At 37.8% G+C, this 57,671-nt stretch carries 52 protein-coding genes and 1 pseudogene (1 of these 53 running past the window's edge); 9 read left to right on the plus strand and 44 right to left on the minus strand.

What is annotated here, in order from left to right; all coding sequences use genetic code 11:
* Positions 1 to 71: 71 nt before the first annotated feature.
* The 8 genes from FD16_RS03100 to FD16_RS03135 all read right to left on the minus strand — a co-directional run bounded on the left by FD16_RS03100 (position 72) and on the right by FD16_RS03135 (position 11,036).
* Complete coding sequence (locus tag FD16_RS03100; RefSeq protein WP_033385817.1) at positions 72 to 1,034, minus strand: 3'-5' exoribonuclease YhaM family protein; 963 nt, start codon at positions 1,032 to 1,034, stop codon at positions 72 to 74.
* The gene (locus tag FD16_RS03105) at positions 1,031 to 3,580 is read right to left on the minus strand and encodes an ATP-binding protein (protein ID WP_010621991.1); all 2,550 of its coding nucleotides are present in this window, start codon (positions 3,578 to 3,580) and stop codon (positions 1,031 to 1,033) included. The genes FD16_RS03100 and FD16_RS03105 overlap by 4 nt, the downstream gene beginning before the upstream one ends.
* Positions 3,570 to 4,799, minus strand: coding sequence for a metallophosphoesterase family protein (locus FD16_RS03110; RefSeq protein ID WP_010621990.1), 1,230 nt, complete (start codon positions 4,797 to 4,799; stop codon positions 3,570 to 3,572). The genes FD16_RS03105 and FD16_RS03110 overlap by 11 nt, the downstream gene beginning before the upstream one ends.
* Before the next feature lie 62 nt (positions 4,800 to 4,861).
* A complete protein-coding gene (locus FD16_RS03115) occupies positions 4,862 to 5,206 on the minus strand; it encodes a YlbF/YmcA family competence regulator (RefSeq protein ID WP_010621989.1) in 345 nt (114 codons plus the stop codon).
* A 78-nt stretch (positions 5,207 to 5,284) separates the two neighbouring features.
* Positions 5,285 to 7,444, minus strand: a complete 2,160-nt coding sequence (locus FD16_RS03120; RefSeq protein WP_010621988.1) for a PBP1A family penicillin-binding protein — start codon at positions 7,442 to 7,444, stop codon at positions 5,285 to 5,287.
* 214 nt (positions 7,445 to 7,658) lie between these two features.
* Positions 7,659 to 8,132 (minus strand): arginine repressor, encoded by a 474-nt coding sequence (locus FD16_RS03125; protein WP_010621987.1) that lies wholly within the window; start codon positions 8,130 to 8,132, stop codon positions 7,659 to 7,661.
* 104 nt (positions 8,133 to 8,236) lie between these two features.
* Positions 8,237 to 9,925: an arginine--tRNA ligase gene (gene argS / locus FD16_RS03130; protein ID WP_010621986.1), complete on the minus strand. Its 1,689-nt coding sequence runs from the start codon at positions 9,923 to 9,925 to the stop codon at positions 8,237 to 8,239.
* 289 nt (positions 9,926 to 10,214) lie between these two features.
* Positions 10,215 to 11,036 carry a Cof-type HAD-IIB family hydrolase gene (locus FD16_RS03135; RefSeq protein ID WP_010621985.1) on the minus strand — a complete coding sequence of 274 codons (822 nt, stop codon included), beginning with the start codon at positions 11,034 to 11,036 and terminating at the stop codon, positions 10,215 to 10,217.
* A 158-nt stretch (positions 11,037 to 11,194) separates the two neighbouring features.
* Here FD16_RS03135 and FD16_RS03140 point away from each other — a divergent pair, with 158 nt between their 5' ends.
* On the plus strand, positions 11,195 to 12,901 hold the full coding sequence (locus tag FD16_RS03140) for a hypothetical protein (protein ID WP_010621984.1): 1,707 nt from the start codon (positions 11,195 to 11,197) through the stop codon (positions 12,899 to 12,901).
* Between the two features lie 34 nt (positions 12,902 to 12,935).
* Here FD16_RS03140 and FD16_RS03145 read toward each other — a convergent pair whose 3' ends face one another.
* A complete protein-coding gene (locus FD16_RS03145; RefSeq protein WP_056938522.1) occupies positions 12,936 to 15,005 on the minus strand; it encodes a DNA topoisomerase 3 in 2,070 nt (689 codons plus the stop codon).
* Between the two features lie 205 nt (positions 15,006 to 15,210).
* Here FD16_RS03145 and FD16_RS03150 point away from each other — a divergent pair, with 205 nt between their 5' ends.
* Positions 15,211 to 15,825 carry an EAL domain-containing protein gene (locus tag FD16_RS03150; protein ID WP_155804346.1) on the plus strand — a complete coding sequence of 205 codons (615 nt, stop codon included), beginning with the start codon at positions 15,211 to 15,213 and terminating at the stop codon, positions 15,823 to 15,825.
* A gap of 82 nt (positions 15,826 to 15,907) precedes the next feature.
* On the opposite strand, the gene FD16_RS03155 is transcribed toward FD16_RS03150, so the two are convergent.
* From FD16_RS03155 to FD16_RS03235, 17 genes and pseudogenes are all read right to left on the minus strand, one after another.
* A complete protein-coding gene (locus tag FD16_RS03155; protein WP_010621982.1) occupies positions 15,908 to 16,372 on the minus strand; it encodes a hypothetical protein in 465 nt (154 codons plus the stop codon).
* A gap of 192 nt (positions 16,373 to 16,564) precedes the next feature.
* Positions 16,565 to 17,955, minus strand: a pseudogene (locus FD16_RS03160) (FAD-dependent oxidoreductase).
* 12 nt (positions 17,956 to 17,967) lie between these two features.
* Entirely contained in the window at positions 17,968 to 19,464 is a 1,497-nt protein-coding gene (locus FD16_RS03165; RefSeq protein ID WP_010621981.1) for a helix-turn-helix domain-containing protein, read from the minus strand.
* A 218-nt stretch (positions 19,465 to 19,682) separates the two neighbouring features.
* Complete coding sequence (locus FD16_RS03170; protein WP_010621980.1) at positions 19,683 to 20,891, minus strand: NRAMP family divalent metal transporter; 1,209 nt, start codon at positions 20,889 to 20,891, stop codon at positions 19,683 to 19,685.
* 19 nt (positions 20,892 to 20,910) lie between these two features.
* The gene (locus FD16_RS03175; protein WP_010621979.1) at positions 20,911 to 21,660 is read right to left on the minus strand and encodes a LamB/YcsF family protein; all 750 of its coding nucleotides are present in this window, start codon (positions 21,658 to 21,660) and stop codon (positions 20,911 to 20,913) included.
* A 12-nt stretch (positions 21,661 to 21,672) separates the two neighbouring features.
* Complete coding sequence (locus tag FD16_RS03180; protein WP_010621978.1) at positions 21,673 to 22,461, minus strand: putative hydro-lyase; 789 nt, start codon at positions 22,459 to 22,461, stop codon at positions 21,673 to 21,675.
* Positions 22,454 to 23,782 (minus strand): acetyl-CoA carboxylase biotin carboxylase subunit, encoded by a 1,329-nt coding sequence (locus FD16_RS03185; RefSeq protein WP_010621977.1) that lies wholly within the window; start codon positions 23,780 to 23,782, stop codon positions 22,454 to 22,456. Before FD16_RS03185 ends, FD16_RS03180 begins: the two co-directional genes overlap by 8 nt.
* 17 nt (positions 23,783 to 23,799) lie before the next feature.
* On the minus strand, positions 23,800 to 24,216 hold the full coding sequence (locus FD16_RS03190; RefSeq protein WP_010621976.1) for an acetyl-CoA carboxylase biotin carboxyl carrier protein: 417 nt from the start codon (positions 24,214 to 24,216) through the stop codon (positions 23,800 to 23,802).
* A 12-nt stretch (positions 24,217 to 24,228) separates the two neighbouring features.
* Positions 24,229 to 25,233, minus strand: a complete 1,005-nt coding sequence (locus FD16_RS03195; protein WP_010621975.1) for a 5-oxoprolinase subunit C family protein — start codon at positions 25,231 to 25,233, stop codon at positions 24,229 to 24,231.
* Positions 25,233 to 25,961, minus strand: coding sequence for a 5-oxoprolinase subunit PxpB (gene pxpB, locus FD16_RS03200; RefSeq protein WP_010621974.1), 729 nt, complete (start codon positions 25,959 to 25,961; stop codon positions 25,233 to 25,235). Before pxpB ends, FD16_RS03195 begins: the two co-directional genes overlap by 1 nt.
* A 300-nt stretch (positions 25,962 to 26,261) precedes the next feature.
* A complete protein-coding gene (locus FD16_RS03205; protein ID WP_010621973.1) occupies positions 26,262 to 27,596 on the minus strand; it encodes a uracil-xanthine permease family protein in 1,335 nt (444 codons plus the stop codon).
* 15 nt (positions 27,597 to 27,611) lie between these two features.
* A complete protein-coding gene (guaD, locus tag FD16_RS03210; RefSeq protein WP_010621972.1) occupies positions 27,612 to 28,949 on the minus strand; it encodes a guanine deaminase in 1,338 nt (445 codons plus the stop codon).
* A gap of 153 nt (positions 28,950 to 29,102) precedes the next feature.
* Positions 29,103 to 29,744, minus strand: a complete 642-nt coding sequence (locus FD16_RS03215; RefSeq protein ID WP_010621971.1) for a bifunctional 2-keto-4-hydroxyglutarate aldolase/2-keto-3-deoxy-6-phosphogluconate aldolase — start codon at positions 29,742 to 29,744, stop codon at positions 29,103 to 29,105.
* Complete coding sequence (locus FD16_RS03220; protein WP_010621970.1) at positions 29,731 to 30,711, minus strand: sugar kinase; 981 nt, start codon at positions 30,709 to 30,711, stop codon at positions 29,731 to 29,733. The genes FD16_RS03215 and FD16_RS03220 overlap by 14 nt, the downstream gene beginning before the upstream one ends.
* Positions 30,712 to 30,756: 45 nt before the next feature.
* A complete protein-coding gene (gene kduD / locus FD16_RS03225) occupies positions 30,757 to 31,572 on the minus strand; it encodes a 2-dehydro-3-deoxy-D-gluconate 5-dehydrogenase KduD (RefSeq protein WP_010621969.1) in 816 nt (271 codons plus the stop codon).
* A 21-nt stretch (positions 31,573 to 31,593) separates the two neighbouring features.
* Positions 31,594 to 32,439 (minus strand): 5-dehydro-4-deoxy-D-glucuronate isomerase, encoded by an 846-nt coding sequence (gene kduI, locus FD16_RS03230; RefSeq protein ID WP_010621968.1) that lies wholly within the window; start codon positions 32,437 to 32,439, stop codon positions 31,594 to 31,596.
* An 88-nt stretch (positions 32,440 to 32,527) separates the two neighbouring features.
* Positions 32,528 to 33,289 (minus strand): IclR family transcriptional regulator, encoded by a 762-nt coding sequence (locus tag FD16_RS03235; RefSeq protein ID WP_010621967.1) that lies wholly within the window; start codon positions 33,287 to 33,289, stop codon positions 32,528 to 32,530.
* Between the two features lie 169 nt (positions 33,290 to 33,458).
* Here FD16_RS03235 and FD16_RS03240 point away from each other — a divergent pair, with 169 nt between their 5' ends.
* Complete coding sequence (locus FD16_RS03240) at positions 33,459 to 34,142, plus strand: GTP pyrophosphokinase (RefSeq protein ID WP_010621966.1); 684 nt, start codon at positions 33,459 to 33,461, stop codon at positions 34,140 to 34,142.
* A gap of 200 nt (positions 34,143 to 34,342) precedes the next feature.
* On the opposite strand, the gene FD16_RS03245 is transcribed toward FD16_RS03240, so the two are convergent.
* The 3 genes from FD16_RS03245 to FD16_RS03255 all read right to left on the minus strand — a co-directional run bounded on the left by FD16_RS03245 (position 34,343) and on the right by FD16_RS03255 (position 38,416).
* Positions 34,343 to 36,034 (minus strand): alpha-glucosidase, encoded by a 1,692-nt coding sequence (locus FD16_RS03245; protein ID WP_010621965.1) that lies wholly within the window; start codon positions 36,032 to 36,034, stop codon positions 34,343 to 34,345.
* Complete coding sequence (locus FD16_RS03250; protein WP_010621964.1) at positions 36,027 to 37,370, minus strand: SLC45 family MFS transporter; 1,344 nt, start codon at positions 37,368 to 37,370, stop codon at positions 36,027 to 36,029. The genes FD16_RS03245 and FD16_RS03250 overlap by 8 nt, the downstream gene beginning before the upstream one ends.
* A gap of 113 nt (positions 37,371 to 37,483) precedes the next feature.
* On the minus strand, positions 37,484 to 38,416 hold the full coding sequence (locus tag FD16_RS03255; RefSeq protein WP_010621963.1) for a LacI family DNA-binding transcriptional regulator: 933 nt from the start codon (positions 38,414 to 38,416) through the stop codon (positions 37,484 to 37,486).
* Positions 38,417 to 38,554: 138 nt separating this feature from the next.
* Here FD16_RS03255 and FD16_RS03260 point away from each other — a divergent pair, with 138 nt between their 5' ends.
* Positions 38,555 to 39,745 carry an NADH-dependent flavin oxidoreductase gene (locus tag FD16_RS03260; RefSeq protein WP_010621962.1) on the plus strand — a complete coding sequence of 397 codons (1,191 nt, stop codon included), beginning with the start codon at positions 38,555 to 38,557 and terminating at the stop codon, positions 39,743 to 39,745.
* 96 nt (positions 39,746 to 39,841) lie between these two features.
* On the opposite strand, the gene FD16_RS03265 is transcribed toward FD16_RS03260, so the two are convergent.
* The 3 genes from FD16_RS03265 to FD16_RS03275 form a co-directional block, all read right to left on the minus strand.
* On the minus strand, positions 39,842 to 42,061 hold the full coding sequence (locus tag FD16_RS03265) for a glycoside hydrolase family 3 C-terminal domain-containing protein (RefSeq protein WP_010621961.1): 2,220 nt from the start codon (positions 42,059 to 42,061) through the stop codon (positions 39,842 to 39,844).
* Between the two features lie 127 nt (positions 42,062 to 42,188).
* Positions 42,189 to 42,737 carry an NAD(P)H-dependent oxidoreductase gene (locus FD16_RS03270; RefSeq protein WP_010621960.1) on the minus strand — a complete coding sequence of 183 codons (549 nt, stop codon included), beginning with the start codon at positions 42,735 to 42,737 and terminating at the stop codon, positions 42,189 to 42,191.
* Positions 42,738 to 42,750: 13 nt separating this feature from the next.
* Positions 42,751 to 42,996 carry a hypothetical protein gene (locus FD16_RS03275; RefSeq protein WP_010621959.1) on the minus strand — a complete coding sequence of 82 codons (246 nt, stop codon included), beginning with the start codon at positions 42,994 to 42,996 and terminating at the stop codon, positions 42,751 to 42,753.
* A 130-nt stretch (positions 42,997 to 43,126) separates the two neighbouring features.
* Between FD16_RS03275 and FD16_RS03280 the strand changes: the two genes are divergently transcribed.
* The gene (locus tag FD16_RS03280; protein WP_010621958.1) at positions 43,127 to 43,498 is read left to right on the plus strand and encodes an iron-sulfur cluster biosynthesis family protein; all 372 of its coding nucleotides are present in this window, start codon (positions 43,127 to 43,129) and stop codon (positions 43,496 to 43,498) included.
* A 66-nt stretch (positions 43,499 to 43,564) separates the two neighbouring features.
* Positions 43,565 to 43,723 (plus strand): ribbon-helix-helix domain-containing protein, encoded by a 159-nt coding sequence (locus FD16_RS12710; RefSeq protein WP_010621957.1) that lies wholly within the window; start codon positions 43,565 to 43,567, stop codon positions 43,721 to 43,723.
* A 13-nt stretch (positions 43,724 to 43,736) separates the two neighbouring features.
* Here FD16_RS12710 and FD16_RS03285 read toward each other — a convergent pair whose 3' ends face one another.
* The 3 genes from FD16_RS03285 to gshAB form a co-directional block, all read right to left on the minus strand.
* Positions 43,737 to 44,219, minus strand: a complete 483-nt coding sequence (locus FD16_RS03285) for an AP2 domain-containing protein (RefSeq protein ID WP_010621956.1) — start codon at positions 44,217 to 44,219, stop codon at positions 43,737 to 43,739.
* 664 nt (positions 44,220 to 44,883) lie between these two features.
* Entirely contained in the window at positions 44,884 to 45,609 is a 726-nt protein-coding gene (locus tag FD16_RS03290) for a TVP38/TMEM64 family protein (protein ID WP_010621955.1), read from the minus strand.
* A 24-nt stretch (positions 45,610 to 45,633) separates the two neighbouring features.
* The gene (gene gshAB / locus FD16_RS03295) at positions 45,634 to 47,916 is read right to left on the minus strand and encodes a bifunctional glutamate--cysteine ligase GshA/glutathione synthetase GshB (protein ID WP_010621954.1); all 2,283 of its coding nucleotides are present in this window, start codon (positions 47,914 to 47,916) and stop codon (positions 45,634 to 45,636) included.
* Positions 47,917 to 48,044: 128 nt separating this feature from the next.
* On the opposite strand from gshAB, the gene FD16_RS03300 reads away from it, so the two are divergent.
* The 3 genes from FD16_RS03300 (at position 48,045) to FD16_RS03310 (ending at position 50,109) form a co-directional block, all read left to right on the plus strand.
* Positions 48,045 to 48,416, plus strand: a complete 372-nt coding sequence (locus FD16_RS03300) for an HIT family protein (protein WP_010621953.1) — start codon at positions 48,045 to 48,047, stop codon at positions 48,414 to 48,416.
* A 13-nt stretch (positions 48,417 to 48,429) separates the two neighbouring features.
* Positions 48,430 to 48,996, plus strand: a complete 567-nt coding sequence (locus FD16_RS03305) for a hypothetical protein (protein WP_010621952.1) — start codon at positions 48,430 to 48,432, stop codon at positions 48,994 to 48,996.
* Between the two features lie 99 nt (positions 48,997 to 49,095).
* On the plus strand, positions 49,096 to 50,109 hold the full coding sequence (locus tag FD16_RS03310) for an amidohydrolase family protein (RefSeq protein WP_420835641.1): 1,014 nt from the start codon (positions 49,096 to 49,098) through the stop codon (positions 50,107 to 50,109).
* A 141-nt stretch (positions 50,110 to 50,250) separates the two neighbouring features.
* Here the strand turns inward: FD16_RS03310 and FD16_RS03315 are convergent, their stop codons facing one another.
* The 9 genes from FD16_RS03315 to FD16_RS03355 form a co-directional block, all read right to left on the minus strand.
* Positions 50,251 to 51,027 carry a hypothetical protein gene (locus FD16_RS03315; RefSeq protein ID WP_010621950.1) on the minus strand — a complete coding sequence of 259 codons (777 nt, stop codon included), beginning with the start codon at positions 51,025 to 51,027 and terminating at the stop codon, positions 50,251 to 50,253.
* Between the two features lie 183 nt (positions 51,028 to 51,210).
* Entirely contained in the window at positions 51,211 to 52,110 is a 900-nt protein-coding gene (locus FD16_RS03320) for a C40 family peptidase (protein WP_155804344.1), read from the minus strand.
* Positions 52,111 to 52,553: 443 nt separating this feature from the next.
* Complete coding sequence (locus FD16_RS03325) at positions 52,554 to 52,889, minus strand: hypothetical protein (protein WP_010621948.1); 336 nt, start codon at positions 52,887 to 52,889, stop codon at positions 52,554 to 52,556.
* A 36-nt stretch (positions 52,890 to 52,925) separates the two neighbouring features.
* Positions 52,926 to 53,213: a hypothetical protein gene (locus FD16_RS03330; RefSeq protein WP_010621947.1), complete on the minus strand. Its 288-nt coding sequence runs from the start codon at positions 53,211 to 53,213 to the stop codon at positions 52,926 to 52,928.
* Between the two features lie 321 nt (positions 53,214 to 53,534).
* Positions 53,535 to 53,864 (minus strand): hypothetical protein, encoded by a 330-nt coding sequence (locus FD16_RS03335; protein ID WP_010621946.1) that lies wholly within the window; start codon positions 53,862 to 53,864, stop codon positions 53,535 to 53,537.
* Between the two features lie 17 nt (positions 53,865 to 53,881).
* Positions 53,882 to 54,256 (minus strand): hypothetical protein, encoded by a 375-nt coding sequence (locus FD16_RS03340; RefSeq protein ID WP_010621945.1) that lies wholly within the window; start codon positions 54,254 to 54,256, stop codon positions 53,882 to 53,884.
* Between the two features lie 167 nt (positions 54,257 to 54,423).
* Positions 54,424 to 54,933, minus strand: a complete 510-nt coding sequence (locus tag FD16_RS03345) for a transcription repressor NadR (protein ID WP_010621944.1) — start codon at positions 54,931 to 54,933, stop codon at positions 54,424 to 54,426.
* A gap of 25 nt (positions 54,934 to 54,958) precedes the next feature.
* Positions 54,959 to 56,191 carry a condensation domain-containing protein gene (locus tag FD16_RS03350; RefSeq protein WP_010621943.1) on the minus strand — a complete coding sequence of 411 codons (1,233 nt, stop codon included), beginning with the start codon at positions 56,189 to 56,191 and terminating at the stop codon, positions 54,959 to 54,961.
* 137 nt (positions 56,192 to 56,328) lie between these two features.
* Positions 56,329 to 57,671, minus strand: the 3' portion of a protein-coding gene (locus tag FD16_RS03355; RefSeq protein ID WP_010621942.1) for a nicotinate phosphoribosyltransferase. 79 nt of this gene lie beyond the right edge of the window; 1,343 of the gene's 1,422 nt are visible here — the last part of the coding sequence; the start codon falls outside the window, past its right edge — the gene reads right to left on this strand; it ends in the stop codon at positions 56,329 to 56,331.

Below are 57,671 nucleotides of genomic sequence, written 5' to 3' on the forward strand. Positions count from 1 at the left end.
AAATCTATCAGTACCAAATATTGTAGAACCATTTAAAAACAACATCACTCAAAATGAGTGATGTTGTTTTTTTAATCTTTTTTATCAGAACGGTCGTTAGGCTTATAAAAGCTCCTTTGATCCATTCCAAAAATTCTTTCTGAAAAATCACCATTTGGAGTATGCTTCAGGGCCGTTTCAATCATCATAATTGATGCGTCCATTTCATCTAGTCGATGTAAAATTTCAGCTTCCAAAAGTCGTGGCCTCACCGGTGAACCATATTCCAATAGTCCATGATGGGATAAAATCATGTGGCGTAAAAGTAACACGTCTTCCTGTTCAGGATTAATTTTCAAGGTTTGACATGCCGCAACAATCTCACCGTCAGCAATCGAAATGTGCCCGACCAAATTTCCGGCAGTTGTGTAACTCGTTGACACCGCACCCGATAACTCTACTGTTTTACCGATATCATGTAAAATAGTGCCAGCGTATAACAGAGCTGCATTAATACATTCGTATTGATTAACAACTGCTTTCCCAAGTCGCAACATGGACAATGTGTGAAATGAAAGGCCTCCCGCAAAAGCGTGGTGATTGGTCTTAGCTGCCGGATACACAAAAAACTCATCGTGATGTTTCTGTAGTAAATTTCGGACAATTCTTGCCCAAGTTGGTTGCGTAATATCGAAAATAAATTGATTAATTTCATCCTCAATTTCTGACCTTTTTTCGGGTGCGTGAGGCATAAAGTAGTCAGCATCATGAGGCTCAGTTTCTTTGGCAAGTCTTAATCCAATAATTTTTACCTGTGGCTTTCCCTGGTAATTTTCTCTTTTTGCATTTAAACGAACTACTTTGCCGGGTTGAAATAGCACAACGTCTTCATCACTAGCATCCCAGTACATTCCCGGTAGCTCCCCAGATTGGTCTTCAAATACAAAAGCGATAAATTTTTTTCCATTCTTGGCCGTTCGTTTATCTGCACTTTTAATTAAAACAAAAACGTCCATTATTTCATCAACTTTAAAATCATAAAGTTCGGCCATCATCTATTCACCTGCATTTCATTCAAATTAATTATTCTCGAACCGACTTTGTCTTTAACGCTCTTACTTGAGGTAAAATATAAAATTTGATTATTATGACTGAGTGTATCTAATAAAGTTAAAACTGCATCTCGTCGCTTCTGGTCGAAATTAACAAATCCATCATCGATAATTATCGGTAAGTTTACCTCATGACTCATCACAAAAGCAAAACCTAGCCTTAGTGAAACGTACAATTGTTCAGCGGTACCTTGTGATAATTCGCCAACGTCAAAGCTAGTTGAATCGTTAGATACTACCCTAATAATATCATCTTCTAATTTTATGTCATCATAATGACCGTCAGTCAATAAACTAAAATACTGTTTTGCCTGGGAGATAATCTGTGGGAAACGATCCGATGTCGCCAATTGCAATGCTCGATCGATCCAATTAGCAGTTAGTCTGGTAGTTAACCATTTTTCGGTTAAATCATTAATTTGCTCTTGTAAATTTGCTTGCTGTTGACGAAGCTTCGTTAGAGAACCATTTTGTGCCATTTGGTCCGCTTTAACCCGATTTCTAACCATTTTTTGACGATCAGACTCCGTTTTTGTCTCAGTTTCATTAATATCGTTTTTGAGTGCATCCACGGATTTATTTAAACTTTCTTCATTTTGAAATTGATCAAGTTCTTGTACTTGATTGGCATCCAGCTGATCAGAAAGCGCGCTTGATCTTTCTTGAGCGACAGTCGATTTTAAAAAGTTATCGTAATACAAATCAAAATCATGATCATTACTTAAATTAAATCGAGTGTATATGGACTGCTTTTTTGTCGAAACTTCTTGAATTCGTTGGTTTAGTTGTTCAATTTGATCTTCCAAAACATGTTTTCTTTGCTGTTGGCGTTGACGATCATTAATAAATTTCTTTTGTGAATCTATCAATAAATTAATTTTATTAATTAATTGCTCAGTAGATTCATACGGTCCGATAGCTGCTTGAGCAAAGCTTGCAGACTGTTCAAATTGATTTATTTTTAGATTAATTTCTCGTAGTTTTGCCGCATCTTGGCTGATTTGACGGTCCAATTCTTGCCCACGGTGTAAGTCACCTTGCATTCTTAACCACATACTGCTTTTAAAACCGCCTAAACCATACTTTTGTCCAAAAATTACTAATTCCCTTTTATTATTTTGGGAAGTATTTGAATAATCATCAATGATGTCAGCCTTTTTGTTTGTATTTAGGCTTTTCCATATCCAAATACTAAGGACAACTATCCCAATGCCAATAATTTTAATCAGCCAAGAGCTTCCAAGAATTAGTGCCAAAATGCCAATTACACCCATAATCAATGGAATCAGTGACGATTGAGTAGTTACCGATCTACTTCTGCTGGTTCTTGAATTACTTTCTTCACCATTATCATAATAATCATTTTCAAGTTTCTGTAACTCAATGACTGCTTGCTCATCAAGCGGACGGGGCAACCGATTTGTTTCATAACGAGACAAAAGCTGTTGTTTTTCGGACTGCTGATTTCTTATTTTACGTTGAAGTTCACTCTTTTGATCAAGCTGCATTTTAATGCGAATACCGTTTTCTCTTAGATCAGTTAATTCCTGGTCATTGTCAATGTAAAATTGTTGGTTTGTTTCATTCTGATCCATAAAAGATGAATCAGCAAGCTTCGCCCTAGCCTGACTAATTTGACGATCAATTTCAGTGATATCGGCCCTCAATGCCTGAATTTCAGCGATGTCATCATTGCCCATGAATTTGGTATCATCTTCATTATTGACTTTCAAATTTTTTAGTCGATTGTAAACTGGCCACAATCGTTTTAGATTCAGTAAATTATCATATTCAGATTTTAACGATGTTATCTTATTGGTGTTATCGTCGATATCCCGTTTTAACCGATCTGCGGAGATCAGCAGTTCTTCATATTGATCGTATTCGTCTTCAAAGTTCTGAATTTGCCTGTCGTTATCTTCGTAACTTTTTAGCAGTTGGTTCAATTCAGGCTTTATCCCTCGCACTTTATAAATATTATCCGCCTGCTGATTCAAGTGATTTATTTCATCGATCCAAGCTTGGCTACCTATTGCACCCACTCTTTTTAATTGGCTTTCAAATTCATTACTAGTTAACTGAAATATTGAATTCAAATCCTGTTGGGAGAACTTATATATCGCAGAGTACAAATTTGAATCAATATTTCTGAGCATACTGTCAAGCATTGAATTGGGAACCTGATCTCCCAATTCGTTAGTGATCGTTAGCTCACCACCGTTCTTACCCTTAATTCTTTTTATTTGGTAGGTTTCATCGTTGTTTTTGATTTTAATCCAACCACCATATGCTGCACCGTTTTTTGGCAAATATTGCTCATAAGGCTGATGTCCGTTGGCAAATCCAAATAACATACTGACGATGAATGATGCCAAAGTTGACTTACCAGCTTCGTTTGATCCTGTTATAACCTGTAGTCCATCATTTAATTCAAAATTCACATTTGACCATTTTCCGAATCCTGAAATGTGCACTTCTTCAATCCTCATGTCGATGCCCCTTCCGCACAGTTTCATCAATGTATGATACAGATTTATTTTTTAACAAGGAGACGGCATTTTCATTATTAAATTTTTTTTCAATAAAGTCTTGTGAGAATAGCTTATCGGCTAATTCTGCGATGGCTTTTATTTGAAAGACCTCATCAGAAGCATTTAGCCAGAAATGTTGATCGATACCTGAAATCTGTGGTATTTCATCTGTCTTTGGTAATCGTATTTCAAATGGCCAGTAATGATAATTTCTATTTTTAGCCATCATCTGCATTCTCGCCAAAATTGCTCCATTGGCAAGTTGTACCCTAAATGATTCACTTTCATTATTTATTGATGTGATGCTCACAGACACAAGTGTTGGAATATCTTGGTTATCTATAGTATCTGAAACTACGCTTTCAAAACGTGTCAGAAATTCATTGATTGTCTCGTGCTTGAGTAGTTTTATTGAAATGGTCTGCCAATTAATTGTGGAAACGGCGTGAAATTCAGGCACTAACTGTCTGCCACTACTAGTGACAAGGTAGTATCCTTTTTCTCCTGTTTCATTTTTGTGACGACCTTGAGTGTTTCCACTATAGACAATAGGTGGGGTATCGTTCAAAATTTGACGCTTATGAATATGACCAAGCGCCCAGTAATCATACCTTTTTGACTTTAATTCATCTAACGAAAATGGCGCATAATTATCTTGCTTTGCTGTCCCGGAGGCTATCGCACCATGGAGCATTCCAATATGCCAGTCACTCATAGATGAGTGCAATGGATAGTCAACAACTTCATCGCTATTAATCCAACGACTAGCGTAACTAAAGCCACTGATAGCAACCTTTTCACCAGATCTAGTTGTCAATGTCTTAGTTTCTACAGAATTTTTAAACACATGTACGTTATCGGGCATTAAAACGTGGTTTGATTCAACATTTTGATAATCGTGATTGCCATAGCATAGATAAACAGGAATATTTTTTTTATTTAGCCGCTCGCACTGGCTAACAAAGAAGTTTTCTGCGGCCATACTGTGCTCATCACGATCAAATATATCACCTGCAATGCAGATGAAGTCAACGTTTAAGCTAATTGCATCGTTTATTATTTGTTCAAATGACTTAAATGTCGAATGGTAAATTTGATCCATCAAATCCTCAGGCACATGCTTAAGGCCCAGAAATGGACTATCTAAGTGAAGATCCGCAGTATGGATGAATTTCATTATTATCAATTCCTTTTTATCAAAAAAGCTGAGACAGCAATTTAATGCCACTCAGCTTTTTATTAATCTTGGTACAATTCTTGAATTGGTTTTGTGATGACATTATTAAGATCACTTAACAGCTGGTCAATTCCACGTTCCTTATCCATTAAATTTTGAATTGCATCAACTTTGCGAACTTTTTCGGCCATTTCTTGAATATCTTTGATCTCATCATCGGATGGCTGTTGACCCGTATACTGTTTTTGTTGAAGTTGCATTTGTTTATTCTGAAAGTCCTTGAATAAGCTAAACGTGTCAGCATCCTGCTTCATATCTTCATAAGCTTTCTTTAAATCAGCATATTGCTGAGTTTCACGCAAATCACGTTCCATTTGATTTGCTGAATCGTAAATGTTTACTACCATTTTGTACCTCCTAAAATATGTTATGTTTCATTTTACCATAGACAAAGGTTAAATTGGGAGCGTTTCATCACATACAAACTAAGGATTTAATATTGATTTAGCATCGCTCCAAAGTTGTGATGCTTTGTCTTTAACTGTACTTGCCCCCTGGGTAACCTTATCGCCTGACTCTGATGCATTGTTAGCAATATTATCCCAAATACTTGAAGCAGACGATGAATCTGTGCTAGACGATGATGACTTGTTAGCTGCCAAAGTATAAGCATCCTTAGTATCAAATGCTGTTTGTTTCGTGTTGGGAAGCATTTTGGTTAATTCGGTCTTAAATAAAGTATTGGTGTTCCGATAAGTTGTGTCAGGAAGAGTATGGCCTACACTAGTGCTGTCATAGCCTTCCCATGTTGCAACTACAATATCAGGTGTATATCCAACAATCCATTTGTCACGTTCAGAATCTTGTCCATTTGTAACATCGGATTGTGTACTTCCTGTCTTACCGGCAACAGAGTAGCCATATGGTTTAGCAGTTTGCCCCGTTCCATGATCAAACACTCCGAGCATCATGCTGGTCATTTCTTTATCAATCTTCTTTGAAAGAATGCGCTTCTTTTTGACCGTGGTATTGTTAACAATTACTTTGCCAGACGCATCAACTATTTTGGTAATGAAGTGCGGTGTTGTCTTTACGCCATCATTAGCAAAAGTGGTATATGCCCCTGCCATTTGTTCTGGTGAGACGCCTGTTGAAAGTCCACCAAGGCCTAAAGCTAAGTTTTTATCTTTCTTAGTTACCGGTAGACCAAATTTCTTAACTGAAGCATAGCCATTATCAACACCAATTTTATTTAGTAACCAGACAGTAGGCGCGTTTAAGCTTTCTGCTAATGCTTTATACATAGGCACCTTGCCACTATACGTATCATCATAATTTTTAGGCGTGTAATCGTTTGTCCCATATGACTGTTTCTTATCAGTCAAAGTTGAATCATAGAAATAACCGTGTTCCAGAGCTGGTGCATACACAGCAATTGGTTTAAGTGCCGAACCAGGTTGACGCTTCATTTGGGTAGCTCGGTTGAACCCACGGAAGACATGGGTACCACGCCCACCAACAACTGCCAAAACACCGCCATTATTTGGATTAACAGCAATTGAAGCGGATTGAACCATTGTTCCATCACTGGCGTTACTTGGAAAATTACTGTCGTTCTTGTAAATATTCTGCATAATTTTTTGCTGAGACTGATCCAAAGTAGTGTAAATTTTATAGCCCTTATTCATGATATCAGACTCAGAAAGACCATATTTACTTATTGCTTCACTGATGACGGCATCAAAGAAGTATGGATACTTGTAAGTATCGGTCTGCTTGTATCCATTAGTAACAGTTAGAGGTGTTTTTTTGTATTCGTTTGCCTCAGATTGCGTTAGCTTTCCATTTTCGACCATCAACTGAAGAACGACATTTCGTCTTTCTTTTGAAGCCTTAGGATGTGCTACAGGATCGTATCCACTTGGAGATGTTAACATACCGGCCAGTACAGCAGATTCTGGAACCGTTAATTCACTGGCATTACAATCAAAGTAACGCTCGGCTGCGTCTTGAACACCCCAAACTCCGTTGCCAAAATACGCATTGTTCAAATACATCGTCAAAATTGCTTTTTTTGAATATACGTTTTCAACTTCAATAGAGATGAAAATTTCCTTTGCTTTTCGCGTAAACGTTTGCTGCTGTGTCAAATAGGCGTTTTTAACTAACTGCTGAGTTAAGGTGCTCCCACCACCTGAAATATAGTCTCTACCTAACACTTTATTTTTAGCATAAAGGAAAGCAGCTCTGGCAATTCCTTTAACAGAAAACCCATGTTCGTGGTAGAAATTTCGATCTTCAGTGGACAGTACTGCATTCTGAACATTTTTAGAAATCTTATTCAAAGAAACATATGTCCCTTTTTGTGAATAAAGGCTACCTGCAGACTTACCATTACGATCGTAAATCATAGTTGGTTTTTCCAGTGTGGCTTGCAAATTGCTTACATGAGATGTTTTCGCCACTCCGGTCAAATAAGTACTCAAAATTAAAAATAGCGTTAATACGACAACGATAATCCAACGAGTAATTTGAAATCTACGCCATAAGCGTTTAATTAATTGCTTAAATTTCCCCCACAATGGGGCAAACCATTTATTGAATTCGTTAAGCCATCTTTTAAATCTTGATGGTTTATTTTCCATATTTATGTTCCCCATTCATAAGTAATCAAGACTAATTTTATCATAGATCAGAGCATCAACATGAACGAGAGGAGCATTTTACGATTATTTAAGAAAAATTATATGATTAAACCATGTTTTTGACCTCAATAATTGTATATTGCAAATTGCTTGATTGCAATATACAAAAAGCCAGACATCAACAATTTTGAATTGCATCAGTCTGACTTATATATTAATTTCCCAAATAAAGATCAGGATTTACATGACTAACAATCTTATCATTAAACTGCTTTGCCACATTCTCGTTTGGACTAACAATAAAAATCGTGTCATGACCAGCTAGTGTTCCTGCCACTTCTGGAAGATTTAGATCATCAATTATTGCAGCTAATAAATTACCATCACTAGGGAGCGTCCGGACAATATTCATAAACTCTACCTGAGTAATATTCGTAACTACCTCGTAGATTGTATCATAAAGTCTTAACTCTTCACTCTTGTTACCAGCCTTAAAGATCGTGTAACGTAAGCTCCCATTACCATCTGCAGCCTTAACAATCTGCATTTCTCTAATGTCACGAGAAATGGTTGCCTGAGTGGCCGTAATATCATTATCCTTTAAACGCTGCATCAAATCATCTTGAGTTGTAATTGTATACTGATTAATTAATTGTTCGATTTTTGCTTGTCGTACAGATTTTTTCATTCAGCGACTTCCTCCACTAAACATTGGATCGTTTTTTACTTAATAATTGAATATTAATACACATTTAGCGAATTTACAAGCATATTTTCTAATAATTATTCAAATTACATTTCATCTGGTGCTTGGACACCCAACAATGATAAGGATGACTTTAAAACATCACTAACTGCAGTAACTAGTGCCAGACGTGCGAGCTTTTCATCATCATCAACTAAAATTTTTGTATGAGCGTAGTATTGATTGAAACCTTTAGCAAGTTGAAGCGAATATTTAGCGATTACTGATGGTTCATACTCGCGGCTTGCTCGTTGAACAGTTTCACCAAATTGACCAAGCATCTTAATAACTTCCCAAGCGTCTGCATCACCTAATTCCATGTTGACGTTCGTTAGATCGGGATTGCCAGCCTTTCTCAAAATACTCTGTGCACGGGCGTTAGCATATTGAACGTATGGCCCCGTTTCTCCTTCAAAACGAACAACTTCTTCAAGATTAAAATCAAAGTTGTTAAGTCTTTCATTCTTAAGATCGTGGAACACCACGGCTCCAACACCAACTTGCTTAGCAACCTCGTCAGCATTTTTAAGGTCTGGATTCTTCTCCGCAATTTGCTTACGTGCAAGATTAATGGCGTCATCTAGTACGTTTTCAAGTAATATTACTCGTCCTTCACGGGTAGATAACTTGCGACCTCCCTGGGTAATAAGACCAAAAGGAATGTGGTGAATGTCATCTGACCAGTCAAATCCCATTTCCTTTAAAACAGCCTTGAGTTGCTTAAAGTGGTTTTGTTGCTCGTTGCCGACAACGTAAAGAGACTGAACAAAGTTATAGGTCCTCTTGCGGTAAATTGCTGCTGCCAAATCACGGGTAATATATAGCGTTGCCCCATCAGTCTTTTTAATTAAAGCAGGATTTAAATTGTATTTTTCAAGATCAACAATTTCAGCACCTTTGCTCTCTTGCAATAGTCCCTTGTCTTCCAACATTTGGACAACCTCGTCCATCTTGTCATTATAGAAAGCTTCACCGTTGTAAGAATCGAAATCAATCCCTAGCAGGTCATAGATTTTCATGAATAGTTTTAATGATTCTGAACGGAACCATTTCCACAAGTATGTGGCCTCTTCATCCCCATCTTCCAGTTTTCTGAACCAAGCACGGGCATCATCATCGAGTGCCGGATTTTCCTTATCTTCTTGATGAAAACGCACATAGTACTTTTGTAATGTGTTAATTGGATCAGCTTTAACTTCTTCTTCGCTACCCCACATCTTGTAGGCAGCCATTAATTTACCAAATTGTGTGCCCCAGTCGCCAAGATGATTAATCTTAATCGGATTGTAGTTAACTTTAGTTAAAATATTAGCTAAAGAGTTACCAATTACCGTTGAACGTAGATGTCCCATTGACATTGGTTTAGCAATGTTTGGTGATGACATATCAATTGGTACATTGCCGCCGTTACCAAGATTAGCATTACCATAGTTTTCAGGATCAGTAATAATATCAGATAAAATACCAGCAGCGATTTGTGCCTTATTTAGAAAGAAATTAATATATGGTCCAGCAACCACAACATTTTCAAAACCGCTTTGATCAATTTCTTTAACTAAATCTGCAGCAATCATTTGGGGTGCTTGATGCTTAATCTTAGCTAAGAAAAATGTTGGAAAAGCGTAGTCCCCATTTTTATTATCTTTTGGTCGTTCAATTTTTGATTCAATATCTTCTTGGTTAACGTCTGGTAATGCTTTTTTGATTGCTTCAACAACTTGAGTTTTTCCGTCCATGCTCGTTCCTCCATAATTTAAAATTACCACAAAAAAAGTCCCTAACAGGCAATATTGCATGCCTATCAGAGACGAGACTTCCCGCGGTACCACTCTACTTGAAATAAATTCCACTCATATATTTAAATCTACCTAGAAAGCACGCTTCATCATTCAATATGACCCGTCTTACACCATCACGAGCTCGCTAACATATTAATCATGATTACTACTCTTTCATCGTTGGAATAGTTTTACACTCGACATATTATAACAAATCGTCATTTAAAAACAAGCTAATAATTAATTACTAACTAAGTAACCGATCCAAAACTGTTAAAACACCATCTTTGTTATTGGATGGTGCGGTCTTATTAACCAACTTTTTAATGCTGTCTTTTGCATTATCCATGACGTATCCGTGAGGAGTCATTGTTAACATTGCCAAATCATTTTCATTATCACCAAAGGTCATAATCTCATCGTTTTTAACACCGTACTTATTTTGTAAATTCCTTAATCCGGTGCTCTTATCGACATCAGCCAACCCTATTAGTTCGGTATTAAATCCGGAATTTAAACTTGCCAGTTTCTTGGGCAACAAACTCCTTAATAACTGAACCTGACTATCAAAGTTGTCGCTGCTGGCAAATGAAAGCCCAACTTTAACAATTTGATCTTTGAATTTACCTTCAGTGTAATTCAAAATTTCAGGAATTCGGCTAAGCTTGGCATAGTAACGATTCTTAAGTTCAAAAATTTCTTGTGGTTCACTTTCATCCATGTAGGCGCCAGATTTACCGGTGACCGTTGTTGACGCAACCGGCATCTGAAAATGCTCCTTAATAATCTTGAGCAACTGCATTAACAAATCATTTGGAATTTCTTTGACAGATAAAAATTGATTTTCGCTGTAGACAATCGATCCATTCTCCGAAATAAAATCTATCTTATCTTTCATTTCGCCAAATTGATCCTGCAAGCGACTTAATTGTGATCCACTGGCAGCGACGAAATGGATACCTCGCTCAACCATCTTTGATAGCTGGCTTTTGAATCGTTCTCCGTCATATGTATTATCATCTCTTAAAAATGTGCCATCCATGTCAACCGCCACAAGTTTGATAGTCATTCTTAGCACCCCTCAATCGTTAGTCAACAAACATTATAACGACATTTTTAAAATTAAGCCAGTTTAAAACACGGATATGATAAGTATTGAAGTAGTATATATCATACCAATCCTTTATAATGATAAGTGGTAACGCATTCATTTATGGGAGGATTTTTATGCTATACATTTTGGTACTCAGTTTTATTGCCCCAATACTAGTCTACCTGTCGTTCGTTTTTCATCCAAAGGCAGGATCTCGCGTTAAGAAATACGGTTTGATTTTCTTAATCGTTGAAGCAATCGTATATAGTGGCATTATTTACTTTCAATTGCCATCGCGAAACGTATTATCACTATTAATAGTTAATTTCGCAATTGGCGTTTTAACAGCAGCAATTTTAACTGGTTTAACGGTCCTTTTCACTGATCAAGAAATGATCACACCACGCATTGGTGCCGTAATTTTATTAATCATTTTTATTGTGTTTATTGGTGGTGAATGGCACTCTAACTTTTTCCTTCAGCCTGTCGCCAAAAGCGTCAATTCAACAGTCAAAAAGAGCAGTAAGGCGCCCACCTTTAAGAAAGGAGTAACACCGGTAGCACTAGCACCCAGCACAATCAAAAATCGAATGAATAAGAACATGAGTGATGTTCCGAATTCACAGTACTTCCACCTTGGGGAGATTCAAGCGCAGTACTACCATGGCAAACCTGTTTACATTGCCCCAGTTGAGTTTGACAGTATCTTTAAATACTACACGGCTGGGCAGTCAACGCCAGGTTACTTCATTATTAATGCGACGTCACTTTCAGCGGAGCCCAAATTTGTTAAGACTAAATTGAATTACACGAATACATCATATTTTAACCGAAAGGCTCAGCGAATTATGTACCGCCACTATCCTGAGTGGTTGGTGGCTGATGGTAGTAATCCTCAACTTGAAATTGATGAAAATGGCACTCCATACTACGTGCAAACCATGTATAAACCAATTCCTCTAAGTCATCGGATTGACTATTCTAAACTGCATGTGGTGATTATGAACGCTAAAACTGGCAAAACTAAACTTTACACGTTGAAGAGCCTGCCTAAATGGGTTGACGAAGGAATTACAACGGAAGTCGCCCATTCAATGAATACCGCATTTGGTGAGTATCAAAAAGGTTGGATCAACTATACAATCTTTAAAAATGGGGTTCAACGACCAACTAAAAAGAGTGTTATTTCAACATTTAATAAGAACGGTCAGATTGAATACTTTAATGATTTTACCAATCCAAAAACGGAAGCCGATAGTGCACTTGGCTATTCAATGATCAATGCTCGAACAGGTAAATTAACGTATTATAAGACCAGTGGAATCATGGATTCAGTTGGTGCCTCAGAAAATGCTAATAATAATTATAAAGCACAGCAATGGACCGCAGCGATGCCTGTAATTTATAACATTTCTGGCCATCCAACTTGGGTACTATCGATTCTTGATAATACGCACGCGTTCAGAAGTTACTACTACATTAACGCTGCAGACCAATCAATTCATGCAACTGGCGATACAGCTAATGAGGCGTTAGACAATTACAATCAAGCATTAATTGACGGACATGAAGGAGGAGCTACAAATACCTCTAACAGTGCCAAAAAGACACTTAGCGGCACCGTCGATCGTGCGAGTGTTACCACAAGTGATAACAAATCTCTGTTGCTATTCACATTGAAAGACGACTCTCATCACACGATTTATACTGTTCAGAGTGATGACTACAAGAGTGCGGCCCTGACTCAATCCGGCGATAAGGTTAACTTTAAGGTGCAAATCGAAAATAATAAGGCAGTCGGTTACGTATCTGCATTCAAAAATAGTAGTCTAAATAATTAGAGCATGAAAAAAGAAGCCATTTCTGGCTTCTTTTTTACTTGTACAGGTTTTTTAATGCGGCAAACGGGCTCTCAACGGGTTCTTCATCTTGATTAATTTTTTTCATTAATTTGTTTGTTTCATGCTTGCTCATTTTCTTTTTACGGTTTTTCTTATCCATCATTTTTTCGGTTGTACCATCAAATTTGCATCTAAAAAATTGACCATTGGGACCATCAATAATTTCCATTTTTTTATGGCAGTTTGGACAACGATGATTGGAAATTTTAGGATCCTTTCGCCGATGATAATCACAATCAGGATTACTGCAAACATAAATTTTACCATCTCTGGTTGACCGTTCTTTCAAATGGCTACCACACTTTGGGCAAATTTTAGTTGTCAGCGAATAGTCATGGTATTCGACTTGAGAAGACTTAATCTCACCCACTAATCTTCTAGTGTCAACTTGAATCGAGTCAATAAATTTATTTGCGCTTAGTTGACCATCAGCAATTTGTTCTAGGCTCTGCTCCCACTTAGCTGTGAGATCTGAGCTAACAAGAGAAGGATTAACCAATGCTAGCAGTTGCTTTCCTTTTGGAGTAGCTGACAGATATCTCCCCTTTCGTTCCATCAAATCAGACTTGATCAATTTTTCTATAATTTCAGCTCTGGTAGCAGGAGTCCCCAAATTAAGCTGGTCCATTTTTGAAAGTAGTTCACCTTCACTCATCAGCGCTGGCGCTTTAGTTATTTCCTTTTTTATCTTAAAATTTGGTTCTATTGCTTCGCCGTTTTTTAAATTTTGTTTTTCCGCTGACACCTTGATATCGAAATTCCAGCCAGATTGAATTACTCTACTCGATTTAAAATCAAACTCGTGATCACCAGCAGTAACAACCGCCTTAGTCACTTCATTCACTTGAGGTTGTGCAAATAATCCTAAAAATCTTTCAACAATTAATCGATATATTTTCGTTTCGTCATTAGACATTTTTTCAAACTTCGGTCTTTCTTCAGTCGGAATTAATGCATAATGGTCGCTGACTTTTTGGTCATTAAAAACATCCGTCTTTGTAACAGGTGCTTTTTGATGAAGCATTTGTTTGGCATCTGTGTTAAACGATGCGACAGCGCTAAGACGGTCGCGCATTGTTTCCGCAATATCTTGAGGTAAATACCTAGAATCCGTCCTTGGATAGCTAACTACCTTATGAACTTCGTAAAGTTGTTGGATCGTATTCAACGTCTGTCTGGCAGACATCTGATATCTTGCATTGGCCACTTTTTGAATTTCTGTTAAATCATACGGTAAGGGCGCCTTAATTTTATTTTGACTGCCAGTAACCGACGTTACCACAAGTTGTTCTTTTTTAAGTTCATCAACCAATTTTTCGGCTTTAGATCTTGAATCTAGTAACATTGGATTATTTAAACTTAGTTTGGCAGTTTGGTCATGATACTTTAGGTTTATAGAATAGTATGTTTTAGGTTTGAAGTTCTCAATTCTTTTCTGAGCTTGCCTAACCAGATTTAACGTAGGAGTTTGAACACGACCTGAACTCAGTCGATCATCGTACTTCAAAGTCAGTGCACGAGTTACATTTAGCCCAACCAGCCAATCAGCGGTCGTACGAGCTAATTCAGATTCATATAGATGGTCATATTTAGATGCCGGCGCCAAGTGGGCAAAGCCATCTCTAACAGCTTTATTGGTCTGAGAAGAGATCCAGAGTCGCTTTAACGGCTTGTTAAAGCGAACCCACTGAAGAATCCACCTTGCTAACAGCTCACCAGCACGACCAGAGTCGGTGGCAATAATGCCCTGATTGACGTCTGAGCGTTTCGCTAAATTACCAATTGCTTTTAACTGATTTTTTGTTTTAGGTAATGGCTTAATACCAATGTGATTTGGAATCATTGGTAGCAGTTCCATTTGCCACTCACGCCATTCTGGTTTTAAATCCTCCGGCATCTTTAATGTTAAAAGATGTCCATAGGCCCACGTTACAATGTATCCACTGCCTTCATAGTACGTTTTGTGCTTTTGGTCTGCACCAAGTATTTTGGCCAGATCTTTAGCTACACTTGGTTTTTCAGCTAAAACTAAACTTTTTCCCATGTTATCCTCCATCTGATGTTACAATCAGTATACAATATACTTTCATTTACGACTCGACGCAATTACGAATATAATTTATTAAGAAAAGCACTGCCAGTGACCTAAATAACCACGAACGATTTTATCATTAAAACTTTTAAAAGATCGGGAATTACCGTAATAATTCGTGCTATAATTAACAAACAGAGAAACTGACTAGGTGATTATGATGTATCGTTTTTTTACTGAACCAACGCTCAATTATTTTAATAATTCTTACGTTAATGCTGAGTTTATGCCATTTTACAAAAGCGAAAAGAGATGGCGAAAACGCGCAACCATCAGCGACAATTCTTTTATTGGCCTCGTTGAAAGCATTAGTCTTGATCCACAATTTAAAATTGCTGGACTGAGCTTTAATTTGACATGTTCACAATTTACAAATCCACTAGTTGCTGATGCAGTTATTAAATTTCAGCACCGTGTATTCCCTTTTATGTTATCAATTGAGCTTAAAATTACCCCATCATACAACCGTAAATTACTGTTTGCACAGGCTGAAAACTATAACCAACATGGCATTAAGATTATTATTGACCATGCCGAACAATTCAAAAATCAAAAAGACGTGTTGCCATATGTTGAAATGACTAATGGGATTAAACTTAGTGTGACCGGTCAAAACATTGACAATCTAACTAAATGGGCGCAATTTTCCCGTCAGCAACGTCGTCGTCTAACAGTTTATAATGTTGACAATCAGGAAGATATGATTAAAATTCAAAAAGCGGATATCCGATACATTGCTGGTAAAATGATCAGTTCGCCGATCATTTTCTAGTTTTGACTAATTAATAAAACACGAGTACCAAGATAGCACCCGATCAAGATGCTAACTTGTTACTCGTGTTATTTTTATAATTTTATTTAACAAACAAGTACTTTTTCTCAGCATTTTTCCTTGCATCAACGGCGTCATCAAAGTTTGTAAAACTCTTTAGCAACACATAATGGTTATTGACCATTAATCTAGCAAACCATTTACCTGTTTGTTGATCCTGAGATACACCAACCTGACCAGTACGGTTTCGCTTAGATTTCTTTAGCGTAGAATACGGGATTCCTTGTGGTGAATAGAGGAATTCCTTGTGACGCATGTTTTGCCTAATTTTGGGGTCTTTTCTGAAACGTTCTTTAGCCATTTCAGCTCTGATACAGCCGCAACTTTTGGTTACACCAGACCGAAGTCGTGTGCCATCCACTACCTTTGTCGAGCCACAATCACACTGGCATAACCATCTTGCACCACCATTTTTAGCATTCTTGGCACGCTTAATTACAACAAGCCTGCCAAACCTTTTACCTGTCATATCAACTGCACGAGTCACAATATTCACCACCAAATTTGTAATTTTTATGAAGTAGATCGTTGATAATTGGCAACGATTAATACTACTTATCAATACAAAAACTATAAAATATCGTTGATTCTTTATCAATTATTGGTGGCCTAATTTATTAAAAATTCCCGACTTTTATGTTTAACCTGCATAAAAATCGGGATTATTTTTTGTTATCTATTATTGCTGATTACCAAGTGCTGTATATCGGGGATGATGGTTACCAGCTTCACGTTCTTTTTGAACCGCCATCTGACCGACCAAATTTAAGTAGTTAAATGGATAGTCAAAATAAGGTTGAAACAACATGTCAACGAATGACAAGTCGTCAATTGTATTTTTATTCTGGATTGCAATTGAAATTGCATTGGCAGATTGCGAAACTTCATGTTTGCTGATTAGTTGGGCTCCCAAAATTTCACGAGTATCACGGTTATAAACTAACGTGATTTCAAGATTGTCCGTTGTTGGCATGTAATCAGGTCGCCAAGTACCGTTAAATGTGACAAAGTCAGCATTTTGACCATTTTTTAAAGCATAATCAATTGTTAATCCACTAGAAGCAATTGTATAGCCAAACAATGACATCGCAGAAGTTGCTTGTGTGCCAATGTACGGCATTGAGTTATCAGAGACAACATTGTTACCAGCAATCATCCCCTGCCTAACAGCATTTGTTGCTAGCGGCGCATAAGCTGGTTTGCCAGTCGGATTAAAATTACTAATTGCGCAATACCAGCAGCATAAACATTTGGATCTGATGATTGACAATGATTATCCACGATAATTGCTCCGTGCCGATCCATCTCGACTTGATACTCAAGTAATTCGGTCACAGGCATAAAACCAGTCGTGACAATTGCTAAATCTGCATCAAATTTTTCGTCGCCAGTATTGATGGATAACCCTTGATTGTCATTTCTTTCAAAAGACTTCACGCGATGGTTCAAATGAACGCGAATTCCATGCTCAGTTAGCATCTTGATTAATCGATCCGAGGTTGCCTTATCAATGTAGTGATTTAAGATCTGATCAGATGATTGAAACAAATCAACTTCATGGCCGGTTCTAGCATAACTTTCGGCAAGTTCAACACCGACATAGCCGCCACCCACCAGCGCAATAGTTTTGGCATTCTCAGCGGAATCCTTTATTTCTTGCGCATGTGCATACGTTTTACACATCAAGACTTTTGACTGATCAATACCAACTAACGGTGGTACAACAGCACTAGAACCAGTTGCCATGATTAACTTATCAAAATGATCATCAAAAATTTGATCACTCTTCATATCGACTACACGAATCCGACGTTGTTTAGCATCGATCTCAATCACATTATGCTGCGTTTTAACAGTAACTCCTTGTTGTTCAAGATCTTCAGGAGAGGAATAGAACATATCCTCAAGCCTTTTAACCGTTCCGTCAAGATACAACGCAATGCCACATGACAAAAACGAAATATTATCATCACGTTCATATATTACAACTTCGGCTTTAGGATCAGCCGCTAATATCTGTTGTGCCGCCATTGTTCCGGCATGTGTGCAACCGACAATAATTACCCTCACTTCAATAACCTCCTAATTGTCATCAATTGACAAAGCTTTTAATAGTTCAAAACGGTGCTTGTTTATTAACAACAGTAATCTTGAATAGTTTTCAGTTAATGGCAATTGGTGTATCCAATGAAAACCGATTACGTCATCATGTTCCTTCAAAAAAGTTTTAACTTGTTCAGTCTCCTCATTATACTCCAGTACTGACACGGCATCCCCTGACTTATATTCACCAAACGGAAGAACTTTGACAATTCCCTGAAATAAATAACTAATAAAATCACTTTCAGCGTCAAATGTATCATCCAGCATATATATAATCACGTGGTGCGGTAAATCACTTAGTACTGCCTTAACACCCTTTACAAGTAAAGCAATCAGCTTTAATTGTTTATTTGATGGATGAGGCATACCAAATTCTTCAATCATTCTGAGCGTTTTTTTGGATAATTTACCCATTTCTGTCGTTGTCAGAGGGGCTTCTTTGCCGTTAACATATTGGTTAACAAGCGTATTAACATAATTATTACGTGAAATGGATAATTCGCCAAAATACATAGTAACTAATATGTCACTGTAAATACGTAATTCCATGTTTTCAACCAGGCCAACGGAAGTATTGTGCTCAACGTTTTGCCATAGCGATCTCCACACTTTAGAATCATTCATACGGAGCAATAGCTTATCTTTTTCGGAATGGTTTAAATCAACAATAAAATTAGAACCAAATTTCAAATAAAACTGAAGAGTGTCCACTTGACTATGAGCCTCTTGGGCCGTCATATTGTAATTCAACTCAAAAAAGTCTAACAGGCTACCAGCACCTTTCGAATTAAGATCTAATTTGAAATTATCTGGAAAGGGGTTTAACTGCTGATATCGATATTCCTGCGTCAATCTCAACAAACAAATTGCAAACATCCGTTGTCTTTGATTAACCAACAATCCTTCAGACTGACCGTCAGGCGTTAAATAATCAACACAGAAACGTTTGACCAGCGATTCCCAACGTGAGTCCATAAATTCGTTAATTTTAGTTTCAGTTTCATTAAGGAAAACCAACAAAAAGCTTTGAACAATCACTTCATTACCTTCAATTGAGAATTCAGATAAGTTTACATTTACACCGAAATTAGCGATTGTCTTACGTAACTCTGTGGTAACTCGGTACAGTTTGGTCCTGGATACGTCATTTTTTTTCAAGAATTCTGCTACCGACTTATCATCCTGTGTCATTAGCGACATCAACAACTGATATCCAATTTGTTGTTTAAATATCGCATGACGATATTCATCAAAGCTGAAATCTTCGATTAGTTCAGAAATTGTTTTATCTGGGTTACCAGTCATTTCTTTCAGGTCTGCAATTAGTTTATGATAAATATAAAGGATTTTGTTGTACGGCAAGTTTTGTGCCAAGTAAAAGTTGTATAGACTGGTGTTAGGATTTTCTTTCAAAAAAACCAGTAGCTTGATTTTTTGATCATCCTGTTGATTTAACAGTAATTTATTAATATCCACTGACACATCACCAACCTAACAATTAAACTGTGGTACATTGAAATTATGATAAAAATCGTAATGTACTACTTTAATGATACCATGGATAGTTAACACATTGTTAATTACGATTTATAAACTTTGTTAAATGTTAACCATTTAGGCGTATTAATCGTTTAGAATGTAAAAAATATCGGCTCCTGAACTATTCAAGAGTCGATATTTTTTAAATTTAGAAATTAAAGACTAATGCTTAGTAATGTTTTTATACCGGCATAAGCCATAAAGAGCACAACGATCCAACCTGTGAATAATAGCCAACGTGGATGATGATACATAGTCCCCATAATCTTTTTTCGCGTTGCTGCAATCAATAAAATTGCTAAGGCGATCGGTAAAATCAATCCATTCAGGGCACCAACAACGACTAAGACCTTTGCTGGACTACCAATAACATAAAAAATTGCTGTTGAAGCAGCGATAAACAGTACGATTACCCATGAGCGCCAGCTTTCGTGGTCTTCCTTACTCTTGTTATAGTCTAGGAATGAAATTGAGGTAAACGTTGATCCCAAAGTGGAAGTCATCCCTGCAGCTAACAATAACAAACCAAAGAATTTATAACCGAAATTACCGGCTGCTACTTTAAAAATGGTGGCGGCTGGGTTAGAAGGATCAAGTTTGGCACCAGTCATCACAACGGCTAACCCAGCAAGAAACAGCATCACACGAATAACAGAAGCAACGCCAATGCCAGTCAATGCACCCTCATTAACGTACTTTATGTTATTAACCCCACTAACGCCACCTTCAAGAAGCCTGTGACCACCAGAAAATGAAATATATCCGCCAACTGTCCCACCGACGATTGTCACAATTGAATAGAAGTTAATAGTTGTTGGCGCAAACGAATGGGTAATGGCGCTTTGGTATGGAACTGTCGTAACAGCTAGTATGTAAATCAAAATACAAACCTTGATAACGGCAAGAATCTGCACTGTTCTGTCCACTACTAGCATTGCATTGCGGACAAGAAATAAAATAATCGCACATGCCGCAGCAATCAGTGCGCCATTTTCGGGAGAAATACCAAAAAGAACATTTAATCCCAGTCCAGCACCACCGATATTACCAATGTTAAAGAAAAAACCACCAATGACAATCAACGCTGAAAGAACATAACCAAGACCAGGTACAACTTCATTGGCCAATACTTGGGCATGCTTACCAGAAACAATAATAATTCTCCAGATATTTAATTGAACAACAATATCAACAACAATACATACTAGAATAGCGAAACCAAAGTTCGCACCCATTTGTCCTGTAAATGTCGCAGTTTGGGTCAAAAAGCCTGGTCCAACAGCAGCCATCGCCATCATGAATGCGGCACCCATTGCAACGTTTAGAGGTGACCTTTTTTTAGTCTGTGAATTTTTTTCTTTCATACCAGTTATCCTCCCTTAATTACACGGTTTTTACTTCAATACCTTCATTGTTAAGCGCTTGATGAATTTTTTTAACAAATGCCACTGCCTTGATACCGTCTCCATGGACGCATACTGTATCTGGAATCATTTCAATCACGGTTCCGTCATAAGCCTTTAAAGAGTGGTCTTCAACCATTTGGATCACGCGAGCAACAGCCACGTCCTCATCAGTAATAACTGAATTAGGTTTACTACGAGACATTAAACTACCGTCCACTTCATAATTTCTATCAGCAAAAACTTCCTGAGCGTATGGTAACCCAATCTCCTTAGCAGCATGAATTAGCTCACTATTTGCCAAACCAATTAATATCAAATCATGGTCAACCGCATAGATGCCCTTGCAGATTGCACTAGCTAAGTCATAATCCTTGGCCGCCATGTTGTATAAAGCTCCATGTGGCTTAACATGATGTAATTTATGATTGGGGCTAAAGGCTTGTAGTGCACCAACTTGGTAACGAACGTCTGCTTCAGCAGTCTGTGGATTAATTTGCATCTGACGTCGACCAAAGCCTTCAAGATCATGAAATCCAGGATGGGCTCCAAGAGCAACATGATTTTCACTTGCCAAATCAACTGTGTGTTCCATTACTTCTGGGTCACCTGCATGAAAACCACACGCAATATTAGCTGAGGTAATATACGGCAAAACTTGTTCATCTAACCCCAACTTATAGCGTCCAAAGCTTTCACCTAAATCGCAGTTCAAATCAATTTGTACCATACAATATCCCTCCTATAAGATATCTGCTAGCTGATTATCTTTCACGTCCGTAACTAGCATATGACCCGGAGAATGTGTGATCACAAACTCAGGTTTACTTTGCATTACCACTTGCTGAGGGGTAACCCCACAAGCCCAAAATACAGGGACCTCACCGGGATGAATATCAACCGCATCCCCGAAATCAGGATGATCCAAATCTGTAATGCCAATTGCAGCTGGATCCCCAATTTGTAGTGGCGTTCCATGAACCTGTGGTAGCCTTTCAGTAATTGTCACTGCTTTAACCACTTGTGATTCAGGAATTGGCCTCATACTGACGACATAATTGCCGTGAAAAATGCCAGCGGATTTTGCTTTGATATTAGTGCTATACATTGGTACATTACGATGCATCGTGATATGGCGCATCTCAATTCCCGCAGCAATTAACGCAGCTTCAAATGAGAAACTACAGCCGATTAGAAAGGAAACAAGATCATCACGCCACAAATCAGCAACATCCGTTGGTTCACTGACCATTTTTCCATTTTCGTACACGCGATACTTTGGAAAATCTTTTGCCAAATCAACGTCTTGTGCAAATGTTCGTAACTGACGAGATCCCGCATCCGCAACTTCAAGAATTGGACAAGGTTTTGGATTGCGCTGGGCAAATAAAAGAAAATCGTATGCCTGTGATTTAGGCAAGATCACTAAGTTAGCTTGCGTATATCCTGGACATAGGCCACTTGTCTGATCGGTAAATATTCCTGATCTGGATTGATGACGTAGTTCAACAGGAGTTAATTGATTACTCATTAGCGTTACCTCCGTTTGTCAAACGTTCAATAAATTCAATGTCAAAATTATTAGCTAAAAAATCATTATTGTTCAATAATTGATACAGAAAATCGAGGTTGGTTCCTACTCCCTCAATCACAGTTTCTTCAATTGCAACTTGCATTTTTTTTACGGCGATTGCCCTTGTTGGAGCATACGTAATCACTTTTGCTAATAGGGCATCATAATTAGCGGGCACTTGATATCCATCATATAAAGCAGTATCAACTCTAACGCCATTACCACCTGGGAGATGTAGCCCCTTAATATTGCCCGGCACAGTTGCCGTAATTCTGCATTCCAATGCGTAACCATTTAATGCGACTTCTTCTTGGGTTATCGCCAATTTCATTCCGGCTGCGATGTGCAGCTGAGCAGCAACCAAGTCAGTTCCCGTGATAAATTCAGTAATTGGATGTTCCACTTGAATACGCGTATTCATTTCCATGAAATAAAACTGACTTGGACCAGCGTACAAAAATTCAATCGTTCCAGCCCCTAAAAATTTTAACGCCTTAGCCGCTCTGCGAGCCGTTGATAACATTTCGTAACGAGTCTTATGATCAATTGAACTGGGAGCTTCTTCCATCACTTTTTGATGGTATTGTTGCAATGAACAATCACGTTCTCCCAAAGATACTGTGTTTCCATAAGTGTCAGCTAAAATTTGTACTTCGATGTGGCGAGGTCGCACGATAAACTTTTCTAAATACATTTCTGGATTTCCAAATGCTTGTTGTGCCTCACCTTTGGCTAGCGGAAACTCATGACGCAATTGATCCTCGGTATGAATCATTCTCATACCCTTACCACCGCCGCCAGCTGCAGCCTTTAGCATCACAGGATACCCGATTTCATTAGCCTGAAACAGGGCAGTGTCAAGCTCAGTAAATCCTTCACGGCTACCTGGAATTACAGGTACATCTGCATCTTGCATGACCTCACGTGCCTGCGCTTTATCACCCAGCAAAGCAATTGTGTCGGAATGAGGGCCAATAAATGTGATGCCCTGTACTTCACACAATTTCGCAAACTCTGCATTTTCTGACAAAAAGCCATAACCGGGATGAATTGCGTCCGCACCGGTCATCAATGCCGCTTGTATAATATTATCTTGATTCAAATAGCTATCCTGAGGATTAGCAGGCCCAATGCAGACAGATTGATCGGCCATCTTCACGTGCATAGCATTTGCATCGACCGTTGAATAGACGGCAACCGTCTGCAAATCTTGTTCGTGACATGCTCTAATAATCCGGACCGCAATTTCGCCACGGTTTGCAATTAATACTTTTTGCATTCGATCACTTTCCTTATCTATTCTATTTCAAATAATGGCTGATTAAATTCGACGTTTTCTTCATTGGCCGCTAAAATCTTAGTAATTTTTCCGGATTGATCCGCTTTAACATCGTGAACCATCTTCATAGCCTCAATAACGCCGATTGTTTGGCCTTCCTTAACATCATCTCCGACCTTTATAAACGGTTCCTCATCGGGATTAGGTGAAGTGTAGAAGATTCCTACCATCTGTGCATTGATTGTTTGCACAGCTTCAATTTTTTCAGCTTTGTTACTCGATGCTTCAGTCGAAGCTGATGGTACCGGCACTGGTTTACCGCTGTTTAAATCTCTCTTTATACGATAATGTGTATCCCCATTGTCATAATCAAATTCTGTAATCTGGTTAGCCTTCATAAGTTCCACTACTGATTTAATTTCTTCTAAATTCATCTTTTATCTCCTCTATTCTTCAAAAAGATTGTTTAGTCGGTGAGCCGTTCTTCGTTCTGGATGATCTGTCATCGCCATAAATTTTAATTTAATCGCTTTGAGTTTGACATTTTTTTCATGTAACAAATGCTGACTAAGTGCTAAATCAATAAATTCAAACTTTATTTTCTGGCCCGGTGTGAGTTGCACAGTCTTGCTTAAATCCACACTAGCAATAACAGCAATCACCGGGTAGCCGCCAGTAGTCTGCCGATCTGATAGTAATATAATTGGCTGACCACTCTTGGGCACCTGAATGCCCCCCAAAACGGTTGCTTCTGACAACATTTCGGTCAAATTATCAACATTCAGCGCATCACCACTAAGCCGAATACCCATTCGATCAGAATCTTTACTAATTTCATATTCATGAACGAAAAATTGATTTTTAGCGTCCTGGTCAAATTGATCATATTGTGGGCCCTTGGTGACTCTAATAGTAACTACCGGTTCATCTGAATAGGTTGAAAATATTGCTTGACGTTGCCTTAAATTTGAGACCGATGGAGCAGGAACTGTTATTTTGATATAATCACCAGATCTAAGCGCACGACCTTTAAAGCCTCCCAATCCATATTTAAGACTTGTCGAATAGCTTTTCATTACTTTGGGAACTTTCACACCACCGGCAATTGCCAAATAACCATATCGTCCTTTAATGGTTGGTCCAATGATCAAGGTATCCCCTCTTTTAACAGTAAAAGCACGATTCATTTCAACCCGATCGCCATTAACCTTTGCGTGAACAGTCGCACCAGAAATTGAGATTACCGTGGCCGTAGTAAATGTGATTGTTGGCCCTAAAACACTATATTCCAAAAGAGGTGTCTGATAATCATTGTCTAGCACAACATTCGCCAGTGACGCTGAATCCTGATCCATTACACCAGAAGGTGAAAAACCATTTGCTAAACCAATTGATCTACCAAAGTCCTGAACCGTAGTTAGCAACCCGCCGTCAATAACTCGAATTCCCATTACTTAGTCCCCTCCTCCACCTTAACTTGATACCGATCTTCATCAACCAAACGACTAATCTGATCAAATTCAGAAGCCGTTATCGGATCAAAGTGAATGTAATCACCAGTTTGGTAATAAAATGGGTTTTCATTTTGAGGTTGAAATAAATTTAGTGGTGTTTGACCAATTATTTGCCAACCACCTGGAGAAGCAATTGGATAGACCCCGGTTTGTTCACCAGCAATTCCAACGGCTCCAGGATTGATAGATAGTCGTGGTGTCGCCAGACGTGGTGTCGCTAGTCTTCCATCCAGTCCTCCTAAATAAACAAATCCTGGGAGAAATCCCAACATGTAAATCAAATAATCGGTTTTAGTATGAAGCTCAATGACTTCTTGAATCGATAAATTGCTGTGCTCAACAATGTGACCCATATCAGGGCCAAATGAAGATTCATAGCATACTGGGATGTGAATTATTTTTTTGCTTCGATCGTCAACTTGTTTCACTTGTGTGGCAATTGCCTGCACCATCGTCGTCAGTTCATTAAATGATAGTAATTCCGGGTTATAAAAAACTGTCAAAGTTCGGAACGCAGGAACTAACGCTGTAATGCCATCAGTCTTCTGTGATTCCAACTTTCTTTGAAGCGTACGAATAAATTGATTAATTTGTGGATCAACCCGGTTATCAAATGTCACGTTAACGGCCGAATCACCAGCTGGAAAAATTGAAAACTTAACCATTCGTTATCACCCCATTTTTGTATATTAAAAATTGATTAGATTAAATTCTACCATAATCGAATCAATTTACCATATTTTCGATCTTGTAAAAATTAAAATGAATCCGCTTGCATTTCAATTTTAGTTATTTCAAACAGTGTTTTACGAACGCTTACTGTCTATTTACTTAATTTTATAAAGTTAATTGATGATTTTACTTTCAAATAAATGTAAGTTGTAGTTATTTTTTATGTATAACTAAAGATAATAAAAATGAGAGGCTTTTTAACCTCTCACTCAAATCATCAATCATCTGATTATCTATTTACTAGATAATGTTTGTCTTTTCGGCATCAATAAATTAAGAATAATTGCTGCAATTGCTGCAACTGCAATCGGTGATCCTAACAAATATTGAACCATTTGTGGAGCTTCATCCATCACCTTAGTAGGCAACAGAACTAGCGCAATCGTCAAGATAATCGGCAAGCCAATCACATAAAGATCACTTTCACCAGTTCGCAAGCGGCGAATGACGTTTAATCCATTCAACATGATCGTCACACAGATAATTGCAAATACACCGCCAATAACTGCCGAGGGAATAGCAGACAGGAAAGCGGAAATTTTGCTAAAGAATCCCAACAAGACAAACCAAAGTCCTGCTGCAATAAAAACTCGTTTACTGGCAATACCGGTAATGGAAATGACACCGGCATTTGTTGAATAACCAGTAACAGGTGTTGTCCCTGCTAGTGCGGCAAATAAACAACTTAGTCCTTCGCCAATAATTCCTTGATTCCACTGTTTATCAGTAATCTTATGGTCAATTACCGCACCCATTGCGAACCAAGTCCCTGTCGTTTCGGTTGTTAAAATAGCATAAATAATAATAAAAGTTAAAATAGCAGATAAATTGAAGTGCACACCATAATGAAAAATTGTTCGGCTAGGTAAACTAAACCATGGTGCTGAGCTAACAGTTTTCCAATCAAATCTTCCCATCAATGCAGAAACACCTGATCCAACCAAAAGTGCAATGATGATGGAACTAGTTTTGAACACTCGTTGTAATTTTGGAAACCGAATACTGATTGCTACAGCAATTAATAATGTTAATGCTGTAATTGAAGCTAGTAAAATATTTTGATTCACATTACCTGAGGCCTCAAAAACATTATCATTGAGGGCTGAAGGAATTAATGATAATCCCACACAAGTGATAATGGTTCCACCGACAATCGCAGGTACCAGTGTTGAAATTATCTTTTGAAAAACACCGCTAATGCCCAGTAAGATAAGCACAATTGCACCAATGATTGAGGCACCAATCAAGGTTCCCATTCCATTCTCAACACCGCCGGATGCCAACACAATTCCCGCTGCGGCTCCTAATGGCACAAATGATGGTCCTTGTGATACGGGCATTTTCATGAATAACCACGTTTGTAAAATTGTGCCAATCCCCGCTGCCAAGAATGTTGACTGAATTAAGCCAGATGAACTGGCTGCACCCATCGATAAGGATCCAGCAAGCACGATTGGTGGGACATACACATCCATTGCTAACACATGTTGCAATCCTAATAATCCAGCCTGGGATGGTTTAACCTTGTCATCCGGTCCGATTAAAATGCCATTTTCAATTTCTTCCATAATTCTCTCCCTAACTTAGTTTTGATAAACCAGCTTACCGCCAATAAATACTTGCTTAATATCGTTTCTATCAGTCTGATATATCAGTCTTTCAAACTGATCATTAGGATCAATTTTCAAAAGAGCTAGTCGACTTTTCACGATTTGAAAATCTGCCTGCATCCCCACTTCAATTGAACCAGTCTTCAAATGGAGTGCTTCTGCACCACCACGAGTTGCCAAGTAAAAAGCATTTTTGATAGAAATCCGTGAATTGTTAACACCGCGATTATTACTACTAATCGACTGGTCAACACCATCTTGGAGCATTTGTGATGACATAACCGCTTGTTGCATATTTCGATATAGACTTGGTGAATACCCACCAGAAATATCAGTACCCAATCCAACCTTATTGCCATGCTCAAGCATCCTCTTGGTCGGAAATACACTATTCCCAAAATAAACGTTTGAGATCGGGCAATGTGCCACCGCTGCTTGTCGTTTGTAAAATAATTGCTGATCATTTTCGTCAATCATAGTTCCATGTGCCATAACCGATCTATCTGTGAGCAGTCCAAAATGGTCCAAAACTTCGGCGTCATGCATTTTGAATCTTTCCTTTGCGTAGTTATGTTCCCAGTCACTTTCACTGCAATGTGATTGAATTGGTAAATCATATTTTTGCGCTAGTTTTCCCAAGCCTGCTAGAAGTTCATCGGTACAGCTAGGTACAAATCTTGGCGTAATCACAGGTACCAATGTGCCACCATTTTTTGCCTGCAACTCATTAATAGCAAAAATAAACTCCTCTGTACTTAATAATGCTTGCTTTGCTGATAAGTCTCGGTAATATTCAGGCGTTTGTTCTGGATTATCCATGGCAACCTTACCAATGAATCCCCTCAAGCCAAATTTTGAACACTGTTTGGCTAAAACTAGATTGGATTCGTTAAAGATAGTTCCGAAGAACATGACTGTGGTGGTTCCATTAGCCACCATTTCCATAACCAGCTGCGAGTAGACTCGTCTTGAAAAGTTAAGATCACTAAACTTTGACTCTAGTGGGAAAGTATAGGTATTCAACCATTCATTTAAGGGCTTATCAAGTGCAAGCCCCGCTTGTGCCCATTGAGGAGCATGAACGTGTAAATCGATCAATCCTGGTAATAAATACTCATCACTAGCCAGTATTGTTAATGAATTATTTTGATCAGCTTGCCGACGAATTTTTCCATATTGCGGATCATCATGATTAACAATTCTTTGAATAATGCCAGTTTCGTCCACACAAATTAGTGCATCTTCGGCATACTTGATTTGGTCACAACTGACCGACGAATAATACGTTCCTTCGATTACTTGCGAGTTCAAGTTGTGTCTCCCTTCTAATAAGAATTAATTTGAAAGCAATGTCAGTATAACACGAACGAAATTAAAAGTTAATAAATATTTTGTTCGTATTTATCTGAAATATAAAAAAAGACTAGAAAAATAGTTCGTTTTCTAGTCTTTTAGCTCATAAAATCAATTTTTAATTTGTTTGAATTGTTCAATATAGTGTCGTGCATTTTGTGTTACACCGTCGAAATCATTTTCATCAGCAGGTTTGGTGATACCTCTACCAGCTCCCACAACTGAGGCACCATTACTAAACCAAGTTGCCATACTATTTAAATCGACTCCCCCGGCCGGCATTACGTTCAAATATGGGAAAGGTCCATGATAGGCACTAATAGTTTGCGGTCCAGCAAGTTGTCCTGGAAAGAGCTTAACCATTTCAGACCCATATTTTAAAGCTGTTTGAGCTTCAGTGATTGTATACGTTCCAGGGACATATGGTACTTGATAAAGGTTACACATCATTGCCACATCCGCATCAAACGCTGGACTGACAATAAAATGTGCTCCAGCAATAATAGCTAATCTGGCAGAAGTTGCATCTAAAACCGTTCCTGCTCCAATTACGACATCCTGATTCGCATAATTATCTACTAAATCGGCAATTACCTGATCTGCTCTAGGAACGCTGTAGGTAATTTCAATGCCTGAAATTCCACCCGCAATTACAGCATCAGCAATTTTAACAGCTTTGTCTGAAGTGTTAGCTCTAATAACACAAATAACTCCGGTATCAATCATCTGCTGAAGTAGTTTAGCTCTTTTCATTTGTAACCCTCCCACCAGAATGACTAGCCAAAAAAGTAGTCAATTGTTCAACTGTTGGATAGCCATCATTATCTCCAGGCGACATAACGGCCATTGCCCCAACTGCACAGCCACGTTTCACCGCATTTTCAATTGACTGATCTTCCAGCAGTGCGGTCAAAATTCCTGCCACAAAACCATCTCCTGCTCCAACCGTATCAACAACACGATCAATCTGATATCCAGACACAGTTGCCGAATATCCGTTTCGTTTCATTATAAACGCACCGTTTTCTCCAAGTTTGATAATCACCGTGTTAGTTATCTTGCTTTGTGATAAGTAAAATCCGGCGATATCTTCCGGAGAAGCAAACCTAGTCAAGATCCGTCCCTCAGATAGCCCAGGCATAACAATATGCGCATTCTTAGCCAAATCATTAGTAGTCTCAATCATTTCTGATTCATTTCGCCATAACGATGGTCGAAGATTGGGATCAAATGTAACGGTCACATTTTTTTGAAGCATCAAATTATTAATTTGTTTAAATACTGCCAAATTATTATCTGATAATGCAGCAAATATGCCAGACAAATGAGCAATTTTTAAATTAGTAAAATTGATTCTTGATAATATCTGAGCATCAAAATGCGAGGCGGCTGAATCTTTACGGAAGTAAAAAATATCAGGATCAGCATCCGTCACCAATTGCTTCAAATAAAAACCGGTCCAATGATTGGGATCTCTATCCAAATAATCCGTACCAATTTTATTTTGCTTAATCTCGTGAACTAGATATTCACCAAGTGGATCTATACCAACCATTGATGCATACTCAACCCGATGGCCTAGTCGCGCAACTCCAACTGCAACATTAAGTTCAGCTCCCGCCGAATACTTTGAATAATGATCAGCTTGCGCAAGCGGTACATCCGGATCGTCAGACGCGAACAATACCATTGGTTCACCAATCGTTATCATTTCTGCCATATGCTTCGCCCCACTTAGTACAATAGTATTAACTAGGTATTAATATTACCGTACTAAGTAGCCACCATCAACAGGAATAACAGCTCCATTAATGTAATTTGATGCATTACTTGCCAAGTAAACCGCAATGCCCATCAGTTCATAGGGTTCGCCCCAGTGCCCTGCAGCAATTCTCCCTAAAATCTCGTCATTACGTGATTTATCAGCTCTAATTGGAGCAGTATTGGCTGTCTTAATATAGCCTGGAGCAATCGCATTAACTTGAACATTGTATGCGGCCATTTCACTGGCAAAGGCCTTCGTTAATCCAGCAACACCATGTTTGGCAGCTGTGTATGATGGAATAAACTTACCACCTTGGAATGAAAGCATTGAGCCAATATTAATAATTTTGCCAGATTTCTGTTTTGCGAATTCCCTAGAAGCTGCTAATGACAACTTGTAGACCGCTGATAGGTTAATTGCAATGACACTGTCCCAATCCTTTTCAGTGGACTCTAACAGTGGATTGCGTTTAATCATCCCCGCGTTGTTAACTAGAATATCCAGATGACCAAACAATTCGATCGCTTTTGCGACTACTTTTTCGGCAACACCGGCCTCTGTTAAATCTGCCTGAAAAAATTCTACTCGCTGATTTTTTTCTTCTATCAGTTGCTTAGTTTCCTCGCGACCTTGTGTACCATGATTAACAACCAAAATATCTGCCCCAGCCTCTGCCAGGGCCACAGCATATCCTTGTCCAAGTCCAGTATTACCACCTGTCACGATCGCAACTTTGCCTTTTAAGCTGAACCAATCCATTGAAAACTTCTTTAACGATTCAGCATTATGTTTAATTTCTTCACTTGATTGTGCCATTTGAACTTCTCCCTTCAGTAATTAACGAAGCTCATGCATGTCGATCGCATCCATGTCATCATAGGTTTGATTTTCACCACACATTGCCCAAATAAATGAATAATTAGTAGTGCCAACGCCACAATGAATTGAGTAACTTGGGTTAACAACGGCTTGTTCAGGTTCCAACCAAATATGTTTGGTATTATTCGGTGTTCCTAAGAAGTGTGATACTCGTGTATCCTCTGACCCGAATTCAATATAAAGGTATGTTTCCATTCGCCGTGCGTGAGTGTGAGCAGGCATCGTATTCCACGAATTACCCGGTTCCAAAACCGTATAGCCCATCTGAAGCTGACAAGTATCCATTGATGACGCATCAATATACTTGTAAATGGTCCTCTTGTTCATGTGTTCTTGATCACCCATAGGCATGGCGATTGCATCTTTAAATGCTAATTTTTTATTTGGGTACGTCTTATGCGCAGGAGTTGAAACCACATAAAATTTAGCTGGATTAGCTTCATCTGCAGATTCAAAAATGACATGATTAACACCCATGCCAATGTAATAACCGTCATGGGGTTCAATCGCCTCTTTATTACCATCAATGGTAACCGAACCCTTGCCGCCAATATTAATAAAACCCATTTCACGACGTTGTAGAAAATAATCAACACCTAACTGCTGATCTAATTTAATCTCTAACGGTTGACTAACAGGCGTAACCCCACCAAAAATCATTCGATCATTGTAGGTGTACGTTAGTAAGACGTCGCCTGGATTAAAAATTTTCTCCATTAAAAATTCGCGACGTAACTGGTCAGTATTGTAGTGATCAATATCTTCCGGACTATGTGCGTATCTTGTAATCATACTTAATGACATTTACAAATCCTCCGTTTCCTATTTGGAAATATATATTTCTTTTACACATATAGAATAGAACGCTTACATCAAAAATGCAAATATTTTTCTATTGAGCGTTTAACACAGATTGAATTTGTTTCTTAGTTCGTAGCAACTCGCTAGTAATTAATTGTTTATAATCGTCAGTTATTCGAAATTTGGGAACACTAATACTCATTGCTCCAACTAACTGCGTCCCTTGAAACAGAGTTGATGCAATACAATAACAATCTTTTTCTTGTTCCTCATCGTCAACGGCGTAACCGCGTTCACGAGTTTTTCTAATATCCTGCCATAAATCTGTTGCAGTTGTAATTGTGTGATCTGTAAACGGCTTTAACTCATGATTATCAATATAACTATTAATTTGTTGATCACTAAAACTACTTAAAACAGCTTTTCCCATTCCGGCGCTGTACAATTCCCTTGTCAGGCCAACCTTGGAAGTCATAAAGATGTTTTGATGTTTTGGTTCAAGTTTGCGCACATAGGTCACTTGATCGTTTTCCAAAACAGATAAATGAATGGTTTCGTCCACCCTGCTTTGTAAATCATCTAAATAAGGTCTAGTGATTTCAATCAATTCTGTCACGTTAGTTCTGATTTGCCCAAATTGAATTAACTTAGTTCCCATACGATATTCGTGAGTTTGTTGATTCTTTGCGACATATCGAATTGCTAAAAGAGTTGTCAATATCTTTGAAACTGTCGGTGCTGCAATATCAGTTGCTAGCACAATGTCGTGAACACTTTTACTTTTTCCATCACTCAAGACATCCAAAATTTGTGATGCCTTGATTAACACAGTTCCATATAATTTTTCAGTCAACTTTTTCCCTTCTCTCGTAATATCTAATAATTTGATTTTACTCTCATTTAAAACGTTTTCAAATTATGGCCAAAAATGTTTGATATCTGCTAAAGGTTATTCGTAATTACACTTCTTTTATCTGTAAAGTTATATAATGTTACTATTAACAATTATTGTGGAGGTTCCCATGATCCTAGAACGACAAAATTTTATCAATATTAGGAAATCTGAGACTGAGTTACGTCAGCTACTCGGAGATCGCCAGTTTAAAAACTTTGAAGAATTCATTAGCTATTATCACCTGTGTGCTGAAGGGGCCAATGAAGTCGGTACCAAGTTAGAAAACCTAGATAGTGATTTTCAATTCAAATACGATCATAATCCAATTCACCATATGGAAGAACGAATGAAAGAAATTCCAAGCGTTTTTGAAAAAGTACGGCGTAAGGGCTATGAAATGAGCGCAAAAGGCATCAAAGATAACATATATGACATTGCAGGTATTCGCGTAATTACAAATTATCTTGACGATGTTTATTCGGTTGAAAAAACGCTATTGCAACAAAGTGACATTGAATTGATCAAACGTAAGGATTATATTAAAAATCCTAAGGAAAGTGGCTATCGTAGTTTACACATCGTCGTATCTGTGCCAGTTTTTGAAACTAATGGCGTCCAGAACACTCCCGTTGAAGTCCAAATTAGAACGGTAGGAATGGACATGTGGGCTAGTCTCGAACACAAGTTACGTTATAAAACTAAGGCTGATCCCACCTTGGTCGATAAATATGGCGATCAACTTAAAGGATATGCGGAAGAATTATCAAAAATTGAAATCAATATGCAATCGATTTTTCATGATTTATCGTAATAATCAAAGTGCAAAAATCTATTTGCTCACATAAAAGAGAACCCTCAAGGTCAAAATCCAATTTTTTAGGATTTTGACCTTGAGGGTCTTCTGTAGGTGATAGCAATCACCTGTTGTACATATAAACTAGTTAAATCTCTATAACTTTAATATAGGATCCAAATTAAAATAGATATTTGTTCCACCTTGTTTGAAATCGATTATCTATTGTTTTCAAACAATACCACAGCCTCATAAGGCTTTAGATTAACCTGACCCGGTTTCATTTCAGTATACGTTCTCGCATTTGAAAGGACGAACTCATAGTTGCCAGTAAAGTTAATTTCTTCGGTTTCTTCACCAAGATTAACAAACACTAGTAAAGATTGTTTGTTAATTGCACGACGATAACCAACAACATCATCAGGTGTTTCAACTTGTTCCAAAGAACCCTCCACAATGACATCACGATACATTGGATCCTTACGTAACATATTCAGATGTTGATAGAATTTCAGAACTGACTCCGAATCATTGGACTCGTCTGCGACATTAATTCCATCACGATCATTGCCCATTTCCAACCATGGTTCGTTGTCAGAAAAGCCACCGAATTTCGATCCGTCCCATTGCATTGGTACTCGAGCATTATCCCTAGATTTAAAATTAATCAAATCAAGGACATCATCCTTTTTCATACCAATTTTAATGCCGGTCTGATAGTTATTGATGGATGAGATATCATTAAACTCGCTAATGTCACTACGTTTAAAGTTTTTTGCACCCAATTCTTGACCTTGATAAATAAATGGAATTCCGCGTAAGAAATAGTACATCGTGGCGAGAGCCTTGGCAGCAACTGGTGTTTGATACTTGGGATCCTTGATAAATTTCGACAAAGCACGAGATTGATCATGGTTTTCGATAACATTGGCAGTCCATCCATCGGCTGATTTAATCGCCGATTGACTATCAAACAACAGTTTCTTTAAATCTTTAACATGCCAATTTGATCGACCACGATACCATTCATCAACGTTATTGACTTCAATATTAAAATATGAAAAGTCAAAAATCATTGAGAAATAGCCATCAGGTCCAATAAATTTTGGCATATCTGCAGTAGGAACGCCATAAGCCTCACCAACTGTCATCGCATCATACTTGTCAAACGTCTTTTGCTTGAGTTCAATCAAGAATTTATCTAACCCAGGACGATTTTGCCCCTTCTTAACCACGTTTGCTAATCCATCTTCACCATCCGGCTCAATGCTGGCCCAATCAAGGTCTTTCTTCAAATGAGTAATTGCATCAATTCTAAATCCAGAAATTCCTTTATCCAACCACCAATTAATCATTGAATAAATTTCTTCACGTAATTCTGGATTTTCCCAGTTCAGATCCGGTTGTTGAGGGGCAAATGTGTGGAAGTAATACGTGCCAGGTTCACTGGGAACCTCAGTCCAGGTAGAACCACCAAAGATTGACCGCCAGTTGTTAGGAACTTTTCCATCGTCTGTGTGCTTAAAAATGTAGTAATCTCGATACTTACTATTTGGATCTGCCAGTGCCTGTTGGAACCAGTCATGCTGATCCGAAGAATGATTAACTACCAAATCCATAATAACTTTTAATCCACGTTTTTTTGCTTCAGCAAGTAGATGATCAAAGTCATCCATCGTACCAAATTGTGGATCGATTGACTGGTAATCTGCAATATCATACCCCATATCAACCATTGGAGATTTGTAAACTGGAGAAATCCAGATGGTAGTAACTCCTAATGCCTTAATATAATCTAAGCGTTGTGTGATTCCGTTTAAATCACCAATGCCGTCGTCATTTGTGTCTTGAAAAGACCGAGGATAAACTTGGTAAACAACCTCGTCTTTCCACCATCTAGTACTAGCCATTAACCGTTTCTCCCTTCTTATTATTAATAAAGCCAACTGATAATGCACCGAGTACCAAAATTACGGCTGCCAGTACAAACATGTTAACTTGTGATGAGCCAAATAATGGATATAAAGCAAATGATGCAACGGATGCAACGATTTGAGGTAAGCAAATTGATCCGTTAAACAGACCAAGGTAAGTCCCCATGTGAACACCTGATAGTGAGTTTGTAACCATTGCCAGTGGATATGTGTTGGTTGCAGCCCAAGCAAATCCAACTAATACATATGAGACAACCAGTGGATACTCAGAATGAATAAAGAAAATGGAAATAAATCCAATGGCACCTAAGAACAAACTGCATGAATAAGCAATCTTAGCAAATCTAGGTGGTAATTTAGCTAATAGGTATGACCATGCTACGGCTGCCAAAGCCTGAATTGCAGCCAAAATACCATACCAGTTACCAGCGGCTTGATAGCCTGCTGACGATGCATTAGTTGTATGCCAAACGTTTTGTGCAATTGCACCTGCAGAGTATGTCCACAAGTATTGGAAAGCCATCCAACAGAAGAATTGAACAAGTGAAACTTTCCAGAATGTTTTTGGGGCATTCTTAAGAAGCGTGAACCAGTTACCGCCTGACTTATTATCTTCTTCGTTAATACCGTGATATAAAGCGTAGGTTGCTGGATCGTATTCCTTTACACGAATAACACTAAATAAGCTGGTAAAAATCAATAATGCAGCGCCAATATAAAATGACCAAACAACTGAATTAGGAACAACACCCTTTGAAGCAATGTTCGATACACCAATCGCGGTTAACACAAATGGAAAAATAGCAGCAATCACAGAACCAGCATTAGATAAGAAACTTTGAATACCATATGCGTAATCTTTTTGTTTTTCGTTAACCATGTCTCCGACCATCATCTTAAATGGCTGCATCGCCATGTTTGATGATACATCTAGAAAAGCGACAGTAATTGCACCGAATAACAATGCAGCAAATGAAGCATAGCCGAAACCTAAACTACCAGAATTGGGCAATAGTAACATGACAATCACTGCCACTAACGACCCGATTAACAAATAAGGTAATCGACGGCCGCCAAGCTTTGGTGCCCATGTACGATCTGAATAATAGCCAACAATCGGTTGAACCAGCAAACCAGCCAACGGAGGTAAAATAAAGAACCATCCTAAATTGTTTGGATCCGCACCAATTGTTTGAAAAATACGACTCATTTGAGAGCTTTGCAAAGTAAACGCCACTTGTACACCGAGAAACCCGAAGTTCATCAGCCAAATTTTACTTGCGGGTAGGGTCGGCAGTCCCTTTTTATCCATCACACTCACGTCCTTTGACATAATTTTATAACTTTGAACAACTCTTATTATAGTAAACGCTTACAATTTGTGCAACCGGTTGCATTAAGTTTTTTAAAAAAACTAACTACGTATTAAATTGTATATCCTACGTAGTTAGCCTTCTTCACATCAGAAAAATCAGGCTCAAATAGTAATTCTGCTGCTTTACTCCACATTTCATGAGGATGAAGATCAACAGATATTATCTTATCGCTGATCGGCTTAATATATACCGAGTTGTTGAAACTGATAAGTCTTGTTTTCATTTTAATATCCAGCAAACCGTACAATTTAATCAATAAATCATCACTGGAGACAATGATTGTGTCGTACTGATTAATCAAATCCTTCGTTGATCGAGATTGATCATCAAATTCTGTAGTCGACAGCGCCGTTCCATAACTTTCAAACACATCTAAAAGTCCTGCTTGTCGATCAATTTCGAATTGCCAATTTTGTACGGATTTAATATATAGTGGTCTGGCATTACGATCTTGATCCATAACCTTATTAGCAACAGCCTTACCAACTGCAACATTATCATTATCAACAAAAACGACATCAACGTCTTTTGGATCCCCCACCACCACGAAATTGACTTTAGACCGCTTTAGCTTATTGATAATTGGATCATTTTGAAGATTATAAAGCATGACGTATTTTCGTACTTTACCCTGTGAAATCATCATATCAATTTTTTCGGCCAAATCATCGGCATTAGCCGCTAAGATAACTGAAATCATATAATTATGTTTTGCAGCAACATATGCTGCCTGCTTAATAATCTCAATATAAAACGGATTATTGCTGTTAGTAAAATTATCTGGTGGAAAGACAATGCCTAGAATATTTGATTCTTGATTATTTAAATTCATCGCCGCAAAATCTTTTTGATAATTCATTTTTTCGGCCATTTCTTGAATTATTCGAGTCGTTTTTTGACTAATTCTAGGATCATTGTTCAACGCACGTGACACTGTTGATTCCGAAAATCCGGTTTTTTGTGCGATACTCTTTAAGTTCATCGAAATCCCCCCGCTTTTTGACCATCCTTATTATATCATTAACATAGCTTAATCTCATAGAGATTACACTAGCTTTCAATTAACATGTAAGCGGTTACGTGTTAAACTATTCACAAATATAAAAAAGGAGTGATTAGATTGACTAAGTATTCATTTTTGGAACCGTATACCTTTGAACATGCTGGCGTAACTATCAAAAACCGGGTGGTAATTCCACCAATGACAGAATGCATGTCGTTTCATGACGGCACCGTCACCGAGGATGAAATTGAGTATTACCGTAAACATTCTGGTGGAGCTGGAATGTTTATCACCGCCGTTGCATACGTCAATGAACTTGGTAAGGGATTTGAAGGTGAGCTAAGTATTGACGATGACAAATTCATTCCTGGATTGACAAAGTTATCTTCAGCAATTAAAAAAAATGGTACTAAGGCTGTTGTTCAAATTTTTAGTGCCGGAAGAATGTCCAGTACCGCCATTCTACGAGGAAATCAACCTGTTAGTGCTAGTGCCGTTAAGGCTGTTCGAGCTGGATCAGAAGAGCCAAGGCCATTAACCGATGCTGAAATTGAACAAACCATTAAGGACTTTGGTCAGGCAGTGCGTCGTGCTATTGAGGCCGGATTTGATGGTGCTGAAATTCACGGAGCAAACACTTACCTAATTCAACAATTCTTCTCACCACACTCAAACCGACGTGACGATAAATGGGGTGGCTCTGTAGAAAACAGAATGAACTTCCCGCTTGCTGTCATTAAGGAATGTCGTGAAATTGTCGAGAAATACGCTAAACAACCGTTTATTTTAGGATATCGAATTTCACCCGAAGAAATCGAAAAACCAGGGATTACATTTGACCAAACACTTCAATTTGTCGATGTTTTAAAAGATCAGCCAATTGATTATCTTCACGTTTCAATGGGTGACGTATGGCGCAAATCGTTGAACGATAATACCATTTCTGAATCACTTAATGAGACCATCAAGAAACATCTCGATGGTAAGGTCCCACTGATCGTCGTTGGTGATGTTCAAACTCCTGCCGATGCAGCTAAGGCAACCGATGCCGGGTTTGAAATGGTCGGACTTGGTCGTCAAAGTCTTCGTGAACCTCAGTGGGTTCAAAAAGTTGAGCACGACGATGAGGGATCAATCAGATACAATATTTCAATCGATGACCTAGATGAATTAGGCATCAAGAAACCATTCTTTGATATTTTAATGATTTTAAGTGGTCCAACCGGAATTCCATTGAGTACTTCACAAAACAACAACCGTGATGACGCCAATGCTGCTCTTGACCATTTTCTTAGTGGTGGTGAATAGTTAAATAAAAAACATTAAATTTGTGACCAAGAAAAAATAGTGAAAGGTAGGAGTTTGTTTCCCTGCCCTTCACTTTTTTTACAACAAATTCTATGACTACAGATTTTCGTTTGCTAGCTTAATAAACTCTTTGATTTTGTTTCTGTCCATCCCGATCATCACACCTGCACGCAACGGCATGTTTTCAAGTAGCCGAGCACTGTCACTCTGATTTTCAACAGCAGTTAATATATCACCAAGTCCGGATTCACTCAGTGCTTTATCTAATTCCGGTCGATCCTTTAAGTCACTAACATAGGTACTCTCTGTAACTCTTTTTGTACGGTTAACAACTGGTTTAATTTCAACACTTTCACGCAATCTAAGATCACGCGATGACGCACCAATTTCGATATCATACTGTCCTTTATCAATTTGCCATTTACCAAGATCAGCGTTATACCAACTAAACGAGCGTTCATTAAGTTCAACAGAAACCGACTTTGTTTCACCGGCCTGGAGGCTGACCTTTGCAAAGTCTCGTAATTCTCGTGGAGCTTTTTCAATTTCACTGGTTTGATTAGCAACGTAGACCTCAGCAATCTCTTTGCCATCCCGATCACCAGTATTTATAACATTAAACTTAGCCGTCACATGAGTACCATTCACTTCCGTTGTTAGATTTTGATACTCGAAATTAGTGTAGCTTAGGCCGTACCCAAACGGAAACTGAACTTTTCTTTGATTTGCATCGTAATATCGGTACCCCACGAAGATTCCCTCATGATAAATCTCATGATCACGATCCTTGTTAAAGGTATTGAAAGTTGGGTTGTCACTTAATTGAATTGGAAATGTTTCGGCTAGTTTACCCGAAGGATTAATATCCCCCAACAAAATGTCAGCAGTGGCCTCACCCACGGCTTCACCAGCTAGATATGTTTCCAAAATTGCATCTGCATCATTAATCCATGGCATTTCGACCGCCGAACCATTCTGCAAAACAACGATTAAAGGCTTGTTTAATTTGCCGATGGCCTGAATTAATGCTACTTGATTGTCTGGCAACTGAATGGTTTCTTTATCATATCCTTCAGACTCCTCATCTTCCGTAAAACCAGCAAAAATAATAATTTTATCAGCAGATTTAGATGCAGAAACTGCTTTATCAATTAATTTTTCATTAGGATCAACATCTTCTAATTGATATCCATCTTCATACGAAACATTTGCACGGCCTTGCAATTCATCAAGTGGCACCGAAACTTTATACGCATTAACATGAGAGCTACCACTTCCTTGATAACGAGGTGATTTGGCCAATTGGCCAATCACTAAAACTGATTCTTGCTCGTTAATCGGCAAAACATTATTTTGATTTTTAAGTAAAACCATACTATCAGCTGCTAGCTGTCTAGCAAATTGATGCTGCCTATCTTTATCGTAATCAACAGTCTCATCAGATTTATTGGCCCAGCGTTTAACGGTAGCTAAAATTCTCCGCACCGAGTTATCTAGCTGGTGTTCGTCAAGAGAACCATCATTTACTGCGTCAATGATTTCTTGAACTGATTCTTCTCCCTTACCTGGCATCTCCAAATCAAGGCCTGCCTTAATCGCAGCAGTGTGATCAGCCACGGCACCCCAATCTGACATAACAAAGCCATCGAATCCCCATTCGCCTCGTAATATATCAGTTAGTAACCGTTTATTTTGCGAATTTAAAGTGCCATTAATTTTGTTGTATGAACACATCAGTGTCGCTGGATCGGCATTTTTAACAATTTTTTCAAAAGCTAATAAATAAATTTCTCGTAAAGACCTTTCATCAATATCTGATGAAGATGTAAATCTTTGATTTTCGCGATTATTGGCAGCAAAGTGTTTAACACTTACACCAACACCCTGAGATTCCACGCCTTGCACATACGCCGTTCCAAGTTCTCCAGCAAGTGTAGGATCTTCAGAAAAATACTCAAAGTTTCTGCCAGCTAGTGGCGTTCGCTTAATATTCACACCAGGACCTAGTAAAATGCTAACGTTTTCTGCCCTTGCAGCGATTCCTAGTTCCACTCCTAGTTGGTGCATCATCGGTCTATCAAACGAACTAGCAGTCAGTGCAGATACTGGAAAGCTCACTGCTTTAACACTGTCGTTAATGCCTAGTGCGTCCCCGCTATCTGCCTGTTTTCTCAGTCCAGATGGTCCATCCGTCATCATAATTTTTTTTATACCATTCGCTGAATCATCGTACGTGAACCAAAAATTGTGTCCTGAAACGATTGACGCTTTCTCTTTTAAACTCAATTTGTTTAAAAATGCCTGATTAATTTCCATAACTGACCTCCAATAACCGATAAAAGTAAGGGCTTCCAATCATATTTCGTCTATATCATAATACAAATTCATATTTCTTTCCAACATGTACCTACAAATTAATAGATCTTTGAAACTAGTAGCAGTTTCAAAGATCTATTTTGTCGATAACTCGTTTAATTTTAAGTTTATATTGATTTTCATCAGTATTGTCGAAAACATCATAGAATCCAATGGGACCTCCGGCAATTTTGGTTAGCCCACAATATTTCATTGTTAAATCTAACGGCAGTAAAATATCATCCAGTGTAAAACCATCTAAAAATTGTCCTTGTTCATATATGGAATCGGGGGCAGCCCATGTAGTTGATATCAAATATTGTTTCCCTGACAATAACGGTCCAGTACCGTAATTCAAAACTGATTTATATGCAACGCCCTCAGATAACACGTCGTCAAAATATCGTTTTAATCCTGACGGTACCTGATACCAGTAAACTGGAAATTGAATGATCAGAATATCACACCAAATAATTTTGTTTTCTTCTTCAGTTTTATTGAACGCCCTCGTGTTAGAATATTTAACTTCATCACCACGATTGGTGAATAACTCGCCAAATATTTTAACAAGATCTCCTGTTAATTGACCCTTTGAATCAGGGTGCGGGAAATAGCCATCAACAATCAGTACTTTCATATTTGCTCACCAGTCATTTGCGTTTCGACAATAGCCAAGTAATTCTTACTAGCATTAAAAACAATATTAAACAATACGCAGCTGACAGCCACGCAACGTACATCACAACCTGCCAGCTCACAAAGTACTGAATAACATAGAAACTGATCGTCATTACAATCCACAACACTAACTTAATTTGAAGTTGCCGTCTTTCCTGCAATAATTCATCATGTTGCTTGATCTTGATCGCCCCCGATGAGCCATATTTAATAAACAACTTTCAGCTCTAGAATAGCATAAAATACTCGGCAACGATAATAATACCGTGAATACAAGCAGATCAGTTGTGCACAACTGAATATCCTGCTAATATACAACTAGTTTAAATAATCTGGGAGATGGTCAAAATGAAGTTAACCGTATCAAAAGAAGCAGCAAAGTATATTGAAAACCACTTAAATCATCCTAACCAAAAGCTTTTACTAAGTTATGATGATGGCGTTGGACCATTTTCAAAGGTTGGTGTTTGTTCGTTAGATACAGCGTTCCAAATTATTGCTGTGTCAAAAGAATTACCAACTCCCGACTATGATGCTAAGCTTGAATCTAATATTGGCGAATTTGAGTATAAAGCGTACTCAAAAGCATACTTGGGCGAAAACTTGCGTCTTGATCTCAATGAAAAATACAAGACACTATCCCTTTCAAGTGAGGAAGAAACTTTGGATAGTAGCATTGTGCTACTTGATTTAACTGGTAATACTGAGGAATTCGTCTAACTGAGGCGTACTATTCAGATTTCAACATGCTATAATCAAACTAATCGATAGATTGGAGTGTTATAGATGGCTGAAAAAACTGCGTATACATCATTTGCAATTCCTGCTGATTTATCTGAGAAAATTGATACTATTGCAAAGATACATGGATTACACCGGTCAGAATTCATCACACAAGCAATTAAGCAGGCAATTCGTAACGTTGAGACAAAAAAAGAAGGCTAACGCCTCCTTTTTTTTATGCCTCTTGAACTTTTTTAACCCTTTTAAGGTATTTTATTTCCGCGTGTTGTCGTGCCTCAACTGCTTCTTCAAAAGTATCAAAACTTTTAAGAAGAACATAATGACCATGGAACATCAATCTCGCTAACCAATGATCAGTCTTTTCATCAAACGAAACTCCGATCACGCCGGAATGATTTCTTTTTGAGCGTTTAATCGATGCGTATGATACTCCGTCTTTATTATAAAAACTATCTGACTTGCCACGATAAACATCCATTGCCGGATTATTTTGATACTGCTTCTTCATTACCTCACGACGAAGACAGCCACAGCTACGACTATCACCTCTCCTGAGTTGTACACCGTCAACTTCAGTGTAGTTGCCACAATCACACCGGCACAACCAACGAAGGTTCCCGTTAGTACTTTTACCTTGTGGTTTTATTGCGACTAATCTACCAAATCGCTGACCAGATAGATCAATTGCCTTGGTCATCCTAATACTCCCCTTCTAAACACATATTATTATACGATCCACTTAATCATTTTTAATATCAATTATATCTTATAACAAATAATCAATAATTAATAGTAAAAATATCAGTTACAATATAATGTAGGATAATGCACTATCGCAATTCTTTCAACCGATTACGTTCTATTTGTAATTATTTTAAGTGCATTATTAATTCAAAAAAATATTAGCTTTTTTGTTTAACAATGCTAACAAAATAAAAGTAAAAATACTAAAATAAAATAATTATCCTTGATTAATCACTTGATAAATACACACTTTATGAGCCACACCAACACTTTTAGCCTAAGATTCATCAGCTAATTATTTATTAATATCATAGCTACACAATCAAACGATAAATACATATTTTCGTGCATCGGGATTATTGTATTCGACCTTAACTTAATTAAATTAAGTCACTTTTTTAACTAATTCTTTTATGAAACCAATTCCGCGTATTCGTCAATCTATGATGACGAATACGCGCAATAATGAATCCGATAATTAACATCGTAATCATAAATTAACACCGCCCTTCAACCAGTCCGTAGGCTACGCCCATTACACTGCTTATGCAAGTGATAATAATAATGATAACGATACCATTCATAAACTCTAATCATATTTTAATTGAAAACGTTTTTTATTCCGTTCCTTCATGTCCTCTGGAACGAGTTTCACTCTTCTCATACTTCATCAGCTGTTTAATAAATATAAATAATATACAGATACAAAAAATTGTAATTAAACCAATTTTAAAATTACCCCTATTTAAGAAGTCCCCACCAGTTGCGTATAAAGCAGCAGCGGGTAATGATCCAGTAATCATTGATAAAATTACATTTCTCAGTCTTAATTTTAACTTAGCTGCTGCAAAATTGACGAAGATGGTTGGAATAATGGGCACTGCATATCCAATTGCTAGTCCAACTGCAGGATACTTCATTTTGGATATATTTCTAATTACCCGGCCATCATGATGCTGGATAAACTTTGAAAGGCCCAACTTACCCAAAATAGTGTAGGTGACTAAATTGCCAAGCACAATTCCTACCAGGTTAATACCAAAGCCCATCTCTCTACCATAAATTGCTCCAATCAGAATACAAATTGCTGATACTGGAAATCCAGGCACGGCTGCCATAGCAACCAAAAGGCTCATCACTAACACTAGGGTAGCCGGTTGGCCCTGATGGGCTCTAATATCATTCCAAAACAGATGCTGATAGTGCTTATTAAATTTAATAAATAAATCAATATCGTTATTAAAATAAATCAGCAACTCACGGATTAATAAGCCAATGATCACAATGCCAATGATGCATAACAGTAATCGCCATGTTTTTGTGGTGCTGCTTTCTTTAAGCACATTATCATCCGCCTTCTAAAAGTATTAAACCTTGAGTGTTGGAAACAGCATTTTTAAAACATCCAAGGTTAGTCTGTGGCTCTTCCCCTGGTAAGGATACATATGCATGTGCATCGCAGGGTTAAAGTTTGCCTCTATAATGGTAGCTCGTTGGGTATCATTAATGTCTGGGATAACTAAATCAATACCACATACAACCGCACCTAAAGTTTCGACTGCATTCAACGCATACTGTTTATAATAGTCCGCCATTTCATCAGTACAATCAATAGAATCTCCACCTGTACTGATATTAGAATTCTCACGTAGATATACCGTTTGACCAACATTTAAAATACTTGACCACGAAAGATTTTGGCTAGCCAGAATCTTTCGTTCTAATGTTCCCATATTGATTTTTGTTAACGGTGCTCGATCAACTACGCCACGCATTAAACTTGCATTTTTTCTTTGCACAAGTTCAGCAATGGTATGGGAACCGTCCCCAGTAACATTTGCTGGCATCCTTTTTAGCACTGCTTTAACTTCATGATTAATCACAAAGAAACGAAACTCAGTACCCTCGATTAATTCTTCCACCAGTACAGAATCACCGGCCTTTAGAGCACGTGATACTGCAGCCAAAAATTCATCCTTGGTGGGCTGATGGTGAAATACAGAAACGCCAAGCCTGTAATTCATACTTTTGGGTTTGACAACTATTGCACTACTAATTTGACTAGCATAGCTCTTTGCATCACTCAAATTCATCAATTCGACGCCTGCTGGAACATTAAAACCAGCATTACTCAAAATCTTTTTGGTGGCCAACTTATTTTTCATGATTAGAGGAACAACGTACGAATCCAAATCAGTCATATTGCCATTCTTAACATACCGTTTATTACCGTTAAACTCAAGACCTATTAATTGATCATTCTTATCAATTATTGAAACGGTTACTCCCTTTTGAATTGCATCAAATATTAATTGCTGTGTCGATAATTCCATGTTTTCGAACCCATTCAGTTGATAAGGAACAGATAATGTATCAACTTTATTAGACTGTGCTGTTCTGATAGCAAACTGAAGTTTATCAGTGGCAGAAGTATCAACCATTTTAGACGCTAATGTCAGTGCAGGATTCTTGATAAGGGATTCTGCCCAGTCAACAACATCAGTAGCACCATCAATGTTTAATTCATTAGTCATTGTCCTAATATCTGTAATTAAATGCATCGCTTGCACGAATAATTTTGTTTGTTCATTAGGATTTTCTTTGGCCACGGTTTCATTGAAAACATTGCCCTCTCTCATTTCGAGATTATAATCAGGTGTTTCATCAGTCCACAACATGAACAGCATGAATAACTCTAAAAACTTAATTTCACGTTTATTCACTCCGTATTCATCAAACGGGTTAACATCAATGTTACGAAGTTCCAAATAATCAATGCCATGATCGTCTAAATCGGATACTTGGTTTCCAGCTCTTAATCGTACTGCTGAATAAAATTCTTTTTCTTCAATGAGTTTTCCCTCATGAACTAATTTGTGTAAGTCTGATAAATAATTATCTAGACTTTGGAAAGATACGCTAATGTCTTCTTTATTCACATAACCTAACCGACTGTTTCTAATACTTCTGATGGGCTCTCTTGGAACTTGATCTGATTGGCTAAAATAATTTGCAAATGCATATGGTGATGCACCAAATAAATAAGTAATCATGAACCGATAATGCATGTAATTACGTGATATTTTCATATAAATATTAGTCTTAAATAAATTAAAATCGCTGAACTCGTTTTGCTGGTTAAATACTGACTGCATTAGAGAGTCAGGCAATTCATAGTTAAAGTGAATACCACTAACCATTTGTTTCTTTCTACCGTATACCTGTGAAAGGTATCGACGGTATAAAACATCTTCAAACTTGTCCAATTTTGCCAGTGGAATATCGCCATCTAGCTGTGGTAATGCAGGTGGCATGCTAAGTGGCCACAACAACTCATCATCTGGTAAAGATTGCAACACAACCTTATGGATGGCAGCAAGCCAGTCGAATAGTTCGTCAATACTTCCGCAAACCGGTGTGATCATCTCCATTTGTGACTCCGCAAAATCAGTTTGAACGTACGGATGATATAGTCTGCTACCTAATGACTTAGGATGATCTGTTTGTGCAAGTCGTCCATCTTGCGAAATTCTTTGGCTTTCTCTTTCAACACCTATTCTTGAATTAAAAACAATGGTTGCTTGATTTGAATGTTTAATTAACTCTTTAAAATTCATTTTTTCACCATATTGTCCATTACTTAATATCATTTTAGTAATCATACTACTTAAAGTGAACTTTAAGTCAATGACAAGTACCAGAAATTTGTTGTCATTTGTCAGATTAGCCAATCGGTTCGTGATATGATTTAGATATTATCAGTCCAGAGGTGAGTAAAATGCGAATAAAAGATTGTATTTTTTGTCAACAAGCGAACAGACAATTCATTATCGAAAATGAACGTGCCGGAATGATCATGGATATTAACCCTGTTACCAAGGGCCACGCGTTAATTATCACGAAACAGCATTATGACACTCTTTTTGATGTGCCTGATGCCGACATGAACGATATGATTCATCTATTGAAGAAAGCAAAGAATTACTTGGACAACCATTATCAGCCTGATGGTTATAATGTAGCGTCTAACGTGGGGCCAGTTGGCGGGCAACGAATTTCACACTGTCATATTCACTTAATCCCTCGTTATAAAGACGGAGATGGTAGCGGACTTCCTGTCCAGAACAATTTGCCACATTCAATCAGTTAATGGGAGCTATCAAATGGTCAAGATAAATTTAAATACACCACTACACATCGATTTTAGACATCAGGAAACCCAAGCAAAGCTATTTAATTCCCTACAACAATTCTACAATCTGAAAACACCATTTAACACAATTACTGTCACACAGTTATGTGCAGATGCTCATGTTGGTCGGGCCACCTTCTATCGAAATCACGAAAAAATTGATGATATCATCTACATTCAATTTTTAATTCTAATCAACGATTTCAAACTAAGAGTGGATGATCGTCAAGAAATTAATTTCCAATATGCCAGTCAGTTAATCGTTCAATTAATAATCGATAATATCAATTTATTTAACCTGATGGAATGGAGTAACATCGAAAAACAAATTACAGAATTGTTTAGCGGCACGGTTCATTCGATACTAATTAACCGTAGTGCACAACTTAATCATGCGGATATAATTAGTAATGTAATTGGCAGCTCGATTTTGAACTTTGCTGTACAGATTACTAAGCATTCAGATCTACTTAGTGTCAGTGAAGCAACTAAGCTTTACCAAATATTGATACCTGATCTGCCCGCCAATCAAACATAATTTCGTGAGTGATACATTTATACCCAATATGTCTCATAATTAACTTTAATATTTCCGCATACCTTAATATAATTGCTTACAACAAATTGAAAAGGAATGATGATATTGAAAATAATTACAGTTGAAGAACATATCCAATTTAAAAACATTACTGAAGCAATTCAAAAACAAACCGGCAACGCATTGCCTAGTCTAAGTTCGGACATGTTAAATTACATGCACACTTCCCTGCCATCAGCAAACCAAATGGAGGACACCAGTCAAGCAAGAATTAAGTTTATGAATCAATATGGCATTGATATGCAGGTATTGTCATACGGTAATTCATCACCTCAAAACTTACAACCTGCATTGGCAGTTGAACTCTGCAGGCAAGCAAATGATCAAATGGCCGCAGCCGTTGCTAGCAATCCCACTAGATTTGCCGGATTAGCGACATTGCCCGTTGGAGACCCAGCGGCCGCAGTTAAAGAACTGGAAAGAGCGATCAATAAGCTAGGTCTTAAGGGAGTTGAGTTAAAGGGAAACTTTGATAACCGATTCTTTGATGACCCTATGTTCTTCCCCATTTTTGAAAAAGCTGCGGAACTCGATGCACCAATTTATTTTCACCCTTCGTTTATTCCATCATCAATTACTGATCACTATTTTAATAGCCCAAATTGGTCCGATGTAGCCACAGGTATTTTGTCATCTGCAGGTTTCGGCTGGCACATGGATATTGGCATTCAAATAATGAGAATGGTAGTGTCAGGCATTTTCGATAAATTACCAAGCCTCACATTAGTAAGTGGTCACTGGGGTGAGTTTATTCCGATGTTTTTTGAACGGTTGGATGAAGAACTTACCCCGTATAGCAATTTAAAGCATCCATTTTCATACTACTACCGCCACAACATTTACCTGACACCCAGTGGGATGTTTACGAAGCCTCAGTTAGATCTTGTAAAAACCGAGATGGGAGCAGATCATATTATCTACTCCGTTGACTATCCATACAAACAGCCCACCAACACCAATTCATTTCTAACACAAAGTGGATTAAGTAACGATGAAATCGAACTCATCAGTCATCAAAATGCAGAACAAGTATTTCATCTTGACGAAAATTAACAAGCTCAAACGACATAAGTATAAGAAAAGCTAAGAAACGGCACCACACTTCTAGAACATAAAATCCCCAAGACTAAATCCTATTTGGATTTTGGCCTTGGGGACTTTTGTTTCAGCATCATTGACCGATTCAAAGTAACTTTAATCAGTCGTTTTTTTGATAATCATAACCGTTCCACCAACCACAACTATTAACAAAGTGGATATGGTAATCATTGCAAAATAAGGCTTATTCTTTTTTGTACCAACAATTTGTTGTTTTGCAGGAGAATACAGAGCATGGGTGCTTTTTTGAACTGTTTTAGTTGGTTCAGGGTTTTGAACAATCACTTTTTGGTATTGATCACCTGAAGTGTTAGATTGCTGTGTATTTGCTGTTAACTTATCAAAACTGTTGTTTTGATTAAGCGCTGTATTATTCTCAAGATTTGTGGTGGTCTCAAACTTACTTTTAATTTCTTCATTTGCACAATTATTTAAATTTGTGGGTTTTGGTGATAACGCATTCGCGTTAACTGGTTTGACTTTCGGTGGAGTCACACTAATCGTTGCCTCACCATTACTATTATTTTTCACGGTAACAGGAACATCTTTCACCGAAGTTTTGGATGTGTCTGTGTTTTCTGTCTGTGCACTTGAAGAGTCATCTGTTGTACCATCTGTCTCATCCAAATTATTATAGTAATTACTCTGTGTAACGTACACTGGCGCCGCCGACCTAGCTTTTGAAACTACTTGAGTTGACGAAGAATCGCTAACAACAGTTGATGAACTGTTGTCCACTGACTGTTCACTTGCATCGGCGTGAACAACACTGAACCCAATCAACATAACAAATAGAAATGATGACAAAATAACCAACATTAGGCTCTTTTCACATTCATGCACCTTTAGTTTTTCTAAACTATTCGAGTACATTAAAATCCCCCCAAGAAAATATACTGTCGTATAACACACTTTTTCTATTATAACTCAAGTTTAATACACAAATTAATAAAGTTTCGTTACAATACCCTATTAACTAACTTATCAATGTTGCTGAAATTAACCATCAAAAAAGGCCCCGCAAAATGCGAGGCCACAGTGATAACTAAATTAATATTAGTAGTTGATGTAGAAACTAGGTTTTGACCAAGACTGACTGAATATTCCAATCCCAGTACTTGAATTTTCTGCGGCAACGTAAGTACCATTACCAAGTGAAATGGCAACATGATATGGAGCACTATCTGAACCCCAGAATAGTAATGAACCATAAGGCGCATTAGCTACATCTGTGTGGTGAGTGCCCAGAGTTGCTTGTTCATAGGTAGTACGATAACTTGAACTTAATCCATAAACGTATTGAACCAAACCTGAGCAATCAAATCCGGACATTGAATTGCCACCATATACATATGGTGTGCTACCATTAGCAATTGCAACGGCTGCTGCTACGCCACCACCAGCGTACGAACCACTTGTTGATGATGAGCTCGTAGTGTTTGAAGAAGTCGTGGTTGTTGATGTGCTATTAGTTGTAGTACTGCTTGTTGTCGATGATGCAGAACTAGCAACACTTGCGGTATTATAACTTGCTGTACTTGCAGCAGAGCTTTGACTAACTGCGCTAGATGCAACTGCACTTGATGCCACTGCACTAGATGCGACAGTGCTTGAAGCTACAGAAACGCTAGATGTTGCACTTGATGCCACTGCAGAACTAGCAACAGTTGCGGATGAAGATGCAACACTAGCCGATGTGCTTGTTGCTGCAGATACTGCAGCACTTGCAGAAGTAACTGAAGTACTTGCTGCAGTTGTGGTTGAAGCAGCAGATGTGTTTACACCTGGGATGTTAATTGAATGTCCAGCAATAATTAAGTTAGCGTCAGCTAATTTGTTCGATTTTACGATGTCATTAATTGATACATGATATTTTTGTGAATAACCCCAGACAGTATCTCCCTGTTGGATTGTCAATGTATCGGCGTGCGCAACTTGTGTACCCGCAAACAACAAAGTCGCAGCTCCTAAGGTTCCAACTAAAGTTTTTTTTGTTACGGATTTGATAATAAATCACTCCTATTATTTTTTGTAGTATTGAATTATGTAGCTCAACTACTAACGGGAATGTTAGCGCTAAAATATTTCATACACGTAGCATCTTAATTACAGTTAATTACAAAAATTACAAAAAGTGTCTATTTACAATTAAAACTGTTGGTATTACTGAACATTAATTGTAACAAAGTCACAAAAACTTCAAATAATCATATTTTATTCATATTTTTATATATTTAACATAAGAAATGATAACATAATCCATAATATTTGTGTGATTAAGTAGTAAATAATTCAAACAATAATTTTATTAATATTTTTTGAAGAAAAAATAAAAAGTAACGATAATAATTTACCGTTACTTATTAAATAATATATTATTTTAAATTACTCATTTGTTATTAAACTTCCAAATCGTTCCAACCGATTTGAACAATTTGTTCTGCAATTTCTGACCTAACACCTTGGTCGTCCAAATGGTCAGTCAGTAATTGACTTGCTGCATAGTTTGAACGCGCAGTTGCTTGTTGATACATCCACGACTGTTCATCCTCATTATCGGGTAAATCAGCATCAAACCACATTTGGAAAATATAATTTTTATAGCCAAATTGCCAACCAGCAATATAAATATCAATTAATTCATCAAAACTCAAAGTAGGATTAATATCATCTAATTGATCCCAATCTGAGACATTATTATATGAGAAGATTGATTCTGAAATGGCATCATCCATTTCTACAAAAGAGACACTATCAGGATCGTTAAGCCATTACACAAATGTCGGAAACAGCTCCCTATCCGCAAATAGCGCCTCTGTTCTAGTCTGTGGACTAACATTATCAAAAATTAGAGTATGGTGCTTAACGTGCTGATCAAGATATGCACTTTGAAGCCCGGAATGAATTCCAGTAGTAAATACATCTGCAAGTGGTTGCAACCATTCATCTACTGGAAGTGCAGTAATGCGGTCAAGCGTGAATTGCAGAATTGGTTCACTACCATTATTTGATTGCTTTATTTCAGCATCATGACCGAATGGCCCATAACATCCTTGCATTTGAAATCACCCCTCACCTAACATTATAACTGATATATTAGTAATTAAACATGCCCTTATTGATTAAAGCACAAAACTAATTATTAGTCACCCTTTTTTGTAAATAAATGAACTAAATCAACTACAATACGTAGTATAGATTATTAAACAGAAAAATCATACCACAACGTTGACATTTTACCACCATAAAAGCCAGATTTTTTACTTAAATCATTGCTCAATCACTGGTAACAACCAATATTTATTGCGATGAAAAAATGCAAATAAAAAATCGAATGGCGTTGATTGCCTGTTCGATTCACTATTGTAATATCCATGTGTTTATTTTTTATATTTATCGTACAACCAAACATTGACCGCCGCTTGACGATCAATCAGTTCAGCCATAATCTTTGTGTCGTTATCTGAGAGTAATTTTTGTCTGAGTGTTTCTAGTTGATCATTGAACTTGCGGTCTCCACGCATGGTTCTGACTTCAATCATGATATAATCGTTTGCCATTTTATAAACAAGTTCAGTTGGTAATTGCTCAGTCATAGAATTTTCCCGAATTGCTTTAATATCGTGCTTGCTATAACCCAGCGGAACTAATTCATCATATTTATCACGGTACGCCTGTTGAAATCGATATGCTAATTCAAAAATGTCCAAATCAATCTGCTCCCAAATTATTTATTATTCTGGTTCTGAAGGTACACTTCATACAATTGAACGTACACATCCAAATTGTTATCAAGCATTTTTCGATATGCATCTGCTGTGCTGGCGTACGGTTCATCTTCTCCAGAACTAAGGGTTTCTTTAATTCTGTTTAGGACTGAATGAAAATCTGGATCTTGTGCAGCCTGTTCACCAGTATAATAAACATATTCTTTGCCAAGTTTAATTACTAAGTCTAACGGCAAGTGCCAAACGTTTGGGTTCTTCTTCATCGTGGCAATTTCACCCAATGTAAAAGAGTCATCTCTTAAGATTGGTCCAAGCTCGTGTTCATGCCCCTTGTATATTTTCATAAACTTTTCAGCGTTAGTATAGTAATTCATGTCTTTATCTCCATTCACAAAGTAATGTCATTTTAAGTCCGTTAGTTTACGGAATATTAATTTATTTACTGTCATAATTTTAAATTATCACCATTAAGAATGATTATATACACATTTAGGTTTATCATTCAAATCTTAATTAAAATAATTAATTGTTATCAGCAGTTTTATTCGTATAAAACACCAATATCCCTTAAGTCTTGACGAATTTTTTCAATTTGTTCCGAATTATCAACGGCGATATCATGACTGTGAATTCCATCAGTAATTTCCGACAAGAGATGTCCCTTGAATTGTCTTAGATGATACATGAACTGCTTAACATCAGCCTCAGATCTCACTGTTAATTGGCCACTCAATTGACCGTACAGGGGATGGTCAACAGAGACGTCCAAAATAGTGCCACCATCACGAATAATTGTTAACATTTCTTGACTAGTTTGGTTCAGATCGTGCTGGCAAACAACCGTAAACTTTAAATCGTCAGGTTGCTTATACTCGTATCCCGTTGGTGTGGCAAGAATTACTTCTCCATGTGCTCTTAGAAGAGCAATGTCTCCAACGATTGTTTGTCTACTAACTTTAAATTGCTTTGCAAAAAAATTGGCGCTAATCGGCTGTTTTGCCGTTAAAAGAATACTTTTTATTTTTTCTTGTCTCAACTTGCTATTAATCATCTAACCCTCCGCAAGATGTGTATTATTATTTTTCTAAGGCACTCAGTGCAAAATTATTAATCAGATCAGCCACGTTACGTGCAATAGCCATACCAAATATCATTTCACCATTCGTACCGACCATGTTGAAAGCTAAGCTCAACTGATCATCATACGTAGCTGTAGCAATTTGATACATTGGCGCCGTTCTAAATCCACCAGTCATCACAACTTGAGTAATTTTCACACCATCAAAGACCAACTTATTTTGATCAATAATACCAAAGTTTGTATAGGCAATTTCACGAACGTGATAATTATCTTGTACCACTTGTTGCAATTCAGCTAAGGGCTGTGTTTGATAATTTTCAAGCAAGCCTTTGATAGAGTCGAAACATTGATACTGCTTTTTATGTTCATTCATTTCGGTGTGAACACGTGCTACCAACTCACCGAATGGTTCACTAAGAGGTGTGTCAATTGATAAATTATATCTTGAGGTAAAGTTTGCAACTTGTACACCATCTACGGTTGGACCGAACTTCCTCATATCAGTTGGACATGCCATCGAAATTGAATTAATTCCTGCAAATCGTTGAATGACACGACTAAAGGCTGTCATAACCACATCGTTAACGGTTGTATTGGTCAAGTGGGTCGCTTCAATTAATCGATTTGTTTCGTCCTTACTTAATTCCACAGACCCAACATGATAATCTCGACTGCCATCAGTGTCTAAATGTGGCAACAATAGTGGTTCACTCGGATGATCCGTCTGTTTCGATGGTGTCATTTGATGCTGACTGACCAATTTTTCAAGCCAATCGATTTCTTGATGATTTTTGACACCATCTAGTGCTGCATCCCCATTTGAATAAGCATTAGCGATTAAGTAAAGTAGTTGCTTACTTCCTGCCCCATCAGTGAGAATGTGGCTAATATAAATAATTAACCTAGTTTTTTCTTCGTTATCTTCCCAGTAAATGCGCACTTGGGGATCCTTCATTAGATCCCATTTCTTTGCATCTAAATCTGGTTGCTTCACGTTATCCCTAATTAAATCGGAAACATTGTCTGTGATTTGCTCGAAACTGTTATTGGACATTTCATAGCGACACATAATTTCTGGTACAACTCTAGTAACCGATTTTAGTGCATTTTCAAATCGTGATCGATCCAGTCTCTTATCAAAACTGATTTCTCCTCGCACAACTGGGTATAAAATATCCAATCCGATTGTATGAAGAATATTTAATGGTTCACCTTCATAAGTAGTCATTGTCTCATCTTCCTTATTTTTCATGCTTTTATTATATCACGTGAATGAGAGCGTTTTTACGAAATTAATAAATCGTGACAATAAACAATCAGTTGCCGACAAAGACACTAAGAAAGTGGGCATCAAAACCCTCAATCCTAGTTAGCACTCTTCTTCAATAACCGTTGCTGTAAATTAGCTAATTTTTCAGTCATGTACACCGTATATCGATTAGGGTTAGTAAGTCGTTTGGTCTCATCAGGTAGCTTGCCAATCTCCGTTTGACAATAATCTTTAATTTTAAAAACGTCATTCGACCTGAAATGAGTTAAGTTAATTTCCTTTAGCAGTTCTTCTGCCCGATACCCGCGCAATACATGCATTTTCCCTACACTCAATGGATCACTGTCAATCACACTAAGTGGTTCACCACCTATTTCTTCATAATTAAGGGCAATTAAATCCGCAAATGACTGTGCCGATCCGATTTTGTACAAACGATAAATTTTTTTAATTCCTGGTAGTGTTACCTTTTCTCGACTGCCGCTGACTTTTAGTTTTGGAATGACTTTGCCGTTACGCTCAATGGCGGCTAATTTATACACGCCACTGAGCACCGGTGAAGATGCACTAGTAATTAATTTTTCTCCAACACCAAAATTATCAATTGGAGCTCCTTCCTGAAGTAGCGAAGTAATGACTCTTTCGTCCAAAGCATTAGAAACTGTAATTTTGGCGTCATAGAATCCAGCATCGTCAAGCATTTTCCGTGCTGCCTTAGTTAAGTACCCAATATCACCGGAATCAATCCTAATCCCAATAGGGGCATGGCCTTCACCTTTTAACTCCTTGAAAACCTTAATTGCATTTGGAACACCAGATTCAAGCACATTATAAGTGTCCACCAGTAAAGCAGTATTTTCAGGATATATTCTAGCCCACTGTTGAAATGATTCTAACTCACTATCAAAGGCTTCTATCCAACTGTGCGCCATTGTGCCAGCAGCTGGAATATTAAATTGTTTGGCTGCGTACACATTTGAAGTACTTGAGCAGCCACCAATAACGGCGGCTCTTGCCCCAAAAATGGCACTGTCTGGTCCTTGAGCACGCCTAGCACCGAATTCCATCACTGGTCGTCCTTGGGCTGCAAAGTTTATTCGACGAGATTTGGTAGCAATTAAGGACTGATGGTTCAAAATATTTAGTACCAAAGTTTCAACCATTTGAGCTTGAATTAAAGGGCCTTCAATTGTTAGCAATGGTTCCCGTGGAAAAATGGGAGTACCTTCTGGAACTGCATTAATTCGACATTCAAATTCAAAATTTTGTAACATGTTCAAAAATTTAGAGTCAAATAGATTCAGGCCCTTGAAATAACTAATATCTGAATCATTGAAGTGAAGTTGAACTAATTGTTCGACCACTTGTTGCAATCCAGCCACAATGACAAAACTACCGTCATCAGGTACCTTTCGAAAAAAAACATCAAAAACAGCCT

This window comes from Paucilactobacillus suebicus DSM 5007 = KCTC 3549 (assembly GCF_001434475.1).
GTDB lineage: Bacteria > Bacillota > Bacilli > Lactobacillales > Lactobacillaceae > Paucilactobacillus > Paucilactobacillus suebicus.

Coding starts and splice junctions, on each gene's coding strand:
- FD16_RS03125 (WP_010621987.1), bottom strand. CDS start 8,132: ATGAAAAAATCTGTACGACAAGCAAAAATCGAACAATTAATTAATCAG.
- argS (WP_010621986.1), bottom strand. CDS start 9,925: ATGGACGGAAAAACTCAAGTTGTTGAAGCAATCAAAAAAGCATTACCA.
- FD16_RS03185 (WP_010621977.1), bottom strand. CDS start 23,782: ATGCAAAAAGTATTAATTGCAAACCGTGGCGAAATTGCGGTCCGGATT.
- FD16_RS12710 (WP_010621957.1), top strand. CDS start 43,565: ATGGCTGAAAAAACTGCGTATACATCATTTGCAATTCCTGCTGATTTA.
- FD16_RS03190 (WP_010621976.1), bottom strand. CDS start 24,216: ATGAATTTAGAAGAAATTAAATCAGTAGTGGAACTTATGAAGGCTAAC.
- FD16_RS03350 (WP_010621943.1), bottom strand. CDS start 56,191: ATGACTACTTATGAAGGTGAACCATTAAATATTCTTCATACAATCGGA.
- FD16_RS03180 (WP_010621978.1), bottom strand. CDS start 22,461: ATGAGTAATCAATTAACTCCTGTTGAACTACGTCATCAATCCAGATCA.
- FD16_RS03215 (WP_010621971.1), bottom strand. CDS start 29,744: ATGAAAAGAGCTAAACTACTTCAGCAGATGATTGATACCGGAGTTATT.
- FD16_RS03195 (WP_010621975.1), bottom strand. CDS start 25,233: ATGGGAATTCGAGTTATTGACGGCGGGTTGCTAACTACGGTTCAGGAC.
- FD16_RS03145 (WP_056938522.1), bottom strand. CDS start 15,005: ATGGGAAAAAGTTTAGTTTTAGCTGAAAAACCAAGTGTAGCTAAAGAT.
- FD16_RS03150 (WP_155804346.1), top strand. CDS start 15,211: ATGATGTATCGTTTTTTTACTGAACCAACGCTCAATTATTTTAATAAT.
- FD16_RS03330 (WP_010621947.1), bottom strand. CDS start 53,213: ATGCAAGGATGTTATGGGCCATTCGGTCATGATGCTGAAATAAAGCAA.
- FD16_RS03250 (WP_010621964.1), bottom strand. CDS start 37,370: ATGGATAAAAAGGGACTGCCGACCCTACCCGCAAGTAAAATTTGGCTG.
- FD16_RS03205 (WP_010621973.1), bottom strand. CDS start 27,596: ATGGAAGAAATTGAAAATGGCATTTTAATCGGACCGGATGACAAGGTT.
- FD16_RS03270 (WP_010621960.1), bottom strand. CDS start 42,737: ATGAAAGTACTGATTGTTGATGGCTATTTCCCGCACCCTGATTCAAAG.
- FD16_RS03220 (WP_010621970.1), bottom strand. CDS start 30,711: ATGGCAGAAATGATAACGATTGGTGAACCAATGGTATTGTTCGCGTCT.
- FD16_RS03255 (WP_010621963.1), bottom strand. CDS start 38,416: ATGAACTTAAAGAGTATCGCACAAAAAACCGGATTTTCGGAATCAACA.
- FD16_RS03285 (WP_010621956.1), bottom strand. CDS start 44,219: ATGACCAAGGCAATTGATCTATCTGGTCAGCGATTTGGTAGATTAGTC.
- FD16_RS03300 (WP_010621953.1), top strand. CDS start 48,045: ATGCGAATAAAAGATTGTATTTTTTGTCAACAAGCGAACAGACAATTC.
- FD16_RS03105 (WP_010621991.1), bottom strand. CDS start 3,580: ATGAGGATTGAAGAAGTGCACATTTCAGGATTCGGAAAATGGTCAAAT.
- FD16_RS03240 (WP_010621966.1), top strand. CDS start 33,459: ATGATCCTAGAACGACAAAATTTTATCAATATTAGGAAATCTGAGACT.
- FD16_RS03120 (WP_010621988.1), bottom strand. CDS start 7,444: ATGGAAAATAAACCATCAAGATTTAAAAGATGGCTTAACGAATTCAAT.
- FD16_RS03280 (WP_010621958.1), top strand. CDS start 43,127: ATGAAGTTAACCGTATCAAAAGAAGCAGCAAAGTATATTGAAAACCAC.
- FD16_RS03325 (WP_010621948.1), bottom strand. CDS start 52,889: ATGGATGATGCCATTTCAGAATCAATCTTCTCATATAATAATGTCTCA.
- FD16_RS03305 (WP_010621952.1), top strand. CDS start 48,430: ATGGTCAAGATAAATTTAAATACACCACTACACATCGATTTTAGACAT.
- pxpB (WP_010621974.1), bottom strand. CDS start 25,961: ATGGTTAAGTTTTCAATTTTTCCAGCTGGTGATTCGGCCGTTAACGTG.
- FD16_RS03170 (WP_010621980.1), bottom strand. CDS start 20,891: ATGAAAGAAAAAAATTCACAGACTAAAAAAAGGTCACCTCTAAACGTT.
- FD16_RS03175 (WP_010621979.1), bottom strand. CDS start 21,660: ATGGTACAAATTGATTTGAACTGCGATTTAGGTGAAAGCTTTGGACGC.
- FD16_RS03340 (WP_010621945.1), bottom strand. CDS start 54,256: ATGAATTACTATACTAACGCTGAAAAGTTTATGAAAATATACAAGGGG.
- kduD (WP_010621969.1), bottom strand. CDS start 31,572: ATGGCACAATCAAGTGAAGAAATTAAACATAATGCTGAATCGTTAAAG.
- kduI (WP_010621968.1), bottom strand. CDS start 32,439: ATGTCATTAAGTATGATTACAAGATACGCACATAGTCCGGAAGATATT.
- gshAB (WP_010621954.1), bottom strand. CDS start 47,916: ATGATATTAAGTAATGGACAATATGGTGAAAAAATGAATTTTAAAGAG.
- FD16_RS03110 (WP_010621990.1), bottom strand. CDS start 4,799: ATGAAATTCATCCATACTGCGGATCTTCACTTAGATAGTCCATTTCTG.
- FD16_RS03315 (WP_010621950.1), bottom strand. CDS start 51,027: ATGTACTCGAATAGTTTAGAAAAACTAAAGGTGCATGAATGTGAAAAG.
- FD16_RS03245 (WP_010621965.1), bottom strand. CDS start 36,034: ATGGCTAGTACTAGATGGTGGAAAGACGAGGTTGTTTACCAAGTTTAT.
- FD16_RS03115 (WP_010621989.1), bottom strand. CDS start 5,206: ATGGTAGTAAACATTTACGATTCAGCAAATCAAATGGAACGTGATTTG.
- FD16_RS03140 (WP_010621984.1), top strand. CDS start 11,195: ATGCTATACATTTTGGTACTCAGTTTTATTGCCCCAATACTAGTCTAC.
- FD16_RS03345 (WP_010621944.1), bottom strand. CDS start 54,933: ATGATTAATAGCAAGTTGAGACAAGAAAAAATAAAAAGTATTCTTTTA.
- FD16_RS03310 (WP_420835641.1), top strand. CDS start 49,096: ATGATATTGAAAATAATTACAGTTGAAGAACATATCCAATTTAAAAAC.
- FD16_RS03265 (WP_010621961.1), bottom strand. CDS start 42,061: ATGGAAATTAATCAGGCATTTTTAAACAAATTGAGTTTAAAAGAGAAA.
- FD16_RS03100 (WP_033385817.1), bottom strand. CDS start 1,034: ATGATGGCCGAACTTTATGATTTTAAAGTTGATGAAATAATGGACGTT.
- FD16_RS03135 (WP_010621985.1), bottom strand. CDS start 11,036: ATGACTATCAAACTTGTGGCGGTTGACATGGATGGCACATTTTTAAGA.